50 protein-coding genes and 1 pseudogene (1 of these 51 only partly in view) are annotated in these 57,671 nt (G+C 68.8%); 25 read left to right on the top strand and 26 right to left on the bottom strand.

Annotated features, from left to right (window positions below):
- Positions 1 to 139 precede the first annotated feature (139 nt).
- The 14 genes and pseudogenes from mtrB to cofD form a co-directional block, all read right to left on the bottom strand.
- A pseudogene (mtrB, locus tag IU459_RS17405) lies at positions 140 to 1,688 on the bottom strand (MtrAB system histidine kinase MtrB); the annotation flags it as partial.
- A 120-nt stretch (positions 1,689 to 1,808) separates the two neighbouring features.
- Positions 1,809 to 2,486: an MtrAB system response regulator MtrA gene (gene mtrA / locus IU459_RS17410; RefSeq protein WP_040781845.1), complete on the bottom strand. Its 678-nt coding sequence runs from the start codon at positions 2,484 to 2,486 to the stop codon at positions 1,809 to 1,811.
- Between the two features lie 78 nt (positions 2,487 to 2,564).
- Positions 2,565 to 3,212, bottom strand: a complete 648-nt coding sequence (locus tag IU459_RS17415; RefSeq protein ID WP_195130591.1) for a dTMP kinase — start codon at positions 3,210 to 3,212, stop codon at positions 2,565 to 2,567.
- Between the two features lie 157 nt (positions 3,213 to 3,369).
- Positions 3,370 to 3,717 (bottom strand): hypothetical protein, encoded by a 348-nt coding sequence (locus tag IU459_RS17420; protein ID WP_195130592.1) that lies wholly within the window; start codon positions 3,715 to 3,717, stop codon positions 3,370 to 3,372.
- Positions 3,710 to 4,189: a hypothetical protein gene (locus IU459_RS17425; RefSeq protein ID WP_195130593.1), complete on the bottom strand. Its 480-nt coding sequence runs from the start codon at positions 4,187 to 4,189 to the stop codon at positions 3,710 to 3,712. Before IU459_RS17425 ends, IU459_RS17420 begins: the two co-directional genes overlap by 8 nt.
- A 217-nt stretch (positions 4,190 to 4,406) precedes the next feature.
- Complete coding sequence (gene ahcY / locus IU459_RS17430) at positions 4,407 to 5,891, bottom strand: adenosylhomocysteinase (protein WP_195130594.1); 1,485 nt, start codon at positions 5,889 to 5,891, stop codon at positions 4,407 to 4,409.
- A gap of 148 nt (positions 5,892 to 6,039) precedes the next feature.
- Positions 6,040 to 7,176, bottom strand: coding sequence for an alkane 1-monooxygenase (locus IU459_RS17435; RefSeq protein ID WP_324198909.1), 1,137 nt, complete (start codon positions 7,174 to 7,176; stop codon positions 6,040 to 6,042).
- Positions 7,177 to 7,381: 205 nt separating this feature from the next.
- Positions 7,382 to 8,002, bottom strand: coding sequence for a TetR/AcrR family transcriptional regulator (locus tag IU459_RS17440; RefSeq protein ID WP_195130596.1), 621 nt, complete (start codon positions 8,000 to 8,002; stop codon positions 7,382 to 7,384).
- A gap of 40 nt (positions 8,003 to 8,042) precedes the next feature.
- Positions 8,043 to 8,225, bottom strand: coding sequence for a rubredoxin (locus IU459_RS17445; protein WP_195130597.1), 183 nt, complete (start codon positions 8,223 to 8,225; stop codon positions 8,043 to 8,045).
- Positions 8,222 to 8,395, bottom strand: coding sequence for a rubredoxin (locus tag IU459_RS17450; RefSeq protein ID WP_195130598.1), 174 nt, complete (start codon positions 8,393 to 8,395; stop codon positions 8,222 to 8,224). Before IU459_RS17450 ends, IU459_RS17445 begins: the two co-directional genes overlap by 4 nt.
- The gene (locus tag IU459_RS17455) at positions 8,392 to 9,645 is read right to left on the bottom strand and encodes an alkane 1-monooxygenase (protein WP_195130599.1); all 1,254 of its coding nucleotides are present in this window, start codon (positions 9,643 to 9,645) and stop codon (positions 8,392 to 8,394) included. The genes IU459_RS17450 and IU459_RS17455 overlap by 4 nt, the downstream gene beginning before the upstream one ends.
- A 181-nt stretch (positions 9,646 to 9,826) precedes the next feature.
- The gene (locus IU459_RS17460; RefSeq protein WP_195130600.1) at positions 9,827 to 10,345 is read right to left on the bottom strand and encodes an NUDIX hydrolase; all 519 of its coding nucleotides are present in this window, start codon (positions 10,343 to 10,345) and stop codon (positions 9,827 to 9,829) included.
- A gap of 43 nt (positions 10,346 to 10,388) precedes the next feature.
- Positions 10,389 to 11,738: a coenzyme F420-0:L-glutamate ligase gene (locus IU459_RS17465; RefSeq protein WP_195130601.1), complete on the bottom strand. Its 1,350-nt coding sequence runs from the start codon at positions 11,736 to 11,738 to the stop codon at positions 10,389 to 10,391.
- Entirely contained in the window at positions 11,735 to 12,862 is a 1,128-nt protein-coding gene (gene cofD / locus IU459_RS17470; RefSeq protein WP_195130602.1) for a 2-phospho-L-lactate transferase, read from the bottom strand. The genes IU459_RS17465 and cofD overlap by 4 nt, the downstream gene beginning before the upstream one ends.
- Positions 12,863 to 13,215: 353 nt before the next feature.
- Here cofD and IU459_RS17475 point away from each other — a divergent pair, with 353 nt between their 5' ends.
- The 7 genes from IU459_RS17475 to IU459_RS17505 all read left to right on the top strand — a co-directional run bounded on the left by IU459_RS17475 (position 13,216) and on the right by IU459_RS17505 (position 19,635).
- Positions 13,216 to 13,449: a WhiB family transcriptional regulator gene (locus tag IU459_RS17475; RefSeq protein ID WP_029901515.1), complete on the top strand. Its 234-nt coding sequence runs from the start codon at positions 13,216 to 13,218 to the stop codon at positions 13,447 to 13,449.
- A gap of 125 nt (positions 13,450 to 13,574) precedes the next feature.
- The gene (locus tag IU459_RS17480) at positions 13,575 to 14,054 is read left to right on the top strand and encodes a metallopeptidase family protein (RefSeq protein WP_169333889.1); all 480 of its coding nucleotides are present in this window, start codon (positions 13,575 to 13,577) and stop codon (positions 14,052 to 14,054) included.
- Between the two features lie 249 nt (positions 14,055 to 14,303).
- The gene (locus tag IU459_RS17485; protein WP_228838094.1) at positions 14,304 to 14,684 is read left to right on the top strand and encodes a DUF3499 domain-containing protein; all 381 of its coding nucleotides are present in this window, start codon (positions 14,304 to 14,306) and stop codon (positions 14,682 to 14,684) included.
- Positions 14,685 to 14,736: 52 nt separating this feature from the next.
- Complete coding sequence (locus IU459_RS17490) at positions 14,737 to 16,113, top strand: phosphomannomutase/phosphoglucomutase (RefSeq protein WP_195130604.1); 1,377 nt, start codon at positions 14,737 to 14,739, stop codon at positions 16,111 to 16,113.
- Positions 16,114 to 16,231: 118 nt separating this feature from the next.
- The gene (locus tag IU459_RS17495; protein WP_195130605.1) at positions 16,232 to 17,431 is read left to right on the top strand and encodes a tobH protein; all 1,200 of its coding nucleotides are present in this window, start codon (positions 16,232 to 16,234) and stop codon (positions 17,429 to 17,431) included.
- Complete coding sequence (manA, locus tag IU459_RS17500) at positions 17,431 to 18,651, top strand: mannose-6-phosphate isomerase, class I (RefSeq protein ID WP_195130606.1); 1,221 nt, start codon at positions 17,431 to 17,433, stop codon at positions 18,649 to 18,651. Before IU459_RS17495 ends, manA begins: the two co-directional genes overlap by 1 nt.
- A gap of 57 nt (positions 18,652 to 18,708) precedes the next feature.
- A complete protein-coding gene (locus IU459_RS17505; RefSeq protein ID WP_195130607.1) occupies positions 18,709 to 19,635 on the top strand; it encodes a cation diffusion facilitator family transporter in 927 nt (308 codons plus the stop codon).
- A 228-nt stretch (positions 19,636 to 19,863) separates the two neighbouring features.
- Here IU459_RS17505 and IU459_RS17510 read toward each other — a convergent pair whose 3' ends face one another.
- Positions 19,864 to 21,333, bottom strand: coding sequence for a phytoene desaturase family protein (locus IU459_RS17510; protein ID WP_195130608.1), 1,470 nt, complete (start codon positions 21,331 to 21,333; stop codon positions 19,864 to 19,866).
- Positions 21,334 to 21,571: 238 nt separating this feature from the next.
- Between IU459_RS17510 and IU459_RS17515 the strand changes: the two genes are divergently transcribed.
- Positions 21,572 to 21,910 (top strand): DUF4267 domain-containing protein, encoded by a 339-nt coding sequence (locus tag IU459_RS17515; RefSeq protein WP_195130728.1) that lies wholly within the window; start codon positions 21,572 to 21,574, stop codon positions 21,908 to 21,910.
- A gap of 150 nt (positions 21,911 to 22,060) precedes the next feature.
- The gene (locus IU459_RS17520; RefSeq protein ID WP_195130609.1) at positions 22,061 to 22,276 is read left to right on the top strand and encodes a DUF4287 domain-containing protein; all 216 of its coding nucleotides are present in this window, start codon (positions 22,061 to 22,063) and stop codon (positions 22,274 to 22,276) included.
- Between the two features lie 54 nt (positions 22,277 to 22,330).
- Here the strand turns inward: IU459_RS17520 and IU459_RS17525 are convergent, their stop codons facing one another.
- Positions 22,331 to 23,695 (bottom strand): cation:dicarboxylate symporter family transporter, encoded by a 1,365-nt coding sequence (locus IU459_RS17525; protein WP_195130610.1) that lies wholly within the window; start codon positions 23,693 to 23,695, stop codon positions 22,331 to 22,333.
- A gap of 185 nt (positions 23,696 to 23,880) precedes the next feature.
- Between IU459_RS17525 and IU459_RS17530 the strand changes: the two genes are divergently transcribed.
- On the top strand, positions 23,881 to 25,404 hold the full coding sequence (locus IU459_RS17530; RefSeq protein ID WP_195130729.1) for an ATP-binding protein: 1,524 nt from the start codon (positions 23,881 to 23,883) through the stop codon (positions 25,402 to 25,404).
- Positions 25,401 to 26,102, top strand: coding sequence for a response regulator (locus IU459_RS17535; protein ID WP_195130611.1), 702 nt, complete (start codon positions 25,401 to 25,403; stop codon positions 26,100 to 26,102). Before IU459_RS17530 ends, IU459_RS17535 begins: the two co-directional genes overlap by 4 nt.
- Here IU459_RS17535 and IU459_RS17540 read toward each other — a convergent pair whose 3' ends face one another.
- The 3 genes from IU459_RS17540 to IU459_RS17550 all read right to left on the bottom strand — a co-directional run bounded on the left by IU459_RS17540 (position 26,103) and on the right by IU459_RS17550 (position 29,731).
- Entirely contained in the window at positions 26,103 to 27,410 is a 1,308-nt protein-coding gene (locus IU459_RS17540; RefSeq protein ID WP_195130612.1) for a cytochrome P450, read from the bottom strand. It lies immediately after the preceding gene.
- 125 nt (positions 27,411 to 27,535) lie between these two features.
- The gene (locus IU459_RS17545; RefSeq protein ID WP_195130613.1) at positions 27,536 to 28,258 is read right to left on the bottom strand and encodes a TIGR03089 family protein; all 723 of its coding nucleotides are present in this window, start codon (positions 28,256 to 28,258) and stop codon (positions 27,536 to 27,538) included.
- A 3-nt stretch (positions 28,259 to 28,261) separates the two neighbouring features.
- Positions 28,262 to 29,731 carry an LCP family protein gene (locus IU459_RS17550; protein WP_440446503.1) on the bottom strand — a complete coding sequence of 490 codons (1,470 nt, stop codon included), beginning with the start codon at positions 29,729 to 29,731 and terminating at the stop codon, positions 28,262 to 28,264.
- A 198-nt stretch (positions 29,732 to 29,929) separates the two neighbouring features.
- Here IU459_RS17550 and rfbD point away from each other — a divergent pair, with 198 nt between their 5' ends.
- Genes rfbD through IU459_RS17565 form a run of 3 tightly spaced genes read left to right on the top strand, consistent with a single transcriptional unit; the run spans position 29,930 to position 32,807 of the window.
- Positions 29,930 to 30,799 (top strand): dTDP-4-dehydrorhamnose reductase, encoded by an 870-nt coding sequence (gene rfbD, locus IU459_RS17555; protein ID WP_195130614.1) that lies wholly within the window; start codon positions 29,930 to 29,932, stop codon positions 30,797 to 30,799.
- A gap of 11 nt (positions 30,800 to 30,810) precedes the next feature.
- Positions 30,811 to 31,683 (top strand): glycosyltransferase family 2 protein, encoded by an 873-nt coding sequence (locus IU459_RS17560; protein ID WP_195130615.1) that lies wholly within the window; start codon positions 30,811 to 30,813, stop codon positions 31,681 to 31,683.
- A 44-nt stretch (positions 31,684 to 31,727) separates the two neighbouring features.
- Entirely contained in the window at positions 31,728 to 32,807 is a 1,080-nt protein-coding gene (locus IU459_RS17565; protein ID WP_195130616.1) for a sugar phosphate nucleotidyltransferase, read from the top strand.
- Positions 32,808 to 33,044: 237 nt separating this feature from the next.
- On the opposite strand, the gene IU459_RS17570 is transcribed toward IU459_RS17565, so the two are convergent.
- Complete coding sequence (locus IU459_RS17570) at positions 33,045 to 34,628, bottom strand: carboxylesterase/lipase family protein (protein WP_195130617.1); 1,584 nt, start codon at positions 34,626 to 34,628, stop codon at positions 33,045 to 33,047.
- A gap of 453 nt (positions 34,629 to 35,081) precedes the next feature.
- Between IU459_RS17570 and IU459_RS17575 the strand changes: the two genes are divergently transcribed.
- Entirely contained in the window at positions 35,082 to 35,309 is a 228-nt protein-coding gene (locus IU459_RS17575) for an FmdB family zinc ribbon protein (protein WP_195130618.1), read from the top strand.
- A 316-nt stretch (positions 35,310 to 35,625) separates the two neighbouring features.
- Here IU459_RS17575 and IU459_RS17580 read toward each other — a convergent pair whose 3' ends face one another.
- Positions 35,626 to 35,901: a SelT/SelW/SelH family protein gene (locus tag IU459_RS17580; protein WP_195130619.1), complete on the bottom strand. Its 276-nt coding sequence runs from the start codon at positions 35,899 to 35,901 to the stop codon at positions 35,626 to 35,628.
- An 18-nt stretch (positions 35,902 to 35,919) separates the two neighbouring features.
- Entirely contained in the window at positions 35,920 to 36,309 is a 390-nt protein-coding gene (locus IU459_RS17585; protein ID WP_195130620.1) for a YchJ family protein, read from the bottom strand.
- Between the two features lie 295 nt (positions 36,310 to 36,604).
- On the opposite strand from IU459_RS17585, the gene ctaD reads away from it, so the two are divergent.
- On the top strand, positions 36,605 to 38,362 hold the full coding sequence (ctaD, locus tag IU459_RS17590; protein WP_195130621.1) for an aa3-type cytochrome oxidase subunit I: 1,758 nt from the start codon (positions 36,605 to 36,607) through the stop codon (positions 38,360 to 38,362).
- Here ctaD and IU459_RS17595 read toward each other — a convergent pair.
- Together IU459_RS17595 and IU459_RS17600 are read right to left on the bottom strand one after the other, a co-directional pair.
- Positions 38,359 to 38,847: a hypothetical protein gene (locus IU459_RS17595; protein ID WP_195130622.1), complete on the bottom strand. Its 489-nt coding sequence runs from the start codon at positions 38,845 to 38,847 to the stop codon at positions 38,359 to 38,361. The genes ctaD and IU459_RS17595 overlap by 4 nt on opposite strands.
- 34 nt (positions 38,848 to 38,881) lie before the next feature.
- On the bottom strand, positions 38,882 to 41,326 hold the full coding sequence (locus IU459_RS17600) for an ATP-binding protein (RefSeq protein ID WP_228838062.1): 2,445 nt from the start codon (positions 41,324 to 41,326) through the stop codon (positions 38,882 to 38,884).
- Positions 41,327 to 41,760: 434 nt separating this feature from the next.
- On the opposite strand from IU459_RS17600, the gene IU459_RS17605 reads away from it, so the two are divergent.
- The 4 genes from IU459_RS17605 to IU459_RS17625 all read left to right on the top strand — a co-directional run bounded on the left by IU459_RS17605 (position 41,761) and on the right by IU459_RS17625 (position 49,574).
- Entirely contained in the window at positions 41,761 to 44,640 is a 2,880-nt protein-coding gene (locus tag IU459_RS17605; protein WP_195130623.1) for an SWIM zinc finger family protein, read from the top strand.
- Positions 44,637 to 45,737: an ATP-binding protein gene (locus tag IU459_RS17610; RefSeq protein WP_195130624.1), complete on the top strand. Its 1,101-nt coding sequence runs from the start codon at positions 44,637 to 44,639 to the stop codon at positions 45,735 to 45,737. Before IU459_RS17605 ends, IU459_RS17610 begins: the two co-directional genes overlap by 4 nt.
- Entirely contained in the window at positions 45,734 to 48,328 is a 2,595-nt protein-coding gene (locus IU459_RS17620; RefSeq protein ID WP_324198910.1) for a DUF5682 family protein, read from the top strand. The genes IU459_RS17610 and IU459_RS17620 overlap by 4 nt, the downstream gene beginning before the upstream one ends.
- 91 nt (positions 48,329 to 48,419) lie before the next feature.
- Positions 48,420 to 49,574, top strand: coding sequence for a VWA domain-containing protein (locus IU459_RS17625; RefSeq protein ID WP_195130625.1), 1,155 nt, complete (start codon positions 48,420 to 48,422; stop codon positions 49,572 to 49,574).
- A 467-nt stretch (positions 49,575 to 50,041) separates the two neighbouring features.
- Here IU459_RS17625 and IU459_RS17630 read toward each other — a convergent pair whose 3' ends face one another.
- Positions 50,042 to 50,872, bottom strand: a complete 831-nt coding sequence (locus tag IU459_RS17630; protein ID WP_195130626.1) for a phosphatase PAP2 family protein — start codon at positions 50,870 to 50,872, stop codon at positions 50,042 to 50,044.
- 471 nt (positions 50,873 to 51,343) lie between these two features.
- Between IU459_RS17630 and IU459_RS17635 the strand changes: the two genes are divergently transcribed.
- From IU459_RS17635 to IU459_RS17650, 4 genes are all read left to right on the top strand, one after another.
- Complete coding sequence (locus tag IU459_RS17635) at positions 51,344 to 52,327, top strand: aldo/keto reductase (protein WP_195130627.1); 984 nt, start codon at positions 51,344 to 51,346, stop codon at positions 52,325 to 52,327.
- Between the two features lie 651 nt (positions 52,328 to 52,978).
- A complete protein-coding gene (locus IU459_RS17640) occupies positions 52,979 to 53,494 on the top strand; it encodes a hypothetical protein (protein ID WP_195130628.1) in 516 nt (171 codons plus the stop codon).
- Position 53,495: 1 nt separating this feature from the next.
- Positions 53,496 to 54,683: an MAB_1171c family putative transporter gene (locus IU459_RS17645; RefSeq protein WP_195130629.1), complete on the top strand. Its 1,188-nt coding sequence runs from the start codon at positions 53,496 to 53,498 to the stop codon at positions 54,681 to 54,683.
- A 21-nt stretch (positions 54,684 to 54,704) separates the two neighbouring features.
- The gene (locus tag IU459_RS17650) at positions 54,705 to 56,117 is read left to right on the top strand and encodes a cytochrome P450 (protein WP_195130630.1); all 1,413 of its coding nucleotides are present in this window, start codon (positions 54,705 to 54,707) and stop codon (positions 56,115 to 56,117) included.
- Positions 56,118 to 56,511: 394 nt separating this feature from the next.
- Here the strand turns inward: IU459_RS17650 and IU459_RS17655 are convergent, their stop codons facing one another.
- Positions 56,512 to 56,985 (bottom strand): iron chaperone, encoded by a 474-nt coding sequence (locus IU459_RS17655; RefSeq protein WP_195130631.1) that lies wholly within the window; start codon positions 56,983 to 56,985, stop codon positions 56,512 to 56,514.
- A gap of 303 nt (positions 56,986 to 57,288) precedes the next feature.
- Here IU459_RS17655 and IU459_RS17660 point away from each other — a divergent pair, with 303 nt between their 5' ends.
- Positions 57,289 to 57,671 carry the 5' end (the start) of a DUF1206 domain-containing protein gene (locus tag IU459_RS17660; protein ID WP_195130632.1) on the top strand. The gene runs 430 nt beyond the window's last position, so only the first 383 of its 813 coding nucleotides appear in the window; its start codon is at positions 57,289 to 57,291; its stop codon lies off the right edge, out of view.

Consider the following 57,671-nt stretch of genomic DNA (forward strand, 5'->3'; position numbering starts at 1 on the left):
GCACCGGGTCCGGCCACATTCGACTCGGCGGAACCGGCCTTCGCGGTGGACGCCTCCGTGTCCGTGACGGTCGCGCCATCCGCCTCGGCGGCAGCGGGCTCGGCGGGCGGCTCCTCGACCAGTCGCATCGACTTGCGGGCCGGCTCCAGCGGCAGCGGACTCGGGCCGAGCTTCTTGCCGCGCACCAACGGCAACGTCAGGCGGAAGCTCGCGCCGACACCGATCTCGCCCCACGCCTCCAGCTTGCCCTCGTGCAGGTTCGCGTCCTCCACGCTGATCGACAGACCCAGGCCGGTGCCGCCGGAGCGGCGCATCCGGGACGGGTCCGAACGCCAGAACCGGTTGAAGACCAGCTTCTCCTCGCCGGGCCGGAGGCCGACGCCCTGATCGCGCACGACGACGCCGACCGCGTTGGCCTCGACGTCGCCGCGCATGCGCAGCAGCACCGGCTTGCCCTCGCTGTGGTCGATCGCGTTGGCCAGCAGATTGCGCAGCACGCGCTCCACGCGGCGCGGATCGACCTCGGCGACCAGCGGCTCATCCGGCATATCGGTGATCACCTCGACCCCGGCGTCCTTGGCCAGGTGCCGCACGGTGGAGATCGCGGCCCGCGCGCACATCCGCACGTCCAGCGACTCGACCTGGAGTTCGGCGACGCCCGCGTCGTGCCTGCTGATCTCCAGCAGGTCGTTGAGCAGACCCTCGAACCGGTCCAGCTCGTTGACCAGCAGCTCGGCGCTGCGGGCCAGGGCGGGGTCGAGGTCGTCGCTACTGCCGTGGATGAGGTCGGCGGCCATGCGCACGGTGGTCAGCGGGGTGCGCAACTCGTGGCTGACGTCGGAGGTGAACCGGCGCTGCAGGTTGCCGAACTCTTCCAGCTGGGTGATCTGGTTGGACAGGCTCTCGGCCATCTCGTTGAACGCCTGGGCCAGCCGCGCCATGTCGTCCTCGCCGCGCACCAGCATGCGTTCTTTGAGCCTGCCGTCGGCGAATCGGCCCGCGATCCGCGCCGCGGAGCGGATCGGCAGAACCACCTGCCTGGTGACCAGCGCGGTGATCGCGGCGAGCAACACCAGCAGCACGATGCCGCCGACCAGCATGGTGCCGCGCATCAGCGCCAGACTGCGCTCCTCGTTGGCCAGCGGGAAGATCAGGTAGATCTCCAGGGTCGGGATCTCGGCGCTGGGACTGCCGATGATCAGCGCACGGCCGTGGTAGCCCTCCGCGTCGGCGACCGTGGCGAACTGGTAGCTCACCTGGTTGCGCTGCACGAACCGGCGCAGCTCCTCGGGCACCTCCTGGATCGGGCCGGTGGAGATCTGCTGCGGCGGCATGCCGCCGATGACGCTCAGTGCCGTATCGAAAGTCCCTGCCGCACCGGTGGATTGGCCGGTGCCACCGCGGTTGGACAGCGCGTTGCGCGCCTCTTCCAGCCGCTGCGGCTGGCCGCCGAGATCGTGTACGCCGGCCAGCTGGCTTTCCACCGTATGGCGCGCGCGGTCCATCTCCTCGACCGCCGCGTTGATCTTGGCGTCGAGCAGCCGGTCGGTGATCTGACTGGTCAGCACCACGCCGAGGATCGTGATGACGATCAGCGACAGGGTCAGCGTCGACACGATGACGCGCAGCTGCAGGGACCGGCGCCAGAGGTGGCCGAGAGCAACGCCGACCTCTTGGAACCAGGCCACGACCGGTGCCAGCGATCGTTGCAGACGCGCGATCACGCTGGTGAGATCCGCCGCCCGGTCTTGGCGGGGCCCTTCGTGGTCAGCCAAGCTACCGCCTCCGGGCCCGCAACTCGGTCCGGATCACGGCGGTCCGGCCTTGTAACCGACACCGCGGACGGTCAGCACGATCTCCGGGTTCTCCGGATCCTTCTCGACCTTCGCCCGCAGACGCTGCACGTGAACATTCACCAACCGGGTGTCGGCAGCGTGCCGGTAGCCCCAGACCTGCTCCAGCAGGACCTCCCGGGTGAACACCTGGCGCGGCTTGCGGGCCAGCGCGACGAGCAGGTCGAACTCCAGCGGCGTCAGCGAGATCTGCTGGCCGCCCCGGCTGACCTTGTGCGCGGGCACGTCGATCACGATATCCGCGATCGACAGCAGCTCGGCGGGCTCCTCCTCGGTACGGCGCAGCCGGGCACGTACCCGGGCGACGAGTTCCTTCGGCTTGAACGGCTTGACGATGTAATCGTCGGCGCCCGATTCCAGACCCAGCACGACGTCGACCGTGTCGGTCTTGGCCGTGAGCATCACGATCGGAACCCCGGAATCGGCCCGCAGCACGCGGCACACATCGATGCCGTTCATGCCGGGCAGCATCAGGTCCAGCAACACCAAATCGGGGCGGATCTCGCGAACCGCCGCCAGGGCCTGTGTGCCGTCGCCGACCACGTGCGGGTCGAACCCTTCCCCGCGCAGGACGATCGTGAGCATCTCAGCGAGTGCCATATCGTCGTCGACGACCAGAATCTTCGGCTTCATAACTACTATGTTGTCATCTCCCAGGCGAGGATCGGGCCGCCACGCCAACACTGGTGCCAACCTGCGGCACAGCCAACCTTATCGACCAACGATTTCGATGATCCGCGCGGTCAGCGTAGCGGGGCCGTCCTCGGATCGATATGTCCACCACGGCCCATGCCAGCCGTGTTCGGCCAGCTCGCGGTACACCGCACCGGTCCGGTGTTGCAGACCGCCGTCCCGCTCGTAGGCGTCGAGCGCGCGTTCGGCGTCGAGTTCGCCTCGCCTGCGGGCACGCTCGACGGCCAACTCGGTCGGCACGTCCAGCAACACCTGGAGCGCGGGCGCGGGCAGGGCGAATCGGCCGAACTCCAATTCGCCCACCCACCGCACTATTTCGCCGTCGGCCGACTGGCCGAGCCGGGCGGCGGAATAGGCGGCGTTGGAGGCGACGTAGCGGTCGAGAAGCACGATGTCGTTGTCCACCAACAGCTTCGACAGCTCGTCGTGGGCGTCCGCGCGGTCCAGCGCGAACAGCAGCGCCATGCCGTTGACCGAGCGGGCGAGGTCGCCGTGCGCGCCGCGCAGCGCCTCGGCGGCCAGGTCGGCGTGCACCGAGACGCGGTAGCGCGGGAAGGCCATCGTGGCGACGCGCAGCCCGCGACCGCGCAGATCGGCGACCACCTTGTCGATCAGCGTCCGCTTGCCCGCGCCGTCGAGGCCTTCGACCGCTATCAGCACTCCCATGACCAGGCAGAATACCCCGCCAGCTGCCCGCTGCCGACATCGCCTGACCAACGCGGATGCCAACTACTTGCGCCGAGCCACGACCCTGCCGACCGACGGCCGACTGGACCCGGCCGGGCGTCTCTGCCAACCACCTCACAGCGCACAGCTGGTCGGCTCAGTCCAGCGCAACCGCCGTCAGACCGAACTCACCGATCCGGATCACCCCTCGGCCCGCCAGACGCCCCTGCTTGTACATGGCCTCAGCAAGATGGGTCGACAACAAGCTCTTCCACCACTCCCAAGGCGATTGCGGCGAAGCCTCGTAGCCACCCTCACTCACCGTGCGCTGGTAGTACTCGGCAAGCTCCTCTGCGGCGAACTGGATCTCCACCGGAGGTCGAACCAATTCTCCGGCGCGGCGCTCGATCCACAGCGAGCCGTTTCGTTCGACGATGCCGAGATCCCAATCCCGGCCGGCCTCGATGATCGATCTCACCAGATCAGCGAGGGTAGGGTCAGACACGACAACCACCTCCGGGATATGCGGTGACAATGTTCCCCGTTGCGGTGTTCACAATAACCGTCGGCTGGGCCGTGGCCTCAATCGTGCCACGGACCTTGTTGACCAAGTAGATCTGGCCGGAGTAGCAGTGCCTGTCACTCCCGACGGAGCGTTGAACGTCGGGGTTGCTCATCGACTTCGCAATGGCCATGTCGGCGATATCGCGCCAGTTCCGTCCCTCGATATCGGCAAGCCGTTGCCAATCGTTCAGATGTGAACCCTGGATATGCCGGAAACCCCAACCCCTATTGCCGCACCGCAATGTGCCCATGCTGTAGGTGGCAACCACCTTGTCTTCCGGCGTGCTGATGCCGCACGCACCCCACACCTGCTGGGCTGACGCGGTGGGAGCAGTCGCTACAGCACCACCGGTGGCCAGACCGGCCAGCAGCACTACAATGCTCGCGCCAATTGGCCCTGGGTTGCACTTCATCTCGGATTCCCCCTCCGGTTGCGCACTAAATACGCGGTATCGCAGTGCGCCCCATGGTTAGTGGAGGTGCACTCCCCAAGCAGAAGCCTATTCAATCCAGCGGGCCCAACGCAAGAGGCCGTCGCCGAGTCGAACTCCGCGGATGTAGTGCCCGATTCAGGAAAAACAAAGGCCGCTGGCACCTTTCGGTGCTAGCGGCCTCCGGGAGCTCTGCGCCTCAGTAGCGGTAGTGATCCGGCTTGAACGGGCCCTCCACGTCCACGCCGATGTACTCGGCCTGGTCCTTGGTGAGCTTGGTCAGCTCGCCGCCGAGCGCCTCGACGTGGATGCGAGCGACCTTCTCATCCAAGTGCTTCGGCAGGCGGTAGACCTCGTTGTCGTACTCCTCGGGCTTGGTCCACAGCTCGATCTGCGCGATCACCTGGTTGGAGAAGCTGTTCGACATCACGAACGACGGATGCCCGGTCGCGTTGCCGAGGTTCAGCAGACGCCCCTCCGACAGCACCAGGATCGAACGGCCGCTCTCCTTGAACGTCCACAGGTCGACCTGCGGCTTGATGTTCAGTTTCGTTGCGCCGCAGCGCTCCAGCGCGGCCATGTCGATCTCGTTGTCGAAGTGACCGATGTTGCCCAGGATGGCCTGGTCCTTCATCGCCTTCATGTGGTCGAGGGTGATGATGTCCTTGTTGCCGGTGGCGGTGATGACGATGTCGGCCTCGCCGATCGCCTTCTCCACGGTCACCACGTCGTAGCCGTCCATCAGCGCCTGCAGCGCGTTGATCGGGTCGATCTCGGTGACCTGCACCCGGGCGCCCTGTCCGGCAAGCGATTCCGCGCAGCCCTTGCCGACATCGCCGTAGCCGCAGATCAATACCTTCTTGCCGCCGATGAGCACGTCGGTGCCGCGGTTGATGCCGTCGATCAGCGAGTGGCGGGTGCCGTACTTGTTGTCGAACTTGCTCTTGGTGACCGAGTCGTTGACGTTGATCGCCGGGAAGACCAGCTCGCCCGCCGCCGCGAACTGGTAGAGCCGCAGCACGCCGGTGGTGGTCTCCTCGGTGACGCCGCGGACCGATGCGGCGATCCTGCCCCACTTGCCGCGGTCGGTCTCGAACCGCTCGCGCAGCAGGTTCAAGAACACCTTGTACTCGGCCGAGTGGTCGGCGTCCTCCGGCGGCACCACGCCCGCCTTCTCGAACTGCGCGCCGCGCAGCACGAGCATGGTGGCGTCGCCGCCGTCGTCGAGGATCATGTTGGCCGGCTCGTCCGGCCAGGTGAGCATCTGCTCGGCGGCCCACCAGTACTCCTCCAGGGTCTCGCCCTTCCAGGCGAACACCGGGGTGCCCTTGGGCTCGTCGACGGTGCCGTGCGGGCCGACGACCACGGCGGCCGCCGCGTGGTCCTGGGTGGAGAAGATGTTGCACGAGGCCCAGCGCACCTGCGCGCCCAGCGCCGTGAGGGTCTCGATCAGCACCGCGGTCTGCACCGTCATGTGCAGCGAGCCGGAGATGCGCGCGCCCTGCAGCGGCCGCACCTCGGCGTACTCACGGCGCAGCGCCATCAGACCGGGCATCTCGTGTTCGGCGAGACGGATCTCCTTGCGGCCGAAGTCGGCCAGCGACAGATCCGCCACCTTGTAGTCGATGCCGCCTCGGACATCGGCGGTCAACGACGTGCGTGCGGGAAGTTCTGAGGTGGTCATCAGCCTCTCCTGGTTCGGCAAGTACCGAGGCAAGGCTAGTCGCTCGCGACCGCGAGCGGACCACGCGGCTGCCTCTGCTCCGCTCGGCCCGGCGTGGCCTGCCGCCGGTCTTCGTCCGACCGAGCCGTCTACGCGGCCGTCTCGGCCTTTACGCGATCACCCCGCGGGCGGCCAGGATCCGGCGCCGTTTGCGCGGCTGGATGTTCGCCAGCGTGAGGTCGCCGCCGTAGTGGGCGAGGACGCGCTTGTCCATCACCCACCGCCACAGCGGCGGAACGGCGGCGAACACGATCATGGTGGCGTACCCGGCCGGCAGTTGCGGGGCCTGCTCGGAGCTGCGCAGCGTCTGGTAGCGACGGCCCGGGTTGGCGTGGTGATCGCTGTGGCGCTGCAGGTGGAACAGGAAGATGTTGGTGACCAGGTGGTCGCTGTTCCAGCTGTCCCGCGGCGAGCAGCGAGCGTACATGCCGTTCGGTCGGCGAGCACGCAGCAAACCGTAGTGCTCGACGTAGTTCACCGTCTCCAGCAGGCCGATGCCGATCACCGCCTGCAACGCCAGCCAGGGCAGCACCTGGTAGCCGAACGCCGCGACCAGGGCGCCGAACAGCACCACCGTCATCGACCACGCCTGCAGGATGTGGTTGTCGACGCTCCACCAGCCCTTGCCCTTGCGGGCGAGACGCTCGCGCTCCAGGGCGATCGCCGAACGGAAGCTCCCGGAGACGCTGCGCGGCAGGAATTCCCACAGCGACTCCCCCAGCCTGCCGCTGGCCGGGTCCTCCGGCGTCGCCACGCGCACATGGTGGCCGCGGTTGTGCTCGACGAAGAAGTGCCCGTACCCGGACTGGGCGAGGGCGATCTTGGCCAGCCAGCGTTCCATCCGCTCGACCCGGTGCCCGAGTTCGTGGGCGGCGTTGATGCCGATGCCACTGACGAAACCCAGGGTGGCGGCCAAGCCGAGCTTGTCGACCACGCTCAGCTCGTCACCGGCCCACATGTAGCTCGCGATCACCAGCCCGACCAGCTGCACCGGCAGCATCAGATAGGTGCACCACCGGTAGTACCTATCGTTGGACAGCAGCTCGTAGTGCTCGTCCTTGGGGTTGTTGCCGTCCACGCCGATTGCCCAGTCCAGCACCGGAATCACGATCAGCACGATGATCGGGCCGATCCACCAGAACACCTCCACACCGGTGTGGAGCACAAGCTGCGACGGCAGCAAAGCCGACGATGGCGCGAGCAAGCCGAGAACCCACAGATGGCGTTTGGGATCGGGCGATCCCACCGGATTGCCAACCGTTTGCACTTTTGCCCCATCTCGATGAAGACACGAAACTCCGACGACCCGACCCGCCTGAGAATACTTGCAGACTTGCCGTTTGTTACACACCGGTTGGCGGTGAAACGTGTCGGCGATTACAAGCCGTGCAGTCGGTTTTCAAGTCGCCGCGCAGATGCTGAGGCGTCGCGAGCCGGTTGCCCGCGCCCGCTCAGCTCTGCACCCGCGCGGCGAGGATCGCCTCCACGTAAGGACTCAGCAGCGCGCTCAGCTCCGCGGGCACGTCCCGCCCCGGCTCCGGCGGAGTGGGGATGTAGCTGAGGGCGATCCGCACCAGCGCGTGCGCGATCACGTCCGACTCGGCCGCCGTCGCCGCCACCCAGCTGTGCTGGAAGGCGAGCGCCAGCCGCTCGGTCGCGTGCTCGAGCAACGGCCCGGCATCGAGCGTGATCAGCCGCAGCAGATCCAGCTTCACCTCGCCCGCGACCAGCGACTGGACCAGGGGGTCGGCGGCCGCGTCGACGAAGAAGTTGGCCATGCCGTCGCGGAAGGCGGCGCGGGCGTCACCGACGTTTCCGTTGATCGCCGCGTCCACGTGATCGACCAGGTCGTCGGCCAGGCGCAGGGCGTAGGCCTGGGTGAGCCCGCTGCGCGAGCCGAACTCGTTGTAGAGCGTCTGCCTGCTCACGCCAGCCCTGGCCGCGACGTCACCGAGCGTGATCTTGGACCAGTCCCGCTCGGTGAGCAGCTGGCGCATCGCGTCCAGGACCGACGTCCGCAGCAGTTCCCGCGCGGCCTCCTGGTAGGGAGTCCTGGTTCCGTTGCGCGGCATACTCGCGACACTGTCACGGGGAACTGCCGCAGTCAAAATCTCACGACCGTTCGATTTCGACCATGAAGAAGTCCGCCTTGGCGGCGCCGCAGTCCGGACAGGTCCAGTCGTCGGGGATGTCGTCCCAGCGGGTGCCCGGCGCGATGCCGTCCTCCGGCCAGCCCTTGGCCTCGTCGTATTCGAAGCCGCACTGAATGCACTGATAGAGCTTGTAGTCACTCATTTGCTCACCCCTGTCAATTCGAAGTCGATCTTCTCCCGCACGCCGCAGTCCGGGCAGCACCAGTCGTCCGGCACCGTCTCCCACCGGGTGCCCGGCGGGAATCCCTCGTGCGGCGCGCCTTTCGCCTCGTCGAAGACGTAGTCGCAGACGGGGCAGCGGTACGAGCTCATGCGCCCCCACCTCCGGCGACTCCATCTCGGACGCCGTAGCGCGCGAGCACCTTATCCCGCTTGCCCGGGTCGATGTTGGCGCGGGTGATGTCGCCGTCGTAGTGCGCGAGCACGCGCTTGTCCATGACGCGGCGCCACAGCGGAGGGAAGTAGGCCAGCAGGATCATGCTGGCGTAACCGCTCGGCAGGTTCGGCGCACCGTCCCAGCTGCGCAGCGTCTGGTAGCGGCGGGTCGGGTAGGCGTGATGATCGCTGTGCCGCTGCAGGTGGTACAGGAAGATGTTGGTGACGATGTGGTCGCTGTTCCAGCTGTGCACCGGAGCCGGCCGCTCGTACCGTCCGCTCGCCGTGCGCTGGCGCACCAAGCCGTAGTGCTCCAGGTAGTTCACCGCCTCCAGCAGGCTGAAGCCGACCACGGCCTGCAGGATCAGATACGGCAGCAGCTCGATGCCGAACACCGCCAGCAGCGCCGCGTACAGCACGGCCGACATCAGCCAGGCGCTGAGCACCTCGTTGCGCAGGCTCCACGGTTTCGCGCCGAGCCGCTCCAGGCGGACCTTCTCCAGATGCCAGGACGACTTCAGGCTGCCCCACACAGTGCGCGGCCAGAACGCCCAGAACGTCTCGCCCACCCGGGAACTGGCCGGATCCTCCGGCGTCGCTACGCGGACATGGTGGCCGCGGTTGTGCTCGATGTAGAAGTGCCCGTAGAACGACTGGGCCAGCGCGATGCGGGAGAGCCAGCGTTCCAGGTCCACCTTCTTGTGGCCGAGTTCGTGCGCGGTATTGATGCCGATGCCACCGATCATGCCCACGGTGATCGCCAGGCCGATCTTGTCCACCACGTGCAACCCGCCGTCGATGCCGAGCCAGCTCACGTCGTTCGCGGTGATCAGGTAGGCGCCCATCAGCAGCACGGCGTACTGGAACGGCAGGTACAGGTAGGTGAGGTAGCGGTAGTACCTGTCGTTCTCCAGGTACTCCATCACCTCATCCGGCGGGTTCGAGCCGTCCGGCCCGAAGCAGATGTCGGCGATCGGAATCAGCACGTAGACCAGGATCGGCCCGAGCCAGAAGGGCACATGCGCGAGGCGATGCCAGCCGATTTCGTTCAACGCCCAGATGAGCGGAAGCCCGATCGTGAACAGGCCCGTAGGGGCGAACAACCCCCACAGCCACAAATAGCGTTTGCGGTCGCGCCAAGCCGGTACCTCGACCGGCCGCACGGCACTGTCGGCGTTCGTCGACATCGTTGTCTCCATTCCACAAGGACACGTCACATGTGACGTGCATTACCTCTCACAGTGGACGATAGACGGTCATTTGTCGCCTGTCTAGACAAATCAGACAATTTGTAAACCCCGATGGGGCGCGAAACGACAAAGCCCCGACCGGATGGGGCATCCGGCCGGGGCTCCAGCGCTGGGAGGGTCAGCGCAACAGAACGTCGGCGTCGGCGGGCAACGCGTCCACTGGCCACCAGCGCAGATCGGTGGATTCGTGACTCCGCACCGGGACCGCGCCCGCGGGAGCGGTGATACGGAACAGGAGGTCGAGGTGCCGGGTGGGCACCCCCAGCGAGCACTTGATCGGATGCGCCTGGGCGCCATACAGACCCGGCTCCAGCCGCAGACCCGCGATGCCCGACTCCTCGGTCGCTTCGCGCAGCGCGGCGGCCGCGACGGTGTCGTCGCGCTCCTCGCAATGGCCGCCGAGCTGGATCCAACGGCCGACGCGTGGATGCAGGGTGAGCAGCACCTCGCGACCGTCCGCGGAGAAGACCACCGCGGAGGCGGTGATGTGGCCCGGCGCGTGTTCGCGCAGGCAGCCGCGCGGAGCCGAGCCGAGGAACGCCAGCATCGCCTCGCGCAGCGACCGATCGGAATCGGCTGCCGGACACCAGGATTCGAGCAGCGCGGTCGCCGAGGCGTGCAGGGATTCCGCGCTCACCGGCCGCGCCCCGGTTCGCCGCGCCCGACCCGGCCGAGCACCGTCACAGCTCGACCAGCCCGGAACCGGCGCCGACCACCGGCCGCGGGGTCAGCTCTTCGAGCGGATGACCGATGGCGATCGCGCCGAGTGGACTCCAGTCCTCGGCCAGTCCGAGGACATCGCGGGTGACCTCCGGCGCGAAGATCGTCGAACCGATCCAGCAGCTGCCGATCCCCTCGGCGGCCAAGGCGACCAGCAAGCCCTGCACCGCCGCGCCCACGGCGACGGTGAACATGGTGTGTTCGTACCCACGGCGCAGTAGATCCGGATAGTCGTGCGCCCCATCCGGCACGCAGAACGGGATGATCACCTCGGGAGCGTCGAACAGGATGCGGCCGCGGGCGATCCGGCGCTCGATCCGCTCCGGCGCGAGCCCGTCGGCGGCCAGATCCGCGCGCCACTTCTCCGCCATCGCCTCGAGCAACTGGGTGCGCAGTCCCGGCTTGCGCAGCCAGACGAATCGCACCGGGCGCGTGTGATGCGGGGCTGGGGCGGTCAGCGCGACCGACACCGCCGCCCGAATGCGTTCGGGATCGACCGGAGCGTCGGCGAACTGGCGAATCGAGCGACGCAGCAGGATCGCCTCTTTACGCCCGCGCTCGATCGCCTCGGCGGTGCCGAGCCAGAACAGGTCCTCGGTGCCGCCGCGCAGCAGATCGGTGGCGCTGGATCCGTCGTCGACCACCGGCAGCCCGCGCACCACGGCCACCGGGACACCGCCCAGCTTGCCTTTCACGAGGTCCGCGGCGGCCGCGAGTTCGTCGGCCACGGCGACCTGGGTGACGAACAGCTCGTTGCCCTGGCCGTCCACCGCGCCCGCGTAGTCGTACAGCACCCGGAGCCCAGCGGCGCCGATGGCCGCGTCGGTCTGGCCATTGCGCCACGCACGACCCATGGTGTCGGTGACCACCACCGCGACCGTCACGCCCAGCCGTTGGGCCAGCGCCGCGCGCAGCGCCTTGGCGCTGGCGTCCGGATCGGTGGGCAGCAGCACCAACTCGCCCTGCTCGACGTTCGAGCCGTCGACACCGGAGGCCGCCTGCACGATGCCGAGCTTGTTCTCGGTGATCAGCGTGCGACCCCTGCGCGCGAGTACGCGCACCGCTTCCTGGTCGATGAGCGTGCGCCGGACGGCATCGCGTTCCTCGGGGTCCACCGGCGCGTCCACGATGCGTCCCTCGACCTTCGCGACGATCTTGCTCGTGACCACGAGCACGTCGCCGTCGGCCAGCCACGGCGCGCATCGGGCGATGTGTTCGGCGAGGTCGTCACCCGGCCGGAATTCCGGCAGCCCGGTGATGGGCAGGATGCGCAGCTCTCCGGCCGCGTGATCGGTCGGTGTGGTCGTCACGGCTTCACTCCGGCGAGATCCAGCGCCTGACGCACCATTTCGGCGGTGGCCGGCGGGTCGGTCATCAACAAGGGCACGCTGCGCACCTCCACACCGGGCACGTCGGCGGTGTCGGTGCTGTGGATCAGCCAGCCGTCCAGGATTCCGGTGGCCGATCGCGCGCCGTAGTAGCGGCCGATCGCCTCGGCCGAGGTCTGGACCCCGATCACCGACAGGCACTCGTCGGCCATGCCGCGCAACGGCTTGCCGTCGATGACGCCGGAGACGCCGATCACCTTGGCCGCGGTGGTGCGCAGCGCACCGCGGATACCGGGCACCGCCAGGATGGCGCCGATGCTCACGACGGGGTTCGACGGTGCGAGCAAGACCACATCAGCGGATTCTATGATTTCGATCACATTTGGCGCCGGTTTGGCCTCCTCGGCGCCAATTGTGGCGAATCCATGGGTCTCGATGTTCGCACGGTAGCGAACCCACCACTCCTGGAAATGGATCGCGCGTCGTTCGCCAGGGTTGTCCGGATCGGTCACAACGACATGCGTTTCGCAGCGATCATCGGTTGCCGGGATCAGTTTCACGCCCGGCTCCCACCGGTTGCACAGCGCCTCGGTGACCGCAGAGAGCGGGTATCCGGCGCGCAACATTTCGGTGCGGATCAGATGCGTGGCGATATCGCGGTCGCCCAAACCGAACCAGTCCGGCTGCGCGCGATATTTCGCGAGCTCCTCCTTGGCGTGCCAGGTCTCGCCGACCCGACCCCAGCCCCGCTCGGTATCGATGCCGCCGCCCAGGGTATACATGCAGGTATCGAGGTCGGGACAGATCCGGAGGCCGTGCATCCAGACGTCGTCGCCGACGTTCACGATGGCGGCGACATCGGCCTCGGGCAGCAGTTCCCGGACGCCCTGAAGGAAACGCGCGCCACCGACGCCGCCGACCAGCACGGCGATCCGGGGTCCGTGCGTGGCGCCCGCTTGTTGTCCAGTCACATCCGCACAGCCTATGCGGTGGCGTGGCAACTCCCGTTCGCGGCAAATTTGCTGTTTATTTGCTATTGCACGGAGCGAGATCAGTTCGGAATGCGGCTGCGGATAGTAACGGAATAGCGACGGCGGCTTGACCATCGACGCGTCCGGCGTGTCTAATCACAGTCATGTCATTCCGGGTTCGCGCGAGAGTTCAAGGCGCGAGCGGCATTTCGAACACATGTTCGCATAGGGATGACAAGCTCGGGGACGTCCGCGGGACAACGTCGCGGGGTATGGCCGTCGGTGCGCGTGTTGGTCCGACGGAAAGAATCATTCTGCGCTAACACACAGTGAGGAGGCGGAGCGTGGCCAATGAGATGGTCTCGCCGACCGATTCCACAGCAGGCGCAGCACGTGGCGTCTGCGCAGACAACGGCTGGAAGGACGGAGAGGGGGGTGACGGAGTCGCGGCGCCCCGGCTCAGCCTGGTCGTGACCGGCTTCGACGAGATGTTCGAATCCATCGAAGAGCAGTGGCAGGAGCGCGCTCTGTGCGCGCAGACCGATCCGGAGGCGTTCTTCCCCGAGAAGGGCGGCTCCACCCGTGAGGCCAAACGGATCTGCATGGGGTGTGAAGTACGCGACGAGTGCTTGGAGTACGCACTCGCGCACGATGAGCGCTTCGGCATCTGGGGCGGTCTCTCCGAGCGGGAGCGCCGCCGCCTCAAGCGCGGCATCGGCTGACCGACGTACGCGGCGCCCGGAGTCGAAGTCCCTACCAGGGCGACTCCGGGCACAGCGACACGACCGGAGCGGATCTCGCCGCCTCGATGCGGACGGCCGGAGCCGGCTGGCCTAGATTTTGTGTCATGGCACGTTCCCGTAAGCGCCGACCGCCGACCGCCCGGTCGGTGACCCGCCGCGGCCGTGGGGTGCGCGGGCCGATGCTGCCGCCCACCGTGCCGGCGTGGCGGACCCGCGGCCAGAAGTTCGACCGGCTGGTGCTGGAGGCGTTCGCCCCGCTGGACAGCCGCTGGCACGACCGGCTCACCAAGCTGGACATCGCCGTCGATGACGTTCCGAAAATCCGTCCGCTGCATCCGGATTCGGTCACCTGGCCGGACGAGGTGGTCGCCGACGGACCGGTGCCGCTGTCCCGGCTCATCCCGGCGGGCGTCGATCGGCACGGCGCGGCCACCCGGGCGCGGGTGGTGCTGTTCCGCAAGCCGCTCGAGCTGCGCGCCAGCGATCCCGACGATCTGGTGGACCTGCTGCGCGAAGTGCTGGTCCAGCAGGTCGCCACCTACCTCGGCGTCGACCCGGACGTGATCGATCCGGAAGCCGAGTGATTCGCACCCATCCACCCGGCGGCGGACCCCGAATGCCGTTGCGGGGTCGATCCCGGGCGACCGCATGTGTGGGCCGGCCACCCCCTGGGTACTCCGAGAACTCCCGCTCTGCGACATACCGCGGGCCGTCGCACGCGCGACCGCGGAAGGCCGTGCTGTCCTCATTTTGCTGAAAGCAGACCGAGATTCTTCAAGCGTGTCTGTCCCCATCGATGCGGCAGGGGGGTTACGCTCATCGGCGTGATTCCCATGCGTCGTTGCTGCCGTCCAGGCTGCAAGAATCCGGCCGTCGCGACGCTCACCTATGTGTACTCGGATTCGACGGCAGTGGTCGGGCCGCTCGCGACGGTCGCCGAACCGCACTCCTGGGATCTCTGCGAAACGCACGGCTCCCGAATCACCGCTCCGAAGGGCTGGGAACTGGTCCGCCACGAAGGCGGATTCTCCTCCAGCACACCGGATGACGACGATCTGACCGCGCTAGCGGAGGCGGTGCGCGAAGCCGGGCTGCGCCGCCGACCGCCGGAACACGAACAGCGCGGCTATCGCGACTACACACCCCCGCCGCCGCGCACCACGCGCACCGGCCGCCGCGGCCATCTCCGCGTGCTTCCCGACCCGCCGTCCTGATCCGGCCAGGAGGGTGTCGGACCCGCCCGGAGCAACCACTAGGGTGTTGGGCATGACAGTCGCCCGCTCTGCCGAATTCGTGAACGCGGTGATCAAGGCCTACGACGTTCGCGGCGTGGTCGGTGATCAGATCGACGCGGAATTCGTCAGGGACGTCGGCGCGTCGTTCGCCAGGTTGATGCGCGCGGAAGGCGCGAGCCGGATCGTCATCGGACACGACATGCGGGACTCCTCCCCCGAGCTCTCGGCCGCCTTCGCCGACGGCGTGCTCGGCCAGGGACTCGATGTGGTGCACATCGGCCTCGCCTCGACCGACCAGCTGTACTTCGCCTCCGGCCACCTGGATTGCCCGGGCGCCATGTTCACCGCCAGCCACAACCCGGCCCGCTACAACGGCATCAAGCTGTGCCGCGCCAAGGCTCTCCCGGTGGGACAGGACACCGGCCTGGCCACGATCAAGAACGAGCTGATCGAAGGCGTCCCCGACTGCCCCGGCCATCGCGGCACCGCGACCGAAATCGATCTGCTCGCCGACTACGCGGCATTCCTGCGCGGCTTGGTCGATCTCGGCGGCATCCGCCCGCTCACCATCGCCGTGGACGCGGGCAACGGCATGGGCGGGCACACCGTGCCCGCGGTGCTCGGCACGCTGCCGCAGGTGACCGTCGTCCCGCTGTATTTCGAGTTGGACGGCAGCTTCCCGAACCATGAGGCCAACCCGCTCGACCCGGCGAACCTGGTGGACCTGCAGAAGCTGGTCCGCAGCTCGGGCGCGGACATCGGCCTGGCCTTCGACGGCGACGCCGACCGCTGCTTCGTGGTCGACGAGAACGGCGACCCGGTGTCGCCCTCGGCGATCACCGCCCTGGTCGCCGAGCGGGAACTGGCCAAGGAGCCGGGCGCGGTGATCATCCACAACCTGATCACCTCCCGGGCGGTGCCGGAGCTGGTGCACGAGCTGGGCGGTACGCCGGTGCGCACCAGGGTGGGCCACTCGTTCATCAAGCAGGAAATGGCCGCCACCGGAGCCGTATTCGGCGGCGAGCACTCCGCGCACTACTACTTCCGCGACTTCTGGGGCGCCGACTCCGGCATGCTCGCGGCGCTGCACGTGCTCGCAGCGCTCGGCGAGAAGGACCGGCCGGTGTCGGAACTGATGTCGTCGTACGCGACCTACGCGGCTTCCGGCGAGATCAATTCCACGGTGTCCGACGCCGCGGAGCGGACGATGGCCGTGGTGGACGCTTTCGCGGACCGGGCGCACTCGGTGGACCGGCTGGACGGGGTGACCGTGCAGCTGGCCGACAACGCCTGGTTCAACCTGCGCGCGTCGAATACCGAGCCGTTGCTCCGGCTGAACGTCGAGGCCCGATCGGCGGAGGAAGTAGACGCACTCGTAATCGAGATCCTGAGCATCGTGCGCTCCTGACTGGAATAGTGGAATCACAGGCCTTGGATTCGCCCGACTCGGTCTCGGCACGGCAACCCGACCGGGTGGGCGCGGGGGCGGAAACGACACAGCGCGATGAGGGGAGGTGGGACGCCCGATGATCGCTGGAACACCGGTGCTCGACCTCGACGATGCCGCTTCACTCGAGGCAGCCGATGCCGGCGGCGCCCTGCGCTCGGCCGCCTCCGGCGGCGCCCAGGTGCGCGCCACTGCGGCGGCCGTCGGTGAGGACGCGCTGGCCCGCCTGGCCGATCTGCGACCGCGCAGCGTGGTACTGGTCTCCGGTGCCGGACGGGCGGCGCGGGCCGCGAGCCTGCTCGTCGCCGCCATCGGCGACCGTGCCGGCCTGCCCGTCGTGTCCGCCGCCGCCCTCCCGCCGTGGGTCAGTCCACTGGATGTCGTGCTGGTCGCAGGCGACGACGCGGGCGACCCGCGGCTGATCGACGCGGTCGATCGGGCGCTGCGCCGCGGCGCGGAAGTGGTCGTCGCCGCGCCGCACGAAGGGCCGCTGCGTGCCGCGGCGGCCGGTCGAGCCGCCGTGCTGGAGCCGAGGGTGCAGGTGCTCGGGCACAACCGTCTGCTGCGCTTCCTGGCCGCTGGGATCGCGGTGCTGCGCGCGGTCGACCCGGTGCGCACCGGCGTGGCCGTCCCCGAACTCGCCGAGCTGGCCGACGTGCTGGACGCGGAGGCGCTGCGCGACGGTCCGCACAACGAGGTCTTCCACAATCCCGCCAAGACGTTGGCCGCGCGCATGCAACAGCGCGGCATCGTGCTGGCGGGCGATTCACCGGCCGCCGCCGAACTGGCCGAGCACGGCGCCGAAGTGCTGCTGCAGTCGGCGGGCAAGGTGGCCACCGCGGTGGACCTGGCCGAGGCCGTGGCGGCGAAGGCCACGATGAGCGAGGCCGCAGGCGAATCCGCGCCCGGTTTCGATCCGCTGTTCCACGACGAGGAACTCGACGGACCCGCTCCGGTGGAGCGCATCCGGGTGTTCGTGCTCAGCGCCGATCGCGATCGCGCCGCCGCGCGCCGCCGCATCGCGGTGTTCGGCGGCGAGTCGAATCTGGTGGACGCCGATCTGGTGAACGCCGACGTCGACCTGCTGCATACCGAGATGACCGACCCCACCGCACCCGGGCCGACCCATGCCGAGGAGTCCGCGCCAGGACGAGGCACCGAACTCGAACAGCTCGCCGTGCTCGCGCTGCGACTGGAGATGGCCGCCGCCTACCTGCGGCTGATCGGCTCGCGCGCCGTCGCGGCCGACAGCCAGGGGCAGTTCGGGGGAAGCTACTAGTGCACGAACTCGTTGGTGCGCTCCGTTCGTATGCCTGGGGATCGCGCACCGCGCTCGCTCACCTGTGCGGCAGACCGGTGCCGTCCGCCCATCCGGAGGCGGAACTGTGGTTCGGAGCCCACCCCGCCGACCCCGCGTACGTGCGGCTCGGCGACCGCACCACCTCGCTGCTGGAGCTCGTCGCCGAAGACCCGGATCGGGAATTGGGCTCCGCCGCCGTGGAATTCGGCGGCAAGCTCCCGTTCCTGCTGAAGGTCCTGGCGGCCGAGGAGCCACTGTCCCTGCAGGCGCATCCGAGCATGGCGCAGGCCAAGGCGGGGTTCGATAAGGAGAACCGGGCCAAGGTGCCATTGGACTCGCCGCTGCGCAACTACCGCGACGAGAACCACAAGCCCGAGTTGATCGTCGCGCTGGATCGCTTCGAGGCGCTGGCCGGTTTCCGCGACCCGCACCGCACGGTCGCGTTGCTGCGCGCGCTGGCCGTGGACGCGCTGAGCTCCTATACCGAACTGCTTGCCGCCCAACCGGATTCGGCTGGTCTGCGCACCTTGTTCACCACCTGGATCACGCTGCCGCAGCACGTGCTCGCCACGCTGCTGCCCGCGGTGCTTGACGGCTGCGTGCGGTATCTGTCCGGCAAGGGCACGCGCGAGTTCACCGCCGAGGCGCGCACCACGCTGGAACTCGCCGAGGCCTACCCCGGCGACGCGGGTGTGCTCGCTTCGCTGCTGCTGAACCGGGTCACCCTGCAGCCGGGTCAGGGGTTGTTCATGGCGGCCGGGAACCTGCACGCCTACCTGCGTGGGCTGGGCGTGGAGATCATGGCCAACTCGGACAACGTGCTGCGCGGCGGTCTCACCCCGAAACACGTCGACGTGCCGGAGCTGTTGCGAGTGCTGGACTTCGAGCCGATCAGCCTGCCCGTGGTGCTGCCGGAACCGGCGGGCGACGGGTCGGTGCGCTATCGCACGCCCGCGCCCGAGTTCGCGCTACGGCGCTTCGACCTCGTCGCGGGCTCGGCGCGGGTACCGCTCACCGCGGCGGGACCGGGCATCGTGCTGTGCACCGCGGGGACGGTGCGGCTGTGGCAGAACGACTCCTCGCTGGAGCTCACCCGCGGCGGCGCGGCCTGGATCTCCGCCGCCGACATCGACATTCGGGCCCAGGCGGTGGACGGCGACGTCCAGCTGTTCTGCGCGTGCGTCGGCCCGACCGCCTGAACTGTCCGCCCGTTAGGCTGTTCGCGGATAGCTCGAAGACAGAGAGGACATGCTGCCATGTCGGCTGGCGGTGGCAAGAAGGCGATCATCGCCGCGTTGACGGCGAACGCGGGAATCGCCGCGGCGAAGTTCGTCGGTGCGGCGATCACGGGCTCGGGATCGATGCTCGCCGAGGCCGTGCACTCCGTGGCCGATACCGGCAATCAGGGATTGCTGCTGCTCGGGCAGCGGCGCGCCGCGAAGGAAGCGACGGAGCTGCACCCGTTCGGGTACGCGCGCAATCGCTACTTCTATTCGTTCATCGTGGCGCTGGTGCTGTTCACCCTCGGCTCCGGATACGCGATCTACGAGGGCATCCACAAGGTCCAGCATCCAGAGGAGCTGAGTTCGCCGATCGTGGCGATCGTGATCCTGCTGATCGCGATCGGGCTGGAGATCTACAGCTTCACGACCGCGGTCCGCGAGTCCAGGCCGCTCAAGGGCGACGCGAGCTGGTGGCGGTTCATCCGTAATTCGCGCAGCCCGGAGCTTCCGGTGGTGCTGCTGGAGGACACCGGCGCGCTCATCGGTCTGCTGCTGGCGTTCGCGGGTGTCGGCTTGACCATGCTCACCGGCGACCCGGTCTGGGACGGTCTCGGCACCCTGGCCATCGGCGCGCTGCTCGGTGTCATCGCGATCGTGCTGATCGTGGAGATGCAAAGCCTGCTGATCGGCGAGGGCGCCACGCCCGACGAGAACCGGCTGATCCACGCGAACCTGGTCGACGACACCCGCATCGATCGGGTGATCCACCTCAAGACCCAGTACCTCGGCCCGGAGGAGTTGCTCGTGGCGGCGAAGGTCAGCGTGGTTCCCGGCCTGGACGTCGCCGCCATCGCGACCGCGATCGATGACGCCGAGTCCCGCGTCCGCGCGGCGGTGCCCGCGGCCCGCGTCATCTACCTCGAACCCGACCTGTACCGCACCGAGCCAGCCAAGAGCTAGGTGCCGCTGGTTCCGCGCACAGCGCGACGTTGTGCGCGGAGCCGGAGTGATCTCTCCGTAACGCGGCTGCGGACGCCGTCGGCACCGAACCGGCGTGTTTGCGCGCAGCTCGGCAGCGCCGAATACGCAGAAGCTCGAGAGTGTCTGGCGGATAGCGAAGCGTTCGCGCAAGGCGCGGCGTCCCGCATATCGGCGCCGTATTGCGGGTGCCGCAGGTGTGCGAGATTCTCAGTGGAGCTGAGTGGCTGAGGTGCGCAGGAGGTCGAAGGGGTCGGTGCGGACGGCGAAACGGTCGCGTAGGGCGTGGCGTGCGGCATGCATGCCGCTCATGCCGTGTACGCCCGGCCCTGGCGGGGTGGCCGAGGAGCACAGGTAGACGCCGGGAATGGAAGTGGCGTAGGGGTTCCAGCGGGGCGCCGGGCGGAATGCGAACTGACGCAGAGTCATCGCGCCCGCGGAGATGTCGCCGCCGATGTAGTTGGCGTTGTGGGCTGGCATTTCTGCCGCGGTGCGGACGTTCTTGGCCACGATCAGGTCGCGGAAACCCGGTGCGAAGCGCTCCACCTGGGCGATCACGTCCTCACTGATGTCGCGGGTGGAGCCGTTCGGCACGTGGGCGTAGGTGTAGAAGGTGTGGCCGCCTGCGGGCGCGCGTGTGGAGTCGACCACGCCGGGCTGGATGGACAGCACGTACGGGCGTTCGGCATGTCGTCCCATGGCGACGGCGTGCTCGGCCGCCATGGCTTCGGCGCGGGTGCCGATCACGTGCACCGTTCCGGCCAGCGCACAGCCTTCGGCCTGCCACGGCACCGGACCGGAAAGGGCGAAGTCGACCTTGCAGGCCGCGCCACCGTAGCGGAAGCGCCGCAGTCGCTTCGCATAGCGTGCGGGCAACCGATGCTCCGCGATGCGCAGCAGCTCGGCCGGGGCGATGTCGAGCAGGATCGCGCGGGCGCCGGCGAACTCGTCCAGCGAGTCGACCCGGTGCCCGGTGTGCACCCGGCCGCCGAGACGTTCCAGCTCGGCGATCAGCGCGTCCGGTATCGCCTGGCTGCCGCCGCGCGGAAGAACCCAGCCCCCGGCATGGCCCAGAGTCGCCAGCATCAGCCCGGCCCCGGCGGCCGTGATCGCGCGCGGCGGGATGATGGCGTGGGTGGCGACGCCGGTCAGCAGGGCGGGGGCAACCTCGTCGTCGAACCTGATGTCCCACAGCGGGGATCCCTGCTCGAGCGTGCGCAGGCCGAAACGGATTGCGGTCGCGAGCCCCGATGGCACGCGGCGCAGATCCGACATTCCGAGATCGACCACGTCCGGCCAGTGCCGCACCAGCGGCGCGAACAACCTGCGCCAGGCCGCGCCGTCGCGACCGAGGCCATCGACTGTCCGCTCCAGATCCCGCCAGGCCAGCCCGGCGACGCCGCCATCGAGCGGATGCGCGTAGGACACCTCCGGGGTGAGCAGCTCGACACCGTGCGCGCCCAGATCGAACGCGCGGAACATCGGCGACGCCAACGCCATCGGATGCGCGCCGGCACACACGTCGTGCCGGTAGCCGGGCAGTGTCAGCTCGGCCGTCCGCGATCCACCCCCCGGCGTCGCCTCCGCCTCGTAGACCTCCACGGCCAGCCCCGCCCTGGCCATGATCACCGCGGCGGCGAGCCCGTTCGGCCCGGAGCCGACCACCACCACATCAGCCATACCCCCACGCTACCGGCGGATGGTCCTCGCGGCGGATGCGCGCCGCCGCCATCGCCGTCGAACAGTGAGCTTCTTCATCGCCGACACGTCAGCGATCATCGCGGCCTACGACAGCGCGGCTCCCCAGGGCGCACGTGTCCGCGAGCTGCTCGCGACGTCCCGTCGCGGTCGTCTCACCACTGGTACTCGATGAGGTCGACCACCTACTCATCGCACGCTTCGGTAAAGATTCAGCTACCTGGTCGCGCCCGGCACCATCGCCCCGGGCTTCGGGCTTCCCGCCTGGCCGGACGGTGACGCGGCGGCGTTCATGAACCTGAAGGGCGTGCGGGACACCGTCTTCGGCGTGCTGATCCTGGTCCTGCTCGGCCTCCGACAGCGGTACGCGCTGGGCATCGTGAGCCTGGTCGTCGCGCTGGTGCCGCTCGGCGACATGCTCACCGTGCTGAGCTGGAACGGTTCCGCCGCCGCGGCATTCGGCATCCACGGCCTGACCGCCGCGCTGGTCGCGCTGACCGGTGCGCTGCTGATCCGCGAGCACGGCCCGCGCGACCGTCACGCGGCCGCGACGGCGTGACAGGCCGCCACCACCGGCCGCCGAATCCTGCGGCAGCGCAGTGGAATCAGGCCGCGAGGTGATCCGAGACATATGCGCCGACCCGGCGATGAGTTGCCGGATCTCGCCCCGTCATAACCATCGAACGCACGACGAGCAAGGAGATCGACCATGGCGACCAAGCCGCACGGCCCCGCGTCCTACTTTCCCTCCATCGAGGCCAAGTACGGCCGCACCATCGACGAGTGGAAAGCCGCCATGCGCGCCACCGGGCTGACCTCGCACAAGGAACTCGTCGAGTGGCTGAAGACCGAGCACGGGTTCGGGCACGGCCACGCCAGCGCGATCACCCAGCACCACCTCCACCCGGAGAAGTGGACGGCCTGACCCGGACGCCACGAAGGGCCCGCAGGTCATGCGGGCCCTTCGTCGTTCACCGGTTTACGCCTTGACCAGATCTATGGCCTCGGTCTCCTGGGTGAGCGGTGCGCCGGGCGTCCCGTGGTCGTCGTCGACCATGGTGCGCTCATCGAACGGCAGCTTGCGGTCGAGCACCTCGCGTACCTGGTCCGCGTCGACGGTCTTGGTCCAGGTGCCGATCAGCACCGTGGCGACCGCGTTGCCGGAGAAGTTGGTCAGCGCCCGCGCCTCGGACATGAAGCGGTCGATGCCGACGATCACGCCGACGCCGTCGAGGAGCTCGGGCCGGTGGCTCTGCAATCCGCCGGCCAGCGTGGCCAGGCCCGCCCCGGTGACGCCTGCCGCCCCCTTGGACGCGACGATCATGAACAGCAGCAGGCCGACCTGCTCGCCGACGGACAGCGGCTTGCCCATCGCCTCGGCGATGAACAGCGACGCCATGGTCAGGTAGATGGCGGTGCCGTCCAGGTTGAACGAATACCCGGTCGGCACGACGACACCCACCGTGGTGCGCTCGACGCCCAAGTGATCCATCTTCGCGATCAAACGCGGCAGCGCCGATTCCGAGGACGACGTCGCGACGATCAGCAGGTACTCCCGCGCCAGATAGCGAACCAGCTTGAAGATCGACACCCGCGAGACCGACCACAGCAGCACGCCCAGCACACCGAAGACGAACACCAAGCAGGTCAGGTAGAACGCGATCATCAGCGTGCCCAGCTTCACCACCGCGTCCAGGCCGGTCTTGCCGACCACGTTGGCGATCGCGCCGAAGGCGCCGACCGGCGCCAGCCACAGGATCATCACCAGGATCCGGAAGACCAGCTTCTGCAGCAGTGCCACCCCACGCACGATCGGCTCGCCCGCCGCGCCCATGGCCTGCACCGCGAAACCGACCAGCAGCGCGACGAACAGCGCTTGCAGGACGTTGCCTGCGGTGAGCGAGGACAGCAGCGTGGAGGGAACGATGTTCTGGATGAAGTCCCAGGTGCCGCCCGCACTGTGCGCCTTGTCGGCCAGATCGTGACCGGCTTTGGTCGACTTGGCGATGTTCAGCCCGGTACCCGGTTGCAGCAGGTTGCCGACGACCAGGCCGATCCCGAGCGCGATGGTCGACATGACCAGGAAGTAGCCGATCGCCAGGCCGCCGACCTTGCCGACCGTGGCAGCCGCGCGCACCGAGCCGATCCCGAGCACGATGGTGCAGAAGATGACGGGAGCGATCATCATCTTGATGAGATTGACGAAGATGGTGCCGAGCGGCGCGAACGACTGCGCGACGCCGGGCGCCAGCCAGCCGACCAGTACGCCCGCGACCACCGCCACGATGACAGCCAGGTACAGCCAATGGGTGCGGTCGTGCCGCGTTCGAGTCGAGTCGCTCATGGCGAGGGTTTCCCTTCGAGAGGTACCGAAGTGAGGTGGCTCACGCCCCCCAGGCAGAATGATGGTCGGCCGGGTGACTCCGGTCACTGTTTGGTGCATTACTTTCAGTGGAGGAAGAGCTTGTGAGACTCAGGCGGCTCTCCCTCGCCGGTCAGGCCTTCGTCTTCCAGTTGGTCGTGCTAGCGATGATGGTCGTGATCGCGGCGGTGCTCGCGGTGCTGGACGCCAGGCGCGACAGCGACGTCATCACCACCCGCGAAGTCACCGACGTCGCGGTGACCGTGGCCGATTCGCCCTTCACCATCGAAGCCGTCCGCACCCCCGATCCGGCGGTGCTGCTGCAGCCGGTGGCCGAGGAGATCCGGCGCGAGACCGGCATGGACTTCATCGTCGTCATGGCGCCGGATCGAACCCGCTACACGCACACCAATCCCGCGATGATCGGACTGCCGTTCAGCGGCAACATCGATCGCGCGCTGGCGGGCGAGACCTTCACCGAGACGTACACCGGCAGCCTCGGCCCCTCCATCCGGGCCGTCACTCCGGTCCACGACGACGGCAGGATCGTCGCTCTGGTCGCCGTGGGTGTGACCCGCGCGAAGATCGGCGACCAGGTCGCCACCCAGCTTCCGGTGATCCTCGGCGTCGCGGGCGCGGGGTTGCTGATCGCGGCGATGGGATCGTTCCTGCTGAGCCGCCGGCTGCGGCGGCAGACCCACGGCCTGGCACCCGACGAACTGCGCGTGATGTACGAGCACCATGACGCCGTGCTGCACTCGGTCCGCGAGGGACTGATGGTGTTCGGATCGTCCGGCGAGAACGCCGAGGTGGTCAACGACGAGGCGCGCCGCCTGCTCGACCTGCCCGCGGGCGCGGTGCGGCGCAGCGACCTCCCACTGTCGCTACAGCGGATGAGCTCGGGCACCGTGCGCGACGAGATGCATGTGACCACCGATCGGATCCTGCTGGTCAACCAGGACACCGTGGAGTGGGAGGGCCGCCAGATCGGCACGGTGATGACGATTCGCGACCATACCGAATTGCAGGCGGTGATGGGCGAACTCGATTCCGTGCGCAGCTTCGCGGAGTCGCTGCAGGCGCAGGCGCACGAGTCCGCGAACCGGCTGCACACGGTGGTCACCATGGTTGAACTCGGCCGCCATCAGGAAGCCGTCGACTTCGCCACCTCGGAGCTCCAGATGTCCCAGGCGCTGATCGACCGGCTGTTCGCGGCGGTCGGCGCGCCCGCGCTCGCCGCGCTGTTGCTCGGCAAGGTGAACCAGGCCGCCGAACGCGGCATCGAGCTGACCATCACCGACGACACCGCCCTCGATTCGGTGGACCCGCTGTCGCCGCACGAAACCGTCACGTTGGTCGGCAATCTCATCGACAACGCGATCGACGCCGCGGCGGACAGCCCGTCCGGCTGGGTGGAGGTCACGTTGCGGCATCAGAAGCTGGACACCGCTGCCGGGGCGGTGAACGGCGCGGCCATGCTGGTCGTCCGGGTCGCCGACAGCGGGCCAGGAATGTCGGCGGAGATGTTCGCGCGCGCGTCGCAACGCGGCTATTCGACCAAAGCCCACCATCACGGGCTCGGTCTCGCACTGGTCCACCGGCTGGTGGCCCGCCACGGCGGAACCATCCGCACCCAACGGGATCCCGAAAGCGCGGTGACCGTGACGATTCCACGAAAGGAAGCACGATGATCCGAGTGCTTATCGTCGAGGACGAGCCGCTGATCGCCGAAGCGCACCGCGCCTACGTGGAGCGCATCGCCGGATTCACGCCCGTCGGCGTCGCCCATACCGGACGCGAGGCGATGCGCGCGGCGGCCGATGCCGCCGCCGAGGGCACTCCGATCGACCTGGTGCTGATGGACATCGGACTACCGGACGCCAGCGGCCTGGACGTCGCCGCCGCGCTGACCGGGCTGGCGCCGCGCCCGGACGTCATCGCGATCACCTCCGCGCGCGATCTCGCCTTGGTGCGCACGGCCGTGTCGCACGGCGTCGTGCTGTACCTGCTGAAGCCGTTCACGTTCGCCGCGTTCCGCGACAAGCTGGACCGCTACCGCGAGTTCCGCACCGCACTACCCGCGGGCGAGAGCGCTATCTCGCAGCACGACATCGATCGGGCGTTGAGCGCGTTGCGCACTCCCGACCAGCGCGCTGCCACCCCCAAGGGCGTCGCGCCGCAGACGCTGGACGAGATCTCCCGGGCAGTGCGCGCCGCCGAGAACGAGGGCGTCACGGCCGCGGACACCGCGACCGCGATCGGGGTCTCCCGCATCACCGCCTGGCGTTATCTGGAGAAACTCGCCGACGACGGCCTGGTGATCCGGCGCTCGGACTACGGCAGAGCAGGTCGTCCGAAGACTCGCTACGTCTGGAAGAGCGCAGGCTGATCACACCGCCGACGGTTCCGGCGCCTGCGCACGGCGGCCTAGCTGGACCGGCATCCGCTCATAGCCGTGCAGCGTGAACAGCTTGCGCCGCTTCGGCGCACCATCCAGGCGCAAGTCGGGGAACCGCTCGAACAGCGCCCGCAGCGCGTAGCCGCCCTCCATCCTGGCCAGGCTGGCGCCGAGGCAGGCGTGCACGCCGCTGCTGAAGGACAGGTGGTCCTTGGCGTTCTCGCGCCCGACGTCGAACCGTCCGGGATCGGCGAAGACCGCGGGGTCGTAGTTGGCGCCGGCCAGCGACAGCACCACCGTGTTGCCCGCGCGCACCAGGACGCCGTCGAGCTCCACGTCGGCCAACGCGGTCCGCGCGGTGGTGTGCACCGGCGAGTCGAAGCGCAGGATCTCCTCGACGGCGTTGGGCCACAGCTCCGGCTCGGCACGCAGCCGCTCCAGCTGGTCGGGGTGGGCCAGCAGCTGTGCGACGCCGTTGCCGATCAGGTTGACCGTCGTCTCGAAGCCGGCGCCCATGAGCAGGCTCGCGGTGGCCTTGAGCGCGACGGAGTCCAGGTCGCCCGCGGTGACCAGGCTGCTGAGGATGTCCTCGCCCGGTTCCCGGCGCAGCCGTTCGATGTGCCGGTCCAGGTACTCGTTCATCACCTCCATGGCCAGCAGGGCCTTGCGATACACGCGCCAGGAGACGCCGATGTCCAGCAACGGCGTCATCTGATCGCCCCAGTCGAGGAACCTCGCCTTGTCCTCGTCAGGGAAGCCGAGCATCTCGGAGATGATCGCGATCGGCACCTGCGAGGCGTACGACTCGATCAGATCGGCCGGGCCGCCCGCGGGCAGCGCGTTCAGCAGCTCCTCGGTGACCGTCTCGACGCGATCGCGCAGCCTGCGGACGGCGCGCGGGGTGAACGCCGAAGCGACCGGCTTGCGCATCCGGGTGTGCTCCGGCGGATCGATCACCAGCATCGACGGCGGCTCGACCGGGTTCGGCGGCAGCGGGAAGCGCGCGGCGAGCTTCTGCATCGGTTTGGGGATGTTGAAGCTCTCCGTGGTGCGCACTCCGAAACGGGTGTCACGCAGGATGGAACGGCACAGTTCGTGGTCGAAGGTCGCCCACGCGATCGAGGTCCGCAGCAGCCTGCCTTGCCCGCGCAACTGCTCGATCAGCGGGTAGGGGTCATCGCAGCCGGCGGCCCCGGCCATCAATGCGGCGAACGGGTCGCCGCGGCGGTCCTGTAAACGCAGCGCGAGGCGAGGTGCGCCCTGTACCGACAACCAGCGGAACCAATACTGTGGCTTCATATTCAACCCCGTCGTTGTGCTGTCCACTCCACCGTACGGAAGTCCGCCAACTAGTGGAACGTCCTATGGTCGGATCGGCGCCTATACCGCGGTAGGAGCCACCGCGGTGCCGGGATCACGATGAGTCACAGACGCTGCGCGGTCACTCGTTCCGACGCGATTCGCCGGTCGCGCAGCGCCGGATCGGGGTTGACCACCTGCACCAGCGAGGCGCCTGCGGCGAGCACCGCTACGTAGGCGTCGACGAGTTCGGCCGGGGTGTCCCACGGCGTGCTGGACAGCACCCGGTCGCCCTCGGCGAAGCCTTGCCGCAGCGCCGATTTCCGTGCCTCGGCGAGCACCTCGGCGACCGGCATGCCCTCCAGCGCGACACCGGCGCCGCGGGGCAGGAACTGGTCGCCGTGCACGCGGACGGAGGTGGCGAAATCGGTGATGCCCACCGGCAGATCACGCACCGGGGAGCCCATGGCGTCCAGCGACAGGGCCGCCACCTCACCGGCGCCGTCGGTCTCGTCGAGGCGAGCGGGGGTCGCCAAGGCCAAGTCGGCGTCCTCGTCGGGGTGCAGCACCACCTCGGTGCCCGCCCACCAGCAGCCGAGCAGCACCGCGGCGGTCTGCCAATGCGCGGGCAGCAGCACGGCGACCCGGGCGCCCGGGCTCAGACCGAATTCGTCGCGAATCAGGTTGGCGGTCTTGGCCGCCCAGTTCGCCAGGGTCAGGCCGGACAGTTCGATCCGCGCGCCGGTCGCGTCGTCGTAATAGGTGACGCGCGGGCCCGCGGGCTCGCGGGCGAGGATCGGATCGAGTACCGCTTCGGTGAGTGTGTGTGCCTGGTCGATGTCACGCATGGTTCAGTTCACGCATTTCGGTCCGTTCTGGCCTGCATCGATCGGGGGGGCGGGTGGGACGGGCGTTGCGGAGGTCGACGTCCCGGAGAAGTCGAACACCCGCCCGGCCGCCGAGCCCGGACCAGAATAGTCGCTCGCCAGCACGACGCTCACCGAATCCGGCGACAGCGCCGGATCCGCGAGGATCGGCAGCCCGCCGAGCGCCGTGGCGACCGCCTTGGCCTTCCGGCTCGACGGGTCCGCGGCGAGCACCCGGCTGCCGGTCACCCGCTCACCGGTGTAGTTGGACACCGCGCCTTGGCGGAAGCCCTTGGCGCTCAGCGCCTGCGCCACCTCCGCCGCGAGCCCGCCGACGCCGCCCGCGTTGTAGACGTTGACGGTCACCGTCGCCGGGTCGCCGCCGGACTCGGGTGTCCGCGTGGGTTCCACTTCGCCGACCAGCGAGGCGATGTAGGTCTTGACGGCCTTGGGCTCGATCTTGACCACGGATTCGCCGTTGCTGGTCTCCCCGTTGAGGTCGGCGACCGGAATGGTCTCGAAGGTCACCTGCCCGCCGGAGAGATCCTTCAACTGCTGGAGGAAGGCGAGCACGTCCCAGCCCTCGTCCACCACGATCGTCCGTCCCACCGCGTCGCTGAGCTTGTGCAATGTGCCCGGACTGCTGAGGGTCTTCGCGCTGAGCACTTGCCGGACCAACTGCGCCATGAACACCTGCTGGCGAACAATGCGATCGATGTCGCCGCGCTGCAGATTGTGGCGCTGGCGCACGAAGCTCAGCGCCCGCGACCCGTCCAGGCGCTGACGGCCCGCCGGGAAATCGGCGCCGGACATCCATTCCTCGACGGGGTTTCGCAGGCACACCTCGACCCCGCCGACCGCGTCGGTGAGCAGCACGAAGCCGAGCAGGCTCACCTCGGCGTAGTGGTCGACGGTGAGCCCGGTCAGGGCGGCCACGGTCTTGATCAGCGCCTGCCTGCCCGCCTGGGTGGACTGCCGTTCCGCGTCGGTCTCCGAGACGCCCTGCTCGGTCAGCTTCACGTACTGGGCCGCCTTGGTCACGCCGTAGGCCGAGTTGATCTTGCCCATGCCGAGGCCGGGGATGTCGACGTAGGAGTCGCGCGGAATGGAGATCGCGGTGGCCGAGCGACCGTCGTTCGGCACGCGCAGCAGCACGATGGTGTCGGTGTTGGTGCCGGTCTCATCGCCCGCGTGCAGGATGGCGCGCTCGCGGTCGGACAGCGGATTGCCGTGCGCGTCGGTCCGGCTGTCCACGCCGACCAGCAGGATGTCCACCGCGCCGTCCCGGCCGCCGCCGAGTCCGAGGTCACCGATGCGCTCGATGTTCGCGACCAGCGCATCGACGCTGCGCCAGGCGAATCCGGTGAGCACGAGCACGATGACGGCGGCGGCCGCGGCGAGCGAGCGCAACGGTCCGAACGACTGTGTGCTGGGCTGGGGCGGCCCCGACGACACCGATGTGCCCCTCCGCTGCGACAACTCTGCATCCTCTCGCCGAAACTGAGTTCATGGCGACGTGTGCGCTATCGCTCCGCCACCTATGGTTCCCGCCCGCCCCGCCCGGTTCCGGGATCCCCCCGACGCCTCGAGCTAACGAACGGTTACTGCGAAGGACCTCAACCGCGAGTGCGGCGGCATGCCAGACTTGCGCCCGTGACCGACCTCACCGCGCCCGAATCCACCGTATCCGCACGCCTCGTCGTCACGGGAGCGCACGGGCAGGTGGGCCGGGAACTGCTGCGTCTCGCGCCGGCCGCCCACGGCTACGGGCGCGCCGAACTCGACATCACCGACCCCGCCGCCGTGCGCGCGGTACTCACACCCGGCGACGTGGTGCTGAACTGCGCCGCCTACACCGCCGTCGACCGGGCCGAAACCGAGACCGAGGCAGCGTACGCGGGTAACGCGACCGGACCGGCCGTGCTCGCCGAGGCGTGCGCGGCGCTCGGGGCACGGCTGATCCATCTGTCCACCGACTATGTCTTTCCAGGTACCCACCAGCGGCCATATGACACCACCGATCCGACCGGACCAGCATCCGTCTACGGAAAATCCAAGCTCGCCGGCGAGCAGGCGGTCCTGGCCGGGTGCCCGAACGCACACGTGGTGCGCACCGCATGGGTATACACCGGGCGCGGCGGCGATTTCGTCGCGACGATGCTGCGGTTGGAACGGGAACGCGACACCGTCGACGTGGTGGACGACGAAATCGGCTCACCCACCTACGCCGCCGATCTGGCCGCCGCACTGCTGGAGCTGGCGGGGCGACCGGACGCGCCGCGAATCCTGCACGCCACCAACGCGGGCCAGGCCAGCCGGTTCGAACTCGCCCGCGCGGTGTTCGCCGGGATCGGCGCCGACCCGGAGCGGGTCCGGCCCTGTGCCTCGTCCGCGTTTCCCAGACCCGCACGGCGCCCGGCATATTCGGTGCTGTCACCGCGTGCCTGGGACAACGCGGGGCTGACCCCCCTGCGGGCTTGGCGTACGGCACTGGGCGACGCGCTGGCGCGCCGGTCCGGCTAGGGTGGGCGTTCATGAGCACGCTTGCCGTCGTCACGGTGACCTACTCGCCGGGTGAACACCTCGAGCACTTCATCACCACCCTCGCCGCGGCCACCACGGAGAAACCGCAGGTGATCCTCGCCGACAACGGGTCGGTGGACGGCGTTCCGGAGCTGGTCGCGGAGGCCAACTCGCACGTGCGGCTGCTGCGCACCGGCGGCAACATCGGCTATGGCGGCGCGATCAACCGTGCCGTCGCGGAGATCGATCCGGCCATCGAGTTCATCGTGATCGCCAACCCCGACATCCGCTGGGGCGCCGATTCCATCGACAAGCTGCTCGAGGCGGCCGGGCGCTGGCCACGCGCGGGCGCCCTCGGGCCGCTGGTGCTGGAGCCGGACGGCAGCGTGTATCCCTCCGCCCGGCGGGTGCCGGGACTGCTCGACGGCGCCGGTCACGCGATTCTGGGCACGGTGTGGAAGTCCAACCCGTGGACCCGCCGGTACCGGCAGGAGAACGAGGAGATCTCCGAACGGGCGGTCGGCTGGCTGTCCGGGTCGTGCCTGCTGGTGCGGCGCTCGGCGTTCGACTCGATCGACGGCTTCGACTCGCGCTACTTCATGTACATGGAGGACGTCGACTTCGGCGACCGGATGGGCAAGGCGGGCTGGCACAACGTGTTCGTGCCGGACGCCGAGGTCACCCATGCCAAGGGGCATGCGGCGGGCCGCCATCCCGAAGTCATGCTGCCCGCCCACCACGCCAGCGCCTACCGGTTCCAGGCCGACCGGCATCCGCACTGGTGGCAGGCGCCGTTGCGGCTGGCGCTGCGGGCCGGACTTGCGGTGCGCTCGAAGATTGCGGTTCGATCTGCCCTGCGCCAACAGGCGCGCGACGCCGGGTAGCCGGTGCCGCGACGAGAATCGATGTTGTGAACAGGGGAGCCTTGATGGCGGGAAATGCAGGCACCGACGCCGTGATCCTGGTCGGCGGGCAGGGCACGCGGTTGCGGCCGCTGACCCTGTCAGCACCCAAGCCGATGCTGCCGACGGCCGGGTTGCCGTTCCTGACCCATCTGCTCGCCCGCATCGCGGAAGCCGGGATCAGCCACGTGGTGCTGGGCACCTCGTTCAAGGCCGAGGTGTTCGAAGAGCACTTCGGCGACGGCTCCGAGCTGGGGCTGGAGATCGAGTACGTCACCGAGACCGAGCCGCTGGGCACCGGCGGCGCCATCCGCAACGTGCTGCCCAAGCTGCGCGCCGACAACGTGATGGTGTTCAACGGCGACGTGCTCGGCGGCACCGATCTCGGCGCGGTGCTCGACACGCACGAGTCCACCCGCGCCGACGTGACGCTGCACCTGGTCCGGGTGAGCGATCCGCGCGCGTTCGGCTGCGTGCCCACCGACGAGGACGGCCGGGTCACCGCGTTCCTGGAGAAGACCCAGGATCCGCCGACCGACCAGATCAACGCCGGGTGCTATGTCTTCCGCCGCGAGTACATCGAGAAGATCCCGGCCGGGCGTCCGGTGTCGGTGGAGCGCGAGGTGTTTCCCTCGCTGCTGGCCGAGGGCGCTCGCCTCCAGGCGCACGTCGACACCTCCTACTGGCGCGACATGGGCACCCCCGAGGACTTCGTCCGCGGCTCCGCCGACCTGGTCCGCGGTATCGCCCCCTCCCCCGCCCTGCCTGGTCAGCGCGGCGAATCGCTGGTGCACCCCGGAGCGGGCGTCGCCCCCGGCGCGGTGCTCATCGGCGGCACGGTGGTCGGCCGCGGCGCCGAGATCGGCGCGGGCGCACGCCTGGACGGCGCGGTCGTCTTCGATGGCGCGCGGATCGAAGCCGGCGCCACGGTGGAGCGCACCATCATCGGCTTCGGCGCCCGCATCGGCCCGCGCGCCCTCGTCCGCGACGGTGTCATCGGCGACGGCGCGAACATCGGCGCCCGGTGCGAACTCCTGCGCGGCGCCCGCGTCTGGCCGGGCGTCGAGATCCCCGACGGCGGCATCCGCTTCTCCACCGACGTCTGAACCCCCTTCACGCGCTGCGGTGGAGTTCTTCGCGGGTCACCCGGCGGGCGATCTCCTCGACGTCGGCAGCAGTGAGCCCGCCGGAGCCTGCTGGTGCACAGCCCGCCTCAGCAGCTTTCGCAGCTTCCGGCGGCCTCGACCTCGGTGGCTTCGGCTTCCTCGTCGATGACCTGAGCACGAATGGCGTCGTGACGGGCCCGGCGGGCGGCCTTGGCGGGGCCGGTCATGGGTTGGAGGCTAGCTGAAGCCGACGGCTTGTCCGCCCCAGGCGGTGTGCAAGTCGCGGTCGGGGTCGTCGACGACTCGGTCGGCGGTGTCGATGACCAGGGTGGTGCGGGCCGGAAGGCGGTAGGGCGGCCAGTGTTTGGAGCCGTCCAGGGCGGCGGGGACGCCGTAGGTGGCGAAGGCCAGCCAGCGGCGCATGATGCGGCCGGAGATGTCCGTGGCTGTCTTGCGGCCGCCGAGCCAGAAGGTCGGGTCGCGGTTGATCGTGCCGAAATTGCCGAAGACATAGGGCAGCTCGGTGGCGTGGCCCGCGCCGACGCGCGCCGCCCGCAGCATCGGAGTGGCGTAGTCGAAGCGGTACATCCAGGTCGGCGAGTGCTGGGCGTGGCCGTCGGCCACCCAGTGCGCCGGCATCCGGAACGCCGCGTCGGTGGACATGGCCAACGCCCCGCGGGCCTTGTTCAGATCCGGGTAGGCCGACGTGATCTCGGCGACCCGCTCCGGTGACATTCCCGGATGGGTCGCCGCGACGTCGCGCAGCATCGCGTTCACCGCGTCCGGGGTCACCGGCATGATCGGCGAGCGCAACAGCCGGAACAGCGACGCCTCGTCCTTGTTGGTGCCGATCATCAACGGCACCCGGTGCGAACTCCCGCGCTGGAACCGGTCGATCGGGTAGGTCGGCAGCAGATCCCCGTCGACCACGGGGGCGGCCGCCAGCCTGCCGGGCTCCTTCAACGGGATCTCGTCGAGCAGGACGCCCGCCGCCGCCACGATCCGATCGATCGGGCACTCCAGCAGCTCCTTGGCCCGGGACGTGGGCAACTCCAGCAACTCCAGGAATCTCCGCGCCACCGTCGCCGCCCGCTCCGGTCCGAATACCGTGGTCGCGGGCGGGCTCTGGGCGATCGCCCGGTGGAACAGGCCCTCGGCACGCGGCGAGGTCAGCAATGCGGTGACGCAGCCCGCGCCGGAGGATTCGCCGAACAGCGTGACATTGCCGGGGTCGCCGCCGAACGCGGCGATGTTCTGCCGCACCCATTCCAGCGCGGCGATCTGGTCGTGCAGCCCGAGGTTCGGCACGAAGTCGTCGCCGAGCGAAGACAGATCGAGGAACCCGAGCGCGCCGAGCCGATAGTTGACCGCGACGACTACGACGTCACCGGTCAGGGCCAGTTTGCGCCCGTCGTAGATCTCCTGCGCGGCGGTGCCGAGGCAGTACGCGCCGCCGTGCAACCAGACCAGCACCGGGCGCGGCTCCCGCACCGAGTCGCCGCCCGCATACCGCGGCGACCAGACGTTCAACCACAGGCAGTCCTCACCCATCGTGAGACCCGAGTCGACGGGCACCATGGGGCCCATCGACTGCGGCGCGATCCGGCCGGAGCGGGTGCAGTCGCGTGCGCCGTCCCACGGCTGTGGTGGCTGCGGTGGGGCGAACCGCGCCGGACCGGCGGGCGCGGACGCGTAGGGGATACTGCGCCACAACGAAACGGAGCCCTGGCGAACTCCACGCACATCGCCGTACACCGTCCGCGCGATCGGCTCGGCGAAATCGTCAGGACCGGGCACCGCCTCGGAGAACTGGGCGCGCATCGCAGACCTCCTCATACTTCTTTTTCGAGAGTACGACGAAGATCAGTACGGCCATATTTCGATGCCGATTCATTGCTGCGTCGTGACGCATTCATCCGCTGTTCAGGCCGCCGTATCCGACCCACGGTGTCGAATCGATCACGGCAGGGCTTCCCACCGGCTTCCTTCTGATAGCGGCCGAGATGCTGGCGCACGACTCGGGCGGCGCGCAAACTCGGAGACCATGGACATCCGCCTTCGTCCGGCCGTCCCCGCCACAATCTCACCGACCCCGTGCCGGAACCCTCGCCACCCTAGCGGCCGATGTTGTCGGATGTCGGCGCCGCTGCCGTCCGGGGCCTCGATGATGCCTTTCATGACCGCGCCGCCCAGCCAGCGCTACGGAGGGCGGCGCGAAGGGTTCGGCACAGCTCGATCCGAACGCGTCCTGGGCGCAGACCCTAGAATGAGCGGATGCCGAGTTACAGCTATCGGTGCCGCAGCTGCGGCGACACGTTCGAGGTGACCCGCCCGATGGCGGAGTCGTCGGCCCCCGCGGCCTGTCCTTGCGGGCATGACGACACAGTCAAGTTGCTGACCACGTTCGCCACCGTCAGCCGGGGCGGCGGCAACGCGCCCGCGCCGAGCCCCGCGGCGCCCCCGGCGGGTGGCGGATGCTGCGGTGGCGGCTGCTGCAGCTGATTCCCCCATCCAGCCGCGGCAAGTTCAATCGGTCGCCGCCGGGCCTGCAACACCCGGACGGGGACAGCTGCTGCTGACTCCGGCGCCAGCCGCTGCGGCTTCAAGCGGGCCCCGCGGTACGCCGCCAGCGGGCCGCCGCTGACTTCGCTTCGGTCGCCGCGGGTTCAATCGCGCCCACCTCGGGGCCTGCGCGGACCCGCCGGGCTGCCGCTACCGCTGACCTTGCTTCGGTCGCCACGCGTTGCATCGGGCTCGCGCGACGCCGTGGCGCCCGCGGCGTCCTGTTGCTGCCGGATGCGCGGGACACCTGCGGGTTTCAGTCGCGCCGGTCGACGTGACCGAGGTCGCGCTCCGGGGCCACTCGGTCGCGCACCCGCTGCTTGAGCACCGCGATGTCGGGGAAGCCGCCGTCGGATTTGCGCTCCCAGATCTGTTCGCCGTCGACGGTGATCCGGAAGACCCCGCCGGAACCGGGGATGAGCGCGACCTCACCCAGTTCGGTGGCGAACGTGCTGAGCAATTCCTGCGCCATCCAGCTCGCCCGCAGCAGCCAGCGGCATTGGGTGCAGTACTCGATCGCGACGCGTGCCATGCCCGCTGACGCTACCGGTCAGGCGTCGTGCGTGCCGTCCAGGTAGGCCCAGGCTCCGCCGGACCGGGCGAATCTGCTGGTCTCGTGCAGTGTGCCGCGGCCGTCCGCGTCCCGGTAATGAGCGACGAACTCCACGGTGCCGGTGTCGTCGAACAGGCCGCCGTGCTCGGTGCGGGCGATCTCCAGGAAGAGCCAGCGTTGTACGGGATCGAGAGCCAGTTCCCGGGGACGAGTGCGCGGATGCCAGGAGCGCAGCAGGTAGTCGGCGTCGCCCACCGCGAACGCCGTGTACCGCGACCGCATCAGCGCCTCGGCGGTGGCGGCGGCGCGCTCGCCCCGCAGTACCGGACCACAGCAATCGTCGAATGCCTCGCCGCGCCCGCACGGGCACCTGCGCGGCCCACTCATACCGTGCGCGCTTCCGAATGAGCGGATCGTCGATCGTCACGCAGGCTTGTGCTTCCGGACCCGGCGCTTCCCGGCCGCCTTTCGGAGTCGGCAAGCCGTCTGTGATTACGCGGGCTGCTCCCGGACCTGACGCTCATGCGCACGATCTTGCCGCCGCTCGCATCAGGCACGCCCGGCGGGTATCAATTTGTGCGGCTTTTTTCGCGGGGCGCGGAGTATAGCGACCGGAACTGTGATTTGCTTCCTATAGACGTCGAATTGGTCCTGAGTCTGAGCTGCGTTTTCAGGAGGATCGTTGACTGAGGTAAAGCCCCGAGCAACGCCCGAACTGGAGGCGGTGCGCCCCTATCCGGCCAGGTTGGGCCCGAAGGGCTCCTATATCTGGAAGATGGTGACGACCACCGACCCGAAGGTGCTCGGCGTCATGTACTTGACGACGTCGGTGGGCTTCTTCATGGTCGGGGGCCTGATGGCGCTGTTGATACGCGGTGAGCTGGCACAGCCCGGCCTGCAGTTCCTCTCGACCGAGCAGTACAACCAGCTGTTCACCATGCACGGCACGATCATGCTGCTGTTCTATGCCACTCCGATCGTGTTCGGCTTCGCCAACGTCGTCCTGCCGCTGCAGATCGGCGCGCCCGATGTCGCCTTCCCGCGGTTGAACGCCTTCAGTTACTGGCTGTATCTGTTCGGCGCCACCATGGCGACCTCGGGGTTCATCACCCCGGGCGGCGCGGCGGATTTCGGCTGGACGGCGTACTCGCCGCTGACCGACATGGTGCACTCCCCGGGGGTGGGGGGCGATCTGTGGGTCATGGGGCTGGCGGTCTCCGGTCTGGGCACCATCCTCGGTGGTGTGAACATGCTGACCACCGTGATCTGCCTGCGCGCGCCCGGCATGACCATGTTCCGGATGCCGATCTTCACCTGGAACATCACCGTCACCAGCATCCTGGTTCTGCTGGTCTTCCCGCTGCTGACCGCCGCGCTGTTCGGCCTGGAGGTGGATCGTCGCCTAGGTGGCCACATCTACGACCCCGCGACCGGCGGAACTCTTTTGTGGCAACACCTGTTCTGGTTCTTCGGCCACCCCGAGGTGTACATCATCGCGCTGCCGTTCTTCGGCATCGTCTCGGAGATCTTCCCGGTGTTCAGCCGCAAGCCGATCTTCGGTTACACCACGCTGGTCTACGCCACCATGGGCATCGCGGGCCTGTCCATGGCCGTGTGGGCGCATCACATGTTCGCCACCGGCGCGGTGCTGCTGCCGTTCTTCTCGTTCATGACCTTCCTCATCGCGGTGCCGACCGGCGTGAAGTTCTTCAACTGGATCGGCACGATGTGGCGGGGGCAGCTGACCTTCGAATCGCCGATGCTGTTCGCGCTCGGCTTCCTGGTGACGTTCCTGTTCGGCGGTTTGTCCGGTGTCATCCTGGCGAGCCCGCCGCTGGACTTCCACGTCACCGATTCCTACTTCGTCGTGGCGCACTTCCACTACGTGCTCTTCGGCACCATCGTGTTCGCCACCTTCGCGGGCATCTATTTCTGGTTCCCGAAGATGACCGGGCGCATGATGGACGAGCGCCTGGCCAAGTGGCACTTCTGGACGACGTTGGTGGGGTTCCACACCACCTTCCTGGTGCAGCACTGGGTGGGCGCCGAGGGCATGCCGCGCCGCTACGCCGACTACCTGCCCACCGACGATTTCACCCTGCTGAACATGATCTCCACGATCGGCGCCTTCGTGCTCGGCGCCTCGATGCTGCCGTTCCTGTGGAACGTCTTCAAGAGCTACCGCTACGGCGAAGTCGTCACCGTGGACGATCCGTGGGGTTACGGCAACTCGCTGGAGTGGGCCACTACCTGCCCGCCGCCGCGGCACAACTTCTACGAACTGCCGCGCATCCGCTCCGAGCGGCCCGCGTTCGAGCTGCACTACCCGCACATGATCGAGCGAATGCGCGGCGAGGCGCATGTCGGCTGGGGTTCGGGCAGGCATTACCAGGCACTGGCCGACAGCGAAACCCGAACCGATGCGAGCAAGCCGACCTAGCCACGGTGCGCGTCGACGGCAGCCAGCTCCGCGGCGAGAGCGAGGGTCTGTTCGCGCCAGCGGCGCAGATCGGTGACGCTGGGCGCGAGTTCGTAGTCGTGGTGGTGCGCGGCACGCGACAGCGCCGCCCACAGCACCGCGACCCGCGCCGCAACGTCCGGTCCCGCGAAGGCGCGCAAGGCGATCAGCTGCGCTCGCATCGGACAGCGGACCAGCGCGGGCGCCAGCCGCAGCCACACTTCGTCGACGGCCTGTTCGAGGGCGATCCGCAGAATCCACGCCGTCGCCCGCGACCACAACCCGCCCGCGTCGGTCACCGCTCCGGCGAGCAGCAGATCCACGGTCTCCAGCCGCTCGGCTACCGACGGATGGTCGGCGAGCTTGCGACGTCCGCCGTTCTCGCGCCCGCGTTGCCCGTGCCGAGACGGCCGCCCGCGAGCCCCGTGGCCGCGGCGCGCGCCGGTGGGGCGACGCCGCCCACTCATGCCCGCGCCTCGGCGCTCGGCTCCGGCACGCGCGTCACCGGGCCAGCCACGCGACGAACTTCTCCGTCTCAGCGATCAGCTCGCGCATGTCGCGCCCGATCGGCACATGTGCCCCCGCCGTGGCGTCGCGCAGTGCGTCCACCACCCACCGTCCTTCCCGCGCGATGAGATTCTTGTTCAGATCGTCCACTTTGCTGCCGACTCCGAACACCGCCAGCGCCACCTTCGCCCTGGTGGAGTGCGCGGCGTCGATGTGGCGTTCCACCTCGCTGTGGTTCATGCCCGCCGCGAGCAAAGTGCGTCTGGCTCTGGCCAAGCTGGCCGCCTCCACCGCGGAGCGGCAGCACGTGGCCACCAGTTCGTCGGCGATCGCCGCGGGTAGCTGCGGAGTGCGCACCAGGGCGCGGGCGTCATCGAGGTACCGGCGGATCGGGTCGCTGGACACTCGCACTTCGACCACCGAACGGTCGCGGCGCTGCACCTCGAGCACGGTCGCGTCGAGCTGCATTCGCCGCACCGCTTCAGCGAGGCGCTCGTCATGGGTGAAGACCACCACCTGACGGCTCCACGCGACCGTCGCGAGTACCTGGGCCAGGCCGTCCACCTTGGCCGGGTCCATCGCCTGCACCGGGTCATCGATCATGACGAACCGAAACGGGCTCTCCTCCACCGTGGCGCGCGGCAGGAACAGCGAAAGCCCGAGCGCGTGCAGCTCACCCTGGCTCATCACACCGAGCGCGGCGCCGTCCACCTCGTCTACGGTCACATCCAGAAGCACGCGACGCGCGGTGCCCGTGTTGCCTTGCAGGCGGATCGCACCCAGCTCGACATTGCTCTGCTGCCGCAGCGTGCGCCAGACCCACCGGGCCGTGGTCTCCAACGGCGTCATCCGCTCGCCGCGCAGGCCCGCGGTGGCCGACTTCAGCCAGTCCTCGGCCTTCTTCACGGTGCGCAGTTCGGGCGCGTGCGCGGCGACCTCGCGCGCACCCTCCAACCAGTTCACGATCCGCGGGACCAGCGGCGTCCACACCTCGTCCAGGCGGTCGAGTTCCTTGCGCGTGCCCTGTTGCAGCAGGTCGAGCTCATCGACCAGCCGCGCGTGCGCTCGGCGGAGCCGGTCGGGCAGATCCGCTGTGTAGTCGGTGGTGGTCAGCGCGGCCCACTCGGCCCAGGCTTCGCGCACCGCGGTGGTGTCCACGGACGGCGGGTTGCGCGGGTCGAAATCCAGTTCGGCCGGGACGAGTTCCGGCAGCGCCCGGGCCGCCCGCACGGCGTTGCCCAGTTCGACGCGAGCGGTGGTCAGCGCGTCGACGCGGGCGGCGAGCTGCGCTATGGCGGAGTCGGTGTCGCGCGCCCAGTCTCGGTCGAGCGCGCCCCGGCCGCATACCGGGCACGGACAGGTCCCGCTCGCCGCCTGGTGTTCCCGCGCCTTGCGCAACAGCTCGAGCACGCGCAGATCGGCCTCGGCGTCGGCGGTGGCGCCTTCGGCGAGCGCCGAGCCCCAGGTTTCGAGACGGGCCGCGACCGCCTCCACTTCCGTGTCGGCGGGCAGCGCGAGCCGCACGATCGCCCGCAGGCCATCCCGACCGGCCGGGTCGTCTACCGAACCGAGCACCTCGCGGCCGATGGCGGCGAGATCCGGCTGTGCCGGTCGCAGCAGACCGGCCACCCGTACCGCCCGGTCGTCGGCCACCGCGGCGAGTTGTTCGAGCAGTTCCAGTCGTTCCTGGCGGGAATCCCGGACGGCGCGTTCCAGTTCCAAGCGCCGCATCCGGATGCGTTCCTGCGCCAGGGTCAGTTCGTCCAGCCCGAGCAGCTGGTGCAGCGCGTCGAACAGGTCGCTCGGCTTGCCGTCGACCAGCGCGCCGAGTTCGCTGTAGGACAGGAACGGTCGGTAGAGCTCGAGTTGCGCCGCCCACGGGGCGGTGTCGAATTCGGTTGGCGCAGTGGGCGGATAACGCTGGGTCCAGTTCGCGTCGGACAGGTCAGCGTCGGCGGCCCATTCTTTCGCGATGGTCAGCCGCGGCGCGTCGCCCGCCGTGAGCAGTTCCAGCTCGATGCGGGCCGCGGCGCCGTCGTGCAGGTTGCGCCACCCTTCCCGCCACGCCGCCGACCGGCCGTCCCAGCGACGGTTCCCGCCCGTCAGAGCCAATTCGGCGGCCTCGGCGAAACTGGATTTACCGCTGCCGTTGCGGCCGACGACGAGGGTGAGGCCGGGACCTGGCGGAAGGTGCAGTGTGGTCTCCGGCCCGATGCCGCGGAAGCCGCGGACGCGAATGGCGCTCAGGAAGATGCCGGAGTGCTCGAACATCGTTGGCGCGTCATCGGATTCGGCGGCGCCCAAGGCGCGCAGCACGGTGCGCGTGATCGACGGCGTCGCCGCGGGGTCCTCGGCGAGACGCCTGGTCACCACCTCCGACAACCGGGGTGGCGCATCGGAAGGACCGCCGGCCTGGACGGCACCGGGATCCATGCGCATGCGAACAACCCCTCCACATCGAGCCGCTACACGTCCTCCGACCCCGTGCGCGGCGCCTTTGTCGAAGCTGTGCGAAACGCTACCCGATCGCGTCCGAATCGCCCACCGTGCCCATGCGAATCTGCCCGCGGGGATGGATATGGTCATCGGAACGCCTGCGCCGCGTCTCGATGTCCACCCCTCGCGCCAACCCCGGCGGGCAGCTCGATGGTGTCAACACCCGTCCGGGTGGCTCGGTCGAGCCGAACAGGACAGGATGCCAGAGCACGCCATCCGGCGCAACATTTGCCGGACCGGCGAATCCGGCGCCCGGACAAGCGGTTCCGTGCGCGACCCGGCACCGGGCGCCGCACCTGTCGGTGCGCTGCGGTAGAACTCGGGTGAACCGAGGAATGAAGGAAGGCGATGAGCCACCACCGAGCTGGAGCCGTCCGATGACAACGCCGTGGACCGAAGACCAGGTCGCGGCGGTGGCGCCGGACGCGAGTTCGCTGTCGGCAGCGCGCAAGCTGGTGGGCCGCTGGCGCGAGAGCGGGCAGCACGGCGACGCCCTGTGGGGGCGATGCCAGGGCAGCGGCGCCACGCCGTACCAGACGATCATCGATGTGTCCGGTCCCGCGTATCGGTGCTCCTGTCCGAGTCGCAAGTTCCCCTGCAAGCACGCGCTGTCGCTGTTGCTGCGGTGGGCCGCGGGCGAGGTTCCGTCCGCCACGGAGATCGCGGACTACGCGGCGTCCTGGATCGGCGGCCGTGCCGCGCGAGCCACCTCCGCCGGCCGGTCCCGCACCCCGAACCCGGCCACCGCCGAGCAGCGCAGAGTGCGCGTGACCGCTGGGTTGGAGGAACTCGATGTCTGGCTCGGGGATCAGGTGCGCACCGGTCTCGCCCAGAGCGACCGCTCGTTTCGCGCGTTCGAGACCATCGCCGCCAGGATGGTCGACGCGCAGGCCCCCGGCATCGCCGCGGCGCTGCGGCAGCTGCCGACCACGGTGGCCACCAGAACCGACTGGCCCGACATCGTGCTGCGCGAGTACGCGCGCATGCACCTGCTCGTCGCAGCGCACCGCCAGCTCGACGCGGCGCCGCCCGCGCTGAGCGCCAGCATCCGCACCCACATCGGCTATCCGAACCCCGCCGAGGCGGTGCGCGCCGAACCGCCGGTCCGGGACCGATGGATGGTCTTCGGTCTGCGGGTCACCGAGGAGGAGCGCCTCTACACCAGGCGCACCTGGCTGTACGGGCGCGTGACCAGGCGATGGGCGCTGATCGTCGACCATTCCTTCGGTTCCCCGAGTTTCCCCGCCGACCTTCCCGCGCTGGGGCAACTGGCCGACGCGGAGCTGCATTTCTATCCGGGCACGGCGCCGCTGCGGGCCCTCTGGGGCGAGCGGCACGGCCCTGCCGAACCCTTCACCACGCTGCCGGCAGACGCCGAGCGGCCGGCCACCATCGCCGCCGCGCTGGCCGATCACGCCGCGGCGCTCGGCGCGGATCCGTGGCTGCGTTCCTGGCCGATGCTGCTGGTCGACGTGGTGCCCGCCCGGACCGAACAGGGCTGGTACGTCACCGAATCCGACGGCACCGCGCTGCCCATCCGCGCCACCGAGGGCCCGTGGACGCTGCTGGCCGTCTCCGGCGGTCATCCCGTAACGGTGCTCGGTGAGTGGAACGCCGATGGGCTGGCGCCGATTTCGGTATTCGCCACCGGCGAGGTGATCGACTTGGCGCGCGCGGACCCGTTCGGACCGGATGTGCCGCGATCCCCCGATGGGCGCACGGTGAACGCCGCGCATGCGGCGAGCGCCGATCTGACCTCCGCGGCCCTGCTTGGCACCGCGCGCCGGACGCCGGATCTCGCCGCGCTGGCTCCCGCGGTAGCGCGGGCGGCGGATCGGTTGTCGGCCGACCCGGCCCTGCGGCTACTCGAATCCGCCGCTCTGCAAGATCTTTTCAGCCGCGGCGGGGTCGCGCCGGCCGCGGCGACCGCACCGGAGCCCGCGGCCGACGATGCCCGGAGGCTGCTGCCGCGCCCGGCGGCCGGCCGTCTCGCACGCATGCTGAGGGAGCGCTCGGCTTTCCTTCCCGAGTGGTTCGACGCGGCGGCCCCGCACGACTATCGGGCCCCGGACGCGCTGTGCGAGCAGCTGCTCGAGCACGCGAAGATCAACGCCACCCTGCGCGAGTCCCTGCTGCGCCTGGCGGGCGCGCGTGGCAGCTGGCTGGCCGCGCAGCATCCGCAGTGGCGTGACCTGGTGCGGCGGCCCGCAGCCACGGATTCCGCGGACACCTGGCGGTTCGGGCAGCCGCCCGAGCGGCGCGACTGGCTGGCCCGGCTACGACGCGACGACCCCGCCGCCGCAAGGACACAGCTCGCGGCGGCGTGGCCGAAAGAATCCGGTCCGATCAAGGCCGAACTGGTCGCCGTGCTCGCCGACGGCCTCGCTCGAGCGGACGAACCGCTCCTGGAAACGGCGCTGGACGACCGGCGTGCGGATGTGCGCCGTACCGCGGCTGGACTGCTCGCGCTGCTGCCGGAATCGGCGTTCGCCGGGCGCATGCGCGCCAGGGCCGGCGCGTGGGTCCGCGTCGAGCACCGCATACTGCACACGAATCTGGTTCTCGCGCTGCCCGATTCGCTCGACAGTGGCACCCAGCGCGACGGCATCACCGACCGAACGGTCGAATTCGCCTACCGCTGGAACGGCGCACCCGACGTACCCGCCGCCTGGCTGCGGCAGATGGTGGCGGCGACCCAACTGTCGCACTGGGCGGCGCTGCTCGGCACGCCGGAGCAGGCGGTGCGGGCCACGATCGAGGACCGGTTCCGGCAACCGGTCTTCGATGGCTGGGTGGATGCCGCACTGGCCCAACGTGATTCGTCCTGGGCGCGAGCACTGTTCGATGCGGGCGTGCCGACCGACCTGGCGATGCTGCGCAGGCGGGAGCTGTTCGCGCTGCTGCCGCTGCCGGATCGGACCGCGCACCTGGTGCGGTTGGACGGCTCTTGGCTCTCCGAGATCGAGGCGCTGCTGCCCGCGATGGGGCATCCGTGGCCGGAAGCGCTGGCGCAGCATGTGATCCTGCTGCTGTTCGAGCGGGCGCGCGCGGCGGCGCGGCGCCCGGACGCGCACGGCGTCTCCCCGAACGCGCACCGCTCACTGCTCGCCTCGGCCGCCGTCCACCTCCCGATAGCCGCCGCGGCCACGCTCTCCGCGATCGCGCGCCGATGCGACGATCCCACCTGGCAGCGGACCTTCGACCAGCTCGCCCACGACCTCAACCACCGCTCGATGATGCTCGAGGAGTTGCAGTGACCACCACCGAACCTAATCCGGACCTGCTGCGCCCGCACGCCGAACAGGCGTACGCCGACGAGCTGCGCGCCCTCGCCGCCGCCGACGACCGGCCCCGCCCGCCGTCCTGGCGGCTGTCCCCATGGGCGGTGGTCACCTACCTGCTCGGCGGCGCCTTGGACGACGGCACCGTGATCACCCCGAAGTATGTCGGCCCGCGCAGGCTGATGGAGGTGGCGGTGGCGACGCTGGCCACCGACCGGGCGCTGCTGCTGCTCGGCGTACCCGGCACCGCCAAAACCTGGGTTTCGGAACATCTTTCCGCCGCCATCAGCGGTGCGTCGACGCTGCTGGTGCAGGGCACGTCGGGCACCGCGGAGGAGGCGATCCGGTACGGCTGGAACTACGCGCGGCTGCTGGCCGAAGGACCGAGCGAAGGCGCGCTGGTGCCGTCGCCGGTGCTGACCGCCATGCGCACCGGCGCCATCGCCCGGATCGAGGAGCTCACCCGCATCCCCTCCGACGTGCAGGACGCGCTGATCACCATCCTCTCGGAGAAGACCTTGCCGGTGCCCGAACTCGGCATGGAGGTGCAGGCGGCCAAGGGCTTCAACGTGATCGCCACCGCCAACGACCGCGACCGCGGGGTGAACGAACTGTCCTCCGCGTTGCGCCGCCGGTTCAACACGGTGGTGCTGCCACTGCCCGCGAGCGAGGACGAGGAGGTCGCCATCGTCAGCAGGCGGGTCGAGCAGCTCGGCTCCGCTCTGGAACTGCCCACCGTGCCCGCGGCGGCCGAGGAGGTGCGGCGGGTGGTGCGGGTATTCCGCGAGCTGCGGTCGGGCAGCACGGCCGACGGCCGCACCAAACTCAAGTCGCCCTCGGGAACACTGTCCACCGCCGAGGCGATCTCGGTGATCACCAACGGCATCGCGCTGTCGGCCCATTTCGGCGACGGAGTGCTGCGCGCCTCCGATATCGCGGGCGCCGTGCTCGGCTCGGTGATCAAGGACCCGGTGGCCGACGCGGTGGTGTGGACCGAGTACCTGGAGGCCGTGGTGCGCGAGCGGCCGGACTGGTCGGATTTCTACCGCGCCTGCCGTGAGGTCACCGGGTGAGTCCCGAATCCGCGCCGGTGGCCAGGGTTTTCGGCATCCGGCACCACGGTCCCGGGTCGGCGCGTTCGCTGCGCCTGGCCCTGGAGGCGTTTCGCCCCGACATGATCCTCATCGAGGGCCCCGCCGACGCCGATCCGCTGGTGGGCTACGTCGCCGCCGAGGGAATGACCCCTCCGGTCGCCCTGCTGGCGTACGTTCCGGATACACCGGCCAAGGCGGCGTTCTGGCCGTACGCGGTGTTCTCCCCCGAATGGCAGGCGCTGCGCTATGCCGTGCGCAACGAGGTGCCGGTCCGATTCTGCGATCTCCCCGCCACCATCGCGCTCGCTGTGGAGGACGAGCCCGGTGACCGGTTCGATCCGCTCGCCGCACTCGCCGAGGCAGGCGGCTACGACGACGCCGAACGCTGGTGGGACGCGGTCGTGGAATCGGTGCCCGACGCGGACGCGTTCGAACCGATCACCGAGGCGATGGGCGCTCTGCGGGAGTCCGCCGAGCGCAGCGGGCGCGAACGAGAGCACGCACCAACGCGCGCTGACGAACGGGCGAATGTCGAGGAGCCGCACGACGAGGCCGTTGACGAACGCACAGCCGACGTCGAGCCCGCGAAGAACCAGCCAGCCCACGTCGAACGCGGGAATGACGAAGCAGCCGACGGAGAACCGGCCGGCCCAGCGGCCCGCTCCGAATCCGCGGCCGGCCGGCCGGCCGGCGCCACGTCCGCGAACGGCCGATCAACGCACGACGAACCCGCGCGCGGTCGATCCATGCCGGGTCTGTCCGGCCACGACGAGCCAGCGCGGGACGAATCGGCGGAGGTCCGAGCGCCGGAACCGGATTCGGTCGCGGAGGCACTTTCCGACACCGAACTCGTCCGCCGACAGCCGTACGAGCCGATCACCATCGACGCCCACACCCTCCGCCGCGAAGCCTATATGCGCCAGACCATGCGCAAGGCGCTCAAGGACGGTGCGACGCGGCTGGCGGTGGTGTGCGGCGCATGGCATGCGCCAGCGCTCACGGGCGCGCTCGGTCCCGCCGCGCCGGATGCCCGGCTGTTGAAAGGACTCCCGAAGACCAAAGCCCGGCTCACCTGGGTGCCGTGGACGCACTCGCGGCTGTCCACCTCCTCCGGGTATGGAGCCGGGGTCACCTCGCCGGGCTGGTACCACCACCTGTTCACCGAGACCGAGCGGCCGATCGCCCGGTGGCTGACCAAGGTCGCCGGGGTGCTGCGCGGTCACGACCTGCCGGTCTCCAGCGCGCACGTCATCGAATCCGTCCGTCTCGCAGACACCCTCGCCGCGCTGCGCGGACGGCCGCTCGCGGGATTGTCGGAGGTTACCGAGGCGACCCGATCGGTGCTGTGCGGCGGCGACGAGACGATGCTGCGGCTGGTGGTGAGCGAACTGGTGGTGGGCGAAGCGCTGGGCGCCGTGCCGGAGCAGACGCCGACCGTGCCGCTGGAGGCGGACCTGCGCGCCACGATCCGTTCGCTGCGCATGAAGCAGGAGCCGCTGGCCCGCACTGTCGACCTCGATCTGCGCAAGGAACGCGAGGTCGCGCGCTCGCGCCTGTTGCACCGGCTGCGCGTGCTGGAGATCGACTGGGGCACGCTCACCACGAGCGATGTGCGCAGCACCGGAACCTTCCGGGAAACTTGGACACTGGAGTGGCGCCCCGAGTACGCCATCTCGATCATCGAGGCGTCTCGCTGGGGCACCACCATCCGCACCGCCGCGGAGGCGAAGATCCTCGACACCGCGGGCAGCGCCGACCGCACCGTCGGCGAGCTCACCGCCGCGCTGGAGGTGGCCCTGCTCGCCGATCTCGGCGGTGCCACCGACGGGCTGATCGCCCGGCTGGAGTCCACCGCCGCACTCGACCACGACGTCACCCACCTGCTCGCCGCGCTGCCCGGCCTGATCCGGACACTGCGCTACGGCGACGTGCGCGGCACCGACACCAAGGCGCTGGCCCACGTCGCCGACGGACTGCTGGTGCGCATCTGCGCCGGCTTGTCCGCGGCGGTCACCGGGTTGGACACCGACGCCGCGACCGAGCTGCGCACGCTGCTCGACGCGGCACACACCGCCATCCACACCAGAGACGACAGCTGGGCAACCGGCGAATGGCTGGCTGCCCTGCACCGCGTCGCCGATCGCGACGACGTGCACGGCGCCCTCGTGGGTCGCGCCGTCCGCCTGCTCGCCGACGCGGGCCGCATCGACGAGGCCGAATCCGCACGCAGGCTCTCCGCCGCCCTGTCGGTGGGCAATCCGGCCGCAGCCAAGGCGGCCTGGATCGATGGGTTCGTCGGTGGCCGCGGACTGCTGCTCGTCCATGACCGAGAGTTGTTGCGGCTCATCGACGACTGGCTGCGCGGACTCGGCGAGGAGACATTCGTCGAAACACTGCCGCTGCTGCGCCGCACCTTCGGCGCGTTCGAATCCGGCGAGCGCCGCGCACTCGGGCAGGCGGTGCGCGACGGCGGGTCCGTCGCTGTCTCCTCGGCCGCGGCGGGTCTCGACCTGGACCGCGCGACCGCCGCAGTACGCACCGCCGCAGAGATTTTGGGAGTGACGGTATGAGCGAGCCGATCATCAACACAGCGCGCATGGCGCATGCTGGAGCCGAGCGCCGGCGCGGCGCAGGCATGAGCCATTGCGGAAGGCGCACCGCATGACCGACGAAACACAAGCCAGACGTTGGCGATTGGTGCTGGGCGCGGCGGCGGAGGAAGGGCTCGGCGGGCTGGGTTCCAGTGCGGACGCGGCCATGGACCGGGCGCTGTCCGCGCTGTACAACACCGACGAGACCTCCCCCGGAAAACGCACCGGCGGGTTGCAAGGCTCGGCTCCGCGCGTGGCCCGCTGGCTCGGTGACATTCGCAGCTACTTCCCCTCCACCGTGGTCGAGGTCATGCAGCGCGACGCTGTGCAGCGGCTCAACCTCACCCAACTGCTGCTGGAGCCGGAGCTGCTCGAAGCGGTGGAGCCGGACGTGCACTTGGTCGGCACTTTGCTGAGCCTGAACCGGGTGATGCCCGAGACCACCAAAGCGACGGCGCGCATGGTGGTGGAGAAGGTGGTGCGCGAGATCGAGCAGCGCATTGCGGCACAGACCGTCGCCGCCGTCTCCGGCGCACTGAACCGCGCCGCGCGCGTCACCCGGCCCCGACTGCGAGATATCGACTGGGACCGCACCATTCGCAAGAATCTCGCCACCTATCTGCCCGAGCATCGCACCGTGGTACCGGAACGCCTGGTGGGCTATGGCCGCAAGGCACAGGCGGTGCGACGCGACGTGGTGCTCGCCATCGACCAGTCCGGCTCGATGGCCGCCAGCGTCGTGTACGCGTCGGTGTTCGGCGCGGTGCTGGCGTCCATGCGCTCGCTGCGCACCTCGCTGGTCGTCTTCGACACCGAGATCGTCGATCTGACCGACAAACTCGACGACCCGGTGGAGGTCCTGTTCGGTACGCAACTAGGCGGCGGCACCGACATCAACCGCGCCCTCGCCTACTGCCAGTCGCTGATCACCCGCCCCGCCGACACCCTGTTCGTCCTGATCTCCGACCTCTACGAGGGCGGCATCCGCGACGAGATGCTGCGCCGCATCCACGCGATGCGCGAATCCGGCGCACAGATCGTCGTGCTGCTCGCCCTGTCCGACGACGGCGCCCCCGCCTTCGACCACGAAAACGCCGCGGCCCTCTCCGCCCTCGGCATCCCAGCCTTCGCCTGCACCCCCGACAAATTCCCCACCCTGCTGGCCGTAGCCCTCGACCGCGGCGACGTCCAATCCTGGGCCAACGCCAACGCCGCACACCGTTAGCCGAGCACGTGGCCGAGCCCCCTCTCGCGCGCGTATCCCCGTCGTGCCGAACTTCGGCCCGAGGCGGCGACCACCTCCTGCTCGCACCATCGCGCGGTCAGGTCAAGCTGGACGGCCGGATGCTTCCGGGATGCGAAGGCAGTCGGCAAGTTCTCGCTGCGAGCCGATGACTCGAAGCGGGTGTGGACAGTTCGTCCACACCCGCTTCGGAGACCGTGAAGTCGACACTGTGCGAAGTCGACCATTGAGCGACCATCGATCGGTCGACGACGTCGACCGCGCGGGGGTCAGTTGGTGAAGCCCTCCAGGAGGGAGACGACCTGGACGGCGAGATTCAGCAGGGTGTTCAGAACGGTCATCGGTTCCATGGCAACTCCTTGTCCGGGCTGGCGAACAGGACGGCTAGGCGATCGTACGCGGACGAGACGGTTTTCCACGTGATCGCCACCGGCGTGTACCGGATCGGCTCAATTGCTGCTCAGAGCGGTTTTCCGCGGAACAGGACCCATGATGCCCCAGGCGGTGGCCGCAGCGGGGACCAGGAACGGATGCAGCGCGGCCGACAGAGCTAGCAACAGCATGGCAACGATGGCGTCGAGCCAGTAGTGGTTGGCCGTGCCCACGACCACGAGCAGGGTCAGCGCGGGGTGCGCCAGGGCGAGCCAGCGCCATCGCGTGCGCGTGGCGGCGACCATCGCGACGGCAAGCAGCAGCGCCCAGCCGACGTGCAGCGACGGCAAGGCGGCGAACTGATTCGACAGCCCGCCGGAATCGACCTCGCCGTATACGGATTGGCCGTACAGCGCGGCCAAGTCGACAAAGCCGCGATCAGGGAGCATCCGCGGCGGCGCCAGCGGGACCAGCATGTGTACCAGTAACGCCGCACCGGTCAAAGCCACCATCAGGTTCCTGGTCCAGCGGTAGTGTTCGGGCCGAAACACCCACAGCCATAGCAAGACTCCGGCAGCAACCGTGAAATGCGCGCTGGCGTAATAGAAGTTGGCCGGGACGGCGAGAAAGTCATGGTCCAGAAACAATCCCTGGACCTTCCGCTCCCCCAGGAAACCGAGTCGCTCCTCCAACCCGAGCACACTGTGCGCGTTCGCCATCGCACGACCGGTGTCGTCAGCGGTCACCAGGCGCCCGGCGCGATAACCGAGGTAGAGCACAGTGATCAGCCCGAGCTGCCCGATCGCCTCCGCACCGCGACCGCGCACAGCCGCTCGAATCCGTTCGACGACCCCGCCCGGCGCGAACTCGACTCCCACACCAGGGCCGCCTAGACCCACGGCAACCATCGCACGGCCTCCTTCCCCGTTGAACCAGGCCGATGCCCTGCATTAAGTGGAGCAATAACCTCCGTTTAAACTAGCAGTACCGAACCGACAACTTCAGCAGTATGTGACCGGGCATACACGCGCCGCTCCGACAATTGAATTCGCTTGCCCCCAACGAGAATTCGCGATACCCGCGGCATGCACCCGGCTCAGCGACAACCCGATCGCGAACGCATCGCATTAGGCGAATTCCGTTGGAGTCGGATACGAGTTCGAGCGGGAGCAGGTTGCGAATCAGCACCCGGCCCACATCCGGCGCGGTCCGAGTCCCGTCGCCTCGCGGAGATCGTCCGACAAACCGGCCTCCGCCGGGACGACGGGCTGATCACGTCGGCGAATCAACTTGACTTGGAGTGCGCTCCAGGTCGTAGCGTCACGGATCGTGAGCGCGGCTCACCATCGAATTTCGGCGTCACCAAGGAGGACTCCCGCATGATCGCGACCAGGAAACTCGGCGAGCTGACCGTCGGTGCACAGGGGCTCGGCTGCATGGGCATGAGCCAGGCATACGGCGTGCGCGGAAATGACGACGAGTCGATCGCCACCATCCATCGCGCCCTGGATCTGGGTGTCACGCTGCTGGACACGGCGAACGTCTACGGCCCCGAGACGAACGAGCGGCTCGTCGGCCGCGCCATCGCCGACCGCCGCGACCAGGTGGTGCTGGCCACTAAGTTCGGCATCGTATGGGGCGAGGGCGGCGCGATGGGTGCGCGGGGCGACGCGGCCTACGTCAAACAGTCCTGCGACGCGTCGCTGGCCCGGCTCGGTGTCGACCACATCGACCTGTACTACCAGCATCGCGTCGACCCCGACGTGCCGATCGAGGAGACCTGGGGTGCGCTGGCGGAACTTGTGGCCGCAGGCAAGGTGCGCTACCTCGGCATCTCCGAGGCGTCGGCAGCGACCATCCGCCGCGCCAACGCCGTGCATCCGGTGACAGCCCTGCAGAGCGAATGGTCGCTGTGGACCCGCGACATCGAAGCCGAGGTCCTGCCGGCCTGCCGTGAGCTGGGCATCGGTATCGTGCCGTTCGCACCGCTCGGCCGCGGCTTCCTCACCGGTGCCATCACCTCCACCGCCGAACTGCCCGCCGACGACATGCGCCGCCGACTGCCCCGCTTCGCCGACGGCAACCTCGACCGCAATCTCGCCATCGTCGCCGCGCTCCGCGCCCTCGCCGACGAAAAAGGCGTCACCGCAGGTCAATTGGCGTTGGCGTGGGTACACAGCCGCGGCGCCGACGTGGTGCCGATTCCGGGCACCAAACGCCGCACCTATCTGGAGCAGAACGTCGCCGCCGCCGACATCGAGTTGAGCAACGAGGATCTGATCCGCATCGAGGCGGCGGCTCCGGCCGAAGCCGTTGCCGGCGCCCGCTACCCCGAGGAGCTCGCACGCGCCGCGGGTAAGTGACGGGCGCCTCGGCGACAGACCGCCAATTCCGTTGCCCCGCCGACACCGGCCACCGCGATGGGGTGTCGGCGGGAACCGGCTTGCCCTTGTCTGCGTCAAAGTAGTGTGACAGCTAGACTGACATGGGGGGTTCAGCCGTGCGTGGATCCAGACCAATTACGGCGGTGTCGTCAGCGGATTGCTGGCGTCGGTCGTATCGATCGCGGTTGCGGTGGCCATCTTCGACGCGTGATCAGCGGAGCGACCGGATCACAGCCGGAATGTCGCACTCGGTTCCATGTGCGCGACCGGTCTCCGATCTCCATCAGGAGGCAAGCGCCCGGCGGAATCCCCCGGTGGCTTGCGCAGTCCTCAGCTCAACGCTTTCTTCACCAACTCGGCGATCCTTGCCTCGTCGGCGGCGTCGATTTCGTCAGCGCGACAGCGGTCGGCCACATGGTCACCAACCACCGGTACTCCTTGTGATGCTAGTCACCACATTGGATGGAACCCCGTGCGCCACAGGCAGGTCTAAGAGAGATAGAAGCGAATCCAGAAGCAAGGAGCTGCAGCGGTACATAGACGAGAATCTTTGTACAGCAATATGATCCGCAGCAACCACACCACGCAGAGTGTCCGCATACGCCATGTGATCGACGAAGGGGAGGGGTGATGGAGGATCTGGCCGCGCGGTTCGGGGAGCTGAGTCGCCTGGTACCGATCCCCTACCCATGGGACACAACAGAATACGTCGTGCGGGTAGCCGAGTACCGGGGACGGCCGATCACGTTGTGCCCGATCGACGTCAACGCCCTCTTGGGCACCGGATGCGGCACCGGAAGCGGCCTGTGGATCGCCCGGGAAGACGATGACGTGATCATGTACGGTGCTGACACCGAATGGCATGCCGATCACATCATCGCGCACGAGATCGGTCACATGCTGCTCGGCCACGGAGCGGGTGTGAGCGGTTCCGGTGGCAGCGATGCAGCTGAACTGCCGTTGCGCGAGTTGATGCCCTCGCTGTCGCTGGAAACCATCCGCAGCGTACTGCGCCGCCAAGATTACGGCAGTGAGCGAGAACGCGCCGCCGAAACCTTCGCCGACCTGCTGCTGGTCGAAGCGATGCTGCCGAAGCGGTCGGCGAGCCGGCTCCGCTCGACGTTCTTCCGAAACCGGCATCGATGAGATGACCTCCCCGATACCGGGTCTGATCGCCTGGCCCGTCCTGACAGGTATCACGCTGGTGCTCGCCGGTCGGTGGTGGCTGTTGCGCGACAGCGTCGTCGACCGGCTCATCAACCGCGCGCTGGCCGCCGCTCTCTCCGGGCTCTTGTTGAGAGAGGCATGGTTCGAGCAGTCACTGGCCTGGCTGCTGCCCGGCGACGACAGCGACGTGGTCAACCTCGCCCGACAGCTCTCGCTGGGGGCCATCTTGTTGATCGTCTCGAATATCTACGGCATCGCCAAGCTGTGGGCAGGCACCGATCCCGCGCACACCTGGCGCAGACAGCGGCGTTACGACCTCGTCACGATCACAATCACCGCCGTCATCCTGATCGCGGGGACGCCCGCCCGCCGCGCCGACCAATTGATCGACCAACACCTGGGCTGGCAGGCTGTCGTGGTCTGGGTCGTGTTCTCCCTGCCGATCGGCGCTACCGCCCTGCTCGTCAGCCGGGTAGGTGTGCGCGAGATGCGCGCAGACGACACCACCTGGCGGGAACGCGCCCTATACATAGTGATTCTGTGCTTGGCAGTGGCCCTCGGGATCGAAGCGGTCGCAAACCCCATCGAGACCGCCAAGAGTGTCGTGACAGACCATCCGGTACATGATCCCGAGATGCACCGGAAAGCATGGAGCTTCTTTCTCGCGGCCGTCGGCGCTCCCGCCGTGGTCACGGTGCCGCTGATCAGCGCCCTGCTCAGCCACATCGGATGGGACCGCACCGGCCGCTACTGCCGCCGCCTGCAACCGATGTGGGCCGATCTCACCGCAGCCGTACCCGAAATCGTGCTCGAGATGCCGCGCGACCACAACAGCCGTACAGACCCCGCTATCCGTCTGCACCGCATGACAGTCGAGATCCGCGACAGCCTGCTACACCTCAAACGCTACAGCCACAGCCCCGGCGATCTGGCCGCCACCACCGGTGACCCCCAAATCCATGCCCACCGCATCGCCGAGGCCATCGCCACCAAAGCTGCCGGATGCCCACCGATCGCGAGCCCGTCCATGCCCCGGCACCACGTCCACCCGGGCGCACGCGACCTCACCGAAGAGCTGCGCCAGCTACTCGCACTCGCCAAAGCCTGGCCACCCACCCGCAGCCCGACAACCACCATCAACCATGGTCCCAGCCGACTCGGCCTCTAGCCGGATAGGAGCCACATCTTCATGGCGGTCACGACGACCTCGAACAACCCTCCCACCCCGCTGCCGCACCCACGCTGGCGGCTGCCGGTCCTCGGCGACCTGCTGACGATCAATCCATTCAAGCCGACACAAACCTCCATGCGCGACGCCCAGGAGTTGGGCCCCATCTTCGAACGCAGAATCGTCAACTGGCCGATGATCGTTGTCTCCGGCGCAGACCTCATCGCCGAGATCAACGACGAAAAGCACTGGACCAAACACGTCGGGGTGCTGTTCAAAAAGCTCAGGCCTGTCGCCCGAGACGGGCTCTTCACCGCCTACAACCATGAACCCAACTGGGCCAAAGCGCACAATATCCTCGCTCCCAGCTTCACCCAGTCCGCGATGCGCGGCTACCACCAGACCATGACCGAAGCGGTCAGCGAGCTACTCGACTATTGGGACCAGCGTGAAGGCCAGTGGGTAGACATCCCCGAAGACATGAACAAACTGACCTTGGAGATCATCTCCAGAGCCGGGTTCGCCTACTCCTTCGACTCGTTCACTCGCGATGACATCGACCCGTTTGTCGCCGCGATGCTGCGGGGGTTGACCTACATCAACCGCAACGCCAACCTGCCCCCTCTGCTGCAGAAGACACTCGGCCGCCATGCCGCAGACCAGCACAAGCGCGACATTGTCTACGTCCACCAGATCGTCGACGATGTCATCGCCGCCCGTCAGGCCAGCGGCACCGTCGGCGAACACGGTGACTTGCTCGACCGCATGCTCACCGTGCCCGACCCGGACACCGGCGAACAGCTCGACGCCCTCAACATCCGCAACCAGATCCTGACCTTCCTGGTAGCCGGCCACGAAACCTCGGCCGGTGTGCTCGCCTTCGCCCTCTACGAACTGGCACGCCACCCCGAACTGGCCGCGAAGGCCCGCGCTGAACTCGACGACCGCTTTCCCGGCCGCGACCGGCCGACCATCGCGTTCGAAGATGTGGCCAAACTGCGGTATCTGCGCCGCATCGTCGACGAGACACTGCGGTTGTGGCCTATCGCCCCAGGCTATTTCCGGGAGGCGCGCCATGAGGTCGTCATCGGTGATGGCCGCTACCGGTTCGACAAGGGCGACTGGGTTTTTGTGCTCACCCTTCAAGCTCACCGCGACAAGAGCGCGTGGGGCGCCGACGCCGAGGAATGGGACCCCGACCGCTGGCAACCCGAACGACAGCGAGAACTCGGCCAGCACGTCTACAAGCCGTTCGGCACCGGCACACGAGCCTGCATCGGCCGCCAGTTCGCCTATCACGAAGTGATGCTCGCCCTCGCCCATGTGCTACACGCATACGACTTCGAGCACAACCCAGGCTACAAGCTGGACATCGCCGAGCAGATCACGCTCAAACCCCGCGGATTCAAACTCAGGTTGGCCCGCCGACGGTGACCAGTCCGCGGGTCAGCGCCGTGGTCGACGAGCAGTGAACAGAGTGACGTCGCCGACCTAGGCGATGGGGAACTGCTCCAGCGCTGCTTGGAGCCGAGCCCGCTGGCAGTGGTCTGTGGATCGCCCGGGATGACGACGAGGTGATCACGTGCGGGGCTGACACCGAATGGCACGCCGATCACATCATTTACAGGTATCACGTTGGTGCTCGCCGGTCGGTGGTGGCTATTGCAGGACAGCGTCGTCGACCGGCTCATCAACCGCGCGCTCGCCGCCTCTGCACACACCTAGTTGATCAACCAAGACTTGGCCACACACCCGCAGCCCGACACCACCATCGACCATGGTCCCCAGCCGACTCGGCCTCTTGCCGGATAGGACCGTGAACTGGTCCTCAGCTCACCGCTTTCCGCACCAGCTCGGCGATCCTCGCCTCGTCGGCGGCGGTCAACTTCGTCAGCGCGAAAGCGGTCGGCCACATGGTGCCTTCGTCGAGGTTCGCGATGTCGTTGAAGCCTAACGTCGCGTACCGGGCCTTGAACTTCGCCGCACTTTGGAAGAAGCAGACGACCTTCCCGTCCTTGGCGTACGCGGGCATGCCGTACCAGAGTTTCGGCGTCAGGTCCGGTGCACTGGCGGTGACGACGGTATGGATCCGTTCGGCCATGGCGCGATCCGATTCCGACATCTCGGCGATCTTCGCGAGTACGTCTTTCGCCCCGTCCTCCTTGGTCGCGCGCGAGCCGCGGCGCGCGGCCGTCTTCAGCTCTTGGGCGTGCTCCTTCATCGCGGCTCGTTCTTCGTCCGTGAATCCCACGGCCGCCTTGGTCTTCGCGGTTCCATTGGCGGACTTCTGCGCGTTCTTCATTGCCGATTACCTCTCTACCAGCCTCGACGGGGACACTCATCATGCTATGAAGTCCGCGCCGCGGAGGCTTCTTCAAAACTGATCAATCGTCGCGAAGGTACGGCCAGCGAGCGTTCATGACTGTCGCTTCCACCTGAAGAGATGCCGATTCGCGCGATCGCGAGTCGGCTCTGGCAACCGCTGGGACGGAAAGTCACGACCGGCTCACCCGGGCGCCGGGGGAGGTGCTTTCTCCGCGGACTTGGGTATCCGGTCGACGTCCTGCGCGGGCTTCGCGCCGTGGTATCTGGATGGAGGAGCAGCATGACCCACAGCGGTCTATCCCACACCGCCGGGCAGATCGCCCAGAGCAGCGTGTTCGCGCGCGTCGCCCGCGCCGGCTATGTCATGTCCGGCCTCGTCCACCTGCTCATCGGCTACATCGCCATCCGGCTCGCGTTCGGCGGTGGGGGCAACGCTGATCAATCCGGGGCCATGGCGGAGTTGGCGGATAGACCGGGTGGCGAGTTCACCCTGTGGGTGGGCGTGGTCGCGTTCGTGCTGATGGCGCTCTGGCGGCTGGCGGAGGCCGTCTTCGGCAGCGCGTCCGAGCCGGGGGCCGGCAACCGGAAGTCCGAAGTGTCCGATCGGGCCAAAGCGCTCGCGCTGTCCGTCGTCTATTTCGCGCTCGCGATCACCGCGTTCCG

The organism is Nocardia amamiensis (assembly GCF_015477605.1).
GTDB classification, from domain to species: Bacteria; Actinomycetota; Actinomycetes; order Mycobacteriales; family Mycobacteriaceae; genus Nocardia; species Nocardia amamiensis_A.

Bases quoted from the DNA above. Each gene is read 5' to 3' on its own strand.
- IU459_RS17650 (WP_195130630.1), top strand. From the start codon at position 54,705: ATGGCGGTCACGACGACCTCGAACAACCCTCCCACCCCGCTGCCGCAC.
- IU459_RS17440 (WP_195130596.1), bottom strand. From the start codon at position 8,002: ATGCCGCGCAACGGAACCAGGACTCCCTACCAGGAGGCCGCGCGGGAA.
- IU459_RS17450 (WP_195130598.1), bottom strand. From the start codon at position 8,395: ATGAGCTCGTACCGCTGCCCCGTCTGCGACTACGTCTTCGACGAGGCG.
- IU459_RS17645 (WP_195130629.1), top strand. From the start codon at position 53,496: ATGACCTCCCCGATACCGGGTCTGATCGCCTGGCCCGTCCTGACAGGT.
- IU459_RS17640 (WP_195130628.1), top strand. From the start codon at position 52,979: ATGGAGGATCTGGCCGCGCGGTTCGGGGAGCTGAGTCGCCTGGTACCG.
- IU459_RS17485 (WP_228838094.1), top strand. From the start codon at position 14,304: ATGCGTCGTTGCTGCCGTCCAGGCTGCAAGAATCCGGCCGTCGCGACG.
- IU459_RS17475 (WP_029901515.1), top strand. From the start codon at position 13,216: ATGTTCGAATCCATCGAAGAGCAGTGGCAGGAGCGCGCTCTGTGCGCG.
- IU459_RS17630 (WP_195130626.1), bottom strand. From the start codon at position 50,872: ATGGTTGCCGTGGGTCTAGGCGGCCCTGGTGTGGGAGTCGAGTTCGCG.
- IU459_RS17535 (WP_195130611.1), top strand. From the start codon at position 25,401: ATGATCCGAGTGCTTATCGTCGAGGACGAGCCGCTGATCGCCGAAGCG.
- IU459_RS17510 (WP_195130608.1), bottom strand. From the start codon at position 21,333: ATGGCTGATGTGGTGGTGGTCGGCTCCGGGCCGAACGGGCTCGCCGCC.
- IU459_RS17455 (WP_195130599.1), bottom strand. From the start codon at position 9,645: ATGTCGACGAACGCCGACAGTGCCGTGCGGCCGGTCGAGGTACCGGCT.
- IU459_RS17540 (WP_195130612.1), bottom strand. From the start codon at position 27,410: ATGAAGCCACAGTATTGGTTCCGCTGGTTGTCGGTACAGGGCGCACCT.
- IU459_RS17445 (WP_195130597.1), bottom strand. From the start codon at position 8,225: ATGAGTGACTACAAGCTCTATCAGTGCATTCAGTGCGGCTTCGAATAC.
- IU459_RS17655 (WP_195130631.1), bottom strand. From the start codon at position 56,985: ATGAAGAACGCGCAGAAGTCCGCCAATGGAACCGCGAAGACCAAGGCG.
- mtrA (WP_040781845.1), bottom strand. From the start codon at position 2,486: ATGAAGCCGAAGATTCTGGTCGTCGACGACGATATGGCACTCGCTGAG.
- ahcY (WP_195130594.1), bottom strand. From the start codon at position 5,891: ATGACCACCTCAGAACTTCCCGCACGCACGTCGTTGACCGCCGATGTC.
- IU459_RS17570 (WP_195130617.1), bottom strand. From the start codon at position 34,628: ATGCGCGCCCAGTTCTCCGAGGCGGTGCCCGGTCCTGACGATTTCGCC.
- IU459_RS17625 (WP_195130625.1), top strand. From the start codon at position 48,420: ATGACCGACGAAACACAAGCCAGACGTTGGCGATTGGTGCTGGGCGCG.
- IU459_RS17490 (WP_195130604.1), top strand. From the start codon at position 14,737: ATGACAGTCGCCCGCTCTGCCGAATTCGTGAACGCGGTGATCAAGGCC.
- IU459_RS17600 (WP_228838062.1), bottom strand. From the start codon at position 41,326: ATGCGCATGGATCCCGGTGCCGTCCAGGCCGGCGGTCCTTCCGATGCG.
- IU459_RS17595 (WP_195130622.1), bottom strand. From the start codon at position 38,847: ATGAGTGGGCGGCGTCGCCCCACCGGCGCGCGCCGCGGCCACGGGGCT.
- IU459_RS17565 (WP_195130616.1), top strand. From the start codon at position 31,728: ATGGCGGGAAATGCAGGCACCGACGCCGTGATCCTGGTCGGCGGGCAG.
- IU459_RS17580 (WP_195130619.1), bottom strand. From the start codon at position 35,901: ATGGCACGCGTCGCGATCGAGTACTGCACCCAATGCCGCTGGCTGCTG.
- IU459_RS17415 (WP_195130591.1), bottom strand. From the start codon at position 3,212: ATGGGAGTGCTGATAGCGGTCGAAGGCCTCGACGGCGCGGGCAAGCGG.
- IU459_RS17575 (WP_195130618.1), top strand. From the start codon at position 35,082: ATGCCGAGTTACAGCTATCGGTGCCGCAGCTGCGGCGACACGTTCGAG.
- IU459_RS17545 (WP_195130613.1), bottom strand. From the start codon at position 28,258: ATGCGTGACATCGACCAGGCACACACACTCACCGAAGCGGTACTCGAT.
- IU459_RS17525 (WP_195130610.1), bottom strand. From the start codon at position 23,695: ATGAGCGACTCGACTCGAACGCGGCACGACCGCACCCATTGGCTGTAC.
- IU459_RS17635 (WP_195130627.1), top strand. From the start codon at position 51,344: ATGATCGCGACCAGGAAACTCGGCGAGCTGACCGTCGGTGCACAGGGG.
- IU459_RS17495 (WP_195130605.1), top strand. From the start codon at position 16,232: ATGATCGCTGGAACACCGGTGCTCGACCTCGACGATGCCGCTTCACTC.
- IU459_RS17560 (WP_195130615.1), top strand. From the start codon at position 30,811: ATGAGCACGCTTGCCGTCGTCACGGTGACCTACTCGCCGGGTGAACAC.
- IU459_RS17585 (WP_195130620.1), bottom strand. From the start codon at position 36,309: ATGAGTGGGCCGCGCAGGTGCCCGTGCGGGCGCGGCGAGGCATTCGAC.
- IU459_RS17530 (WP_195130729.1), top strand. From the start codon at position 23,881: ATGATGGTCGTGATCGCGGCGGTGCTCGCGGTGCTGGACGCCAGGCGC.
- IU459_RS17480 (WP_169333889.1), top strand. From the start codon at position 13,575: ATGGCACGTTCCCGTAAGCGCCGACCGCCGACCGCCCGGTCGGTGACC.
- IU459_RS17505 (WP_195130607.1), top strand. From the start codon at position 18,709: ATGTCGGCTGGCGGTGGCAAGAAGGCGATCATCGCCGCGTTGACGGCG.
- IU459_RS17605 (WP_195130623.1), top strand. From the start codon at position 41,761: ATGACAACGCCGTGGACCGAAGACCAGGTCGCGGCGGTGGCGCCGGAC.
- cofD (WP_195130602.1), bottom strand. From the start codon at position 12,862: ATGGTCAAGCCGCCGTCGCTATTCCGTTACTATCCGCAGCCGCATTCC.
- IU459_RS17425 (WP_195130593.1), bottom strand. From the start codon at position 4,189: ATGAAGTGCAACCCAGGGCCAATTGGCGCGAGCATTGTAGTGCTGCTG.
- IU459_RS17520 (WP_195130609.1), top strand. From the start codon at position 22,061: ATGGCGACCAAGCCGCACGGCCCCGCGTCCTACTTTCCCTCCATCGAG.